Source organism: Methylorubrum sp. SL192, assembly GCF_026672325.1.
Classification (GTDB): Bacteria; Pseudomonadota; Alphaproteobacteria; order Rhizobiales; family Beijerinckiaceae; genus Methylobacterium; species Methylobacterium extorquens.
The window spans coordinates 3,948,337-4,005,112 of record NZ_JAPPQV010000003.1 but is presented as its reverse complement, the minus strand read 5'-3'; the positions used below and the strand labels follow the sequence as shown (position 1 = coordinate 4,005,112).

Below are 56,776 nucleotides of genomic sequence, written 5' to 3'. Positions count from 1 at the left end.
AATATGAATTCCGAGGGGCTTGCACAACATCCGCGAGCCTGTCGGCGGTGCATTGCCGGCTCGTCAGAGAACCCGCGCCAGAAGCGCCTCGGCGGCGGCCAGATCTTCCGGCGCGTTGAGGTTGAGGAAGGGATCGACCGGCTCGACCGGCCAGGAGGCAACCGCCGCCCCGTGCCGCTCGATGAAGCCGCCGACGCGCCGCTCGCCCGCACCGAGCCAGCCGCGCAGATCCTCACGCAGGGCCACCGGCCAGAGCGCGCTGGTGAAGTGGCGCCGCTCGCCCGAGGCCGCGAGCGCGATCGGCCGGCCCTCCGCCGCCGCGACCGCGACGAGCCGCGCGACGAAGTCCTCGGGCAGGAAGGGCGCGTCGCCCGGCACGCTGACGATGTGGGTGAGGCCCGCTTCACCGGCGGCTTCCAGTCCGGCGAGGATGCCGGCGAGCGGCCCCGGATAATCCGGCACGGTGTCAGGCAGGACGGGGCCGGAAAACGCCGAGCGGAAGCGGGCCGGATCGCCGTTGGCGCTGAGTGCGAGCCCGCCGGCGCATTGCGGGCCGAGCCGCTCGGCGACCCGCTCCAAGAGGGTGCGTCCGGCAAGCATGCGCAGGGGCTTGTCGCCCCCGCCCATCCGCCGCGACAGGCCGCCGGCCAGGATCAGGCCCAAGACACCTGATCCGATACCCGGCCCGACACCCGACCCGGAGACCGGAGCGGGACTCACTCGATGACGATTTTTGGCGCCGCACGGCCGGCCGGCGCGCCGCTGAGATTGGCCCAGAGTTTCCCGGCGATCTCGCGGTAGATCTTGGCCTGCGGCCCGTCCGGATCGGTGGCGACCACGGGGCGGCCGGCATCCGAGGTCTCGCGGATCGCCATGGTGAGCGGGATCTCGCCGAGGAAGGGCACCTCCAGGCGCTCCGCCTCGTGGCGGGCGCCGCCATGGCCGAAGATCGCCGAGGCCGCCCCGCAATTCGGGCAGATGAAGGTTGCCATGTTCTCGATCACGCCGAGAATCGGCACAGAGACCTTGCGGAACATCGTCACGCCGCGACGCGCATCGATCAGCGCCAGATCCTGCGGCGTCGAGACGATGACGGCGCCCGACAGGGGCGTGGCCTGGGCCATGGTGAGCTGCGCGTCGCCCGTGCCGGGGGGCATGTCCACGATGAGCACATCGAGTTCGCCCCAGGCCACGTCGCGCAGCATCTGGGTGATGGCCGACTGCACCATCGGCCCGCGCCAGATCATCGCCGATTCCGGCTCGATCAGCAGGCCGATCGACATGGCCTTCAGACCATAGGCCTGGAGCGGCTCCAGGGTCTTGCCCTCGATCACCCGCGGCTTGCCGGACAGGCCAAGCAGCTTGGGCACGGAGGGACCGTAGATGTCGGCATCGAGCAGGCCGACGCGCAGACCCTGCGCGCTCAGCCCAAGGGCGAGGTTGCAGGCGGTGGTCGACTTGCCAACGCCGCCCTTGCCGGAGGCCACCGCCACGATGTGGCGCACGCCCGGCAGCGCGTTGCCCTGGCGCGGCGGGGCGCCGGGACCGCCGGCCGGTTGACGCGGGGCCGCGCCCGGAGCCGGCGGGTTGGGGGCCCGCTCCGAGGTCAGGCTCGCGAGTACGCTCGACACGCCGGACAGCGCCAGCACGCGGCCTTCCGCCTCGCGCCGCACCGGCTCGAACCGCTCGGCCTCGCTCGGATCGATCCGGATCGAGAACATCACCCGGTTGCCCGGGTCGATCACCACCTGCGAGAGGCGGCCGGAATCGGGCAGGGTGGTGCCGCCGCGATCGACCGTGACAGTCGAGAGCGCCTTCAGCACGTCGTCGCGCGTGATCGCCAAAACTCAAGCTCCATCGGGCGCCGGGGCGGGCCATCCCGCTTCCGACCATCTAACCACCCTTGCGCCAAACGCCAGCCTTCAAGCCGTGTTCTCAGCGCCGCCGTCCCGGCGGAATGGCGATCAGGTTGCATTCTTCCATCGGCCCGCGCACGACCGAGCCGTCGCCGCGCCGATAGACGCCGCGGCGCAGGTGCCGGCAGCCGACGGGGCCGCGCAGCCGCTTCACCCGCTCGATATGGACGCTGCGGGAGCGCCGGTTCGAAAAGTCGTGGCCGCCGATGCGCACGCCGGGGCCGAAGCGCACCTCCGCGGAGGCCGGCACCGCGGCGGCAGCGAGCAGCATGGCCAGCAGCGCACCCCTCATCCCCTTCACCTGCCCTTCACCCGTCACTCTCCGGCAAAGCTTCGACCGACCCCTGAACCAAGATCGACCTCGCTCGTTGTCGAGGCAATCGCCGGGCAGCGGACCATCGACAAGGGTCTTCAGCCTGCCCGGCTCACGCCATTGACGACAGACGGAGTACGGATCTCATGCACCAGGGCAACCATCGCGACCACGAGGGCGCGAAGAAGCTCTTCGAGCTGGTCAAGGACGTCAAGGTCGCAATGCTGACCACCGCCGACCAGGACGGGACGCTCAACAGCCGCCCGATGTGGAACAACGAGATCGACGAGAACGGCGACGTTTGGTTCTTCACCAAGCTGCACAGCCCGAAGACCGCCGAGATCGGCCGCGACAATCAGGTGAACCTCTCCTACTCCGACCCGTCGAGCCAGACCTACGTCTCGATCGCCGGCAAGGCCGAGGTGATCCGCGACCAGAAGCTGATCGACGAGAAGTGGCAGGAGAGCCTCAAGACCTGGTTCCCCAACGGGAAGAACGACCCCGAGGTCGGCCTGATCCGCATCCATCCCGAGCAGGGCGAGTACTGGGACAGCCCGTCCTCCACGATGGTCCACCTCTACGGCTACGTGAAGGCCTCGCTCACTGGCGAGAGCCCGAAGACCGAGACCAAGAAGGTCAACCTCGCCTGATTTTTTGGGAACGGGCTCGCGCCCTTTCCGGTCACGTTCGGCGTCCCTGCCTCCGGTGGGGGCGCCTTTTTTGTCATGACGCCCCGCGCCCACCGGCGTTGATCGCCGGGGCGTTCCGCCCCAAGCTCGGGCGACACTCCCCGAACACGGACGGCCCATGATCGACCTCGCGAAGCGGGTCTACGACCACAACTTCCGCATCGACCCGATCGTGCGCTCGCTGCTCGATACGGATTTCTACAAGCTCCTGATGGCGCAGATGATCTTCCGCCGTCACCGCGACCTGCGCGTCAGCTTCGGAATCCAGAACCGCACCCGGAGCGTGCGGGTCGCCGACGAGATCGACCTCGGGGAATTGCGGGCGCAGCTCGACCACGCCCGCACGATCCGCCTGAGCCGGGGTGAATCGACCTGGCTTCGCGGCAACACCTTCTATGGCAAGCGTCAGATCCTCTCCTCCGAGTTCATGGCCTGGCTCGAAGCGTTTCGCCTTCCGGAATACGAGCTGGAGGTGCGCGACGGACAGGTGGCACTGACCTTCCATGGCCCCTGGGTCGAGACCACGATGTGGGAGGTGCCGGCTCTCGCGATCCTCAACGAGATGCGCTCCCGCGCGGTGCTGCGGGGCCTCGGCAAGTTCGAGCTTCAGGTGCTCTACGCCCGCGCCATGACCCGTGTCTGGGAGAAGATCGAGCGCCTGAAGCGTCTGCCCGACCTCTCCATCGCCGATTTCGGCACGCGCCGCCGCCACGGCTTCCTGTGGCAGGATTGGTGCGTGCAGGCGATGAGCGAGGGCCTGGGCGAGCGGGCCTTCCTCGGCACCTCGAACTGCCTGATCGCCATGCGCCGCGAGGTCGAGGCGGTGGGCACCAACGCCCACGAACTGCCGATGGTCTACGCCGCGCTCGCCGGAGACGACGATGAGGCGCTGGCGGCCGCGCCCTACGCGGTGTTGGCCGACTGGCAGCAGGACTATGCCGGCAACCTGCTGGTGGCTTTGCCCGACACCTACGGCACCACCGGCTTTCTCGCGAAGGCGCCCGACTGGCTCACGGCCTGGACCGGCATCCGCATCGATTCGAAGGAGCCGATCGCGGGCGGCGAGGAGGCGCTCGCCTTCTGGGAGTCGCGAGGCTGCGATCCGCGTGAAAAGCTGGCGATCTTCTCCGACGGACTCGACGTCGACGACATCGAGGCGATCCACGCCCATTTCCACGGCCGCATGCGCATCGGCTACGGCTGGGGCACGCGGCTGACCAACGATTTCCGCGGCCTCGTGCCGGAAGGGCGGCTCGATCCGATCTCGGTGGTCTGCAAGGTGACGGAGGCCGAGGGCCGCCCGACGGTGAAGATCTCCGACAATCCGAGCAAGGCACAGGGGCCGGCAGCCGAGGTGGAGCGCTACAAGCGGGTGTTCGGAGTCGAGGAGCAGGCCGCGATGGCGGTGGCGGTGTGAGAGCAGAAGCATGAGCGTCGCCCGCCTCGATCTCAACGCCGATCTCGGCGAGGGTTTCGGGCCCTGGCGCATGGGCGACGACGCCGCGCTCCTCGACATCGTCACCTCGGCCAACATCGCCTGCGGGTTCCATGCGGGCGACCCCGACATCATGGTCGAGACGGTGATTGCAGCAAAGGCGAGGGGCGTGGCGATCGGCGCCCATCCCGGCTTCCACGATCTGCGCGGCTTCGGCCGAAACCGGATCCAGGAGAGTCCCACAAAAATCGAGCGCGACATTGCCTATCAGATCGGTGCGCTCCAGGCCTGCGCCGCCCTGGCCGGCGCCCGCGTCACCCACGTCAAGGCGCACGGGGCGCTCGCCAACCTCTCGAACGAGGATGCGGCGATTGCCGAAGCGCTGGCCCGTGCCGTGGCCGGTGTCGATCCCGATCTCGCCCTGGTCGTGATGCCGGGGCTTCCCGCCGAGCGGGCCGGCGAGCGCTTCGGCCTGCGCCTCGTGCGGGAAATCTACGCCGACCGCGCCTATGCCGAGGACGGCACGCTCGCCCCCCGCGCCTCGCCCGGTGCGGTGATCCACGATGCGGGCGAGGCCGCCGCGCGCGTCGCCCGCATGGTCGGGGAGGGCGCCGTGTTCACACTCGGCGGGCGGCGCGTTCCGGTCGCGATCGACACGGTCTGCGTCCACGGCGACAACCCGGAGGCGCTCGCCATGGCACGCGCGGTGCGGGCCGAGCTTGAGCGGGCGGGCTTTAGCCTGCGCCCCTTCGCCGAACCCTCTGCGACGTCCTGAGGGACGAATCCGTTACGGCGACGTTTCAGGGATCGAATTCAGGCCGCTCACGGTTTCTTGAGCTCAGGTGCCTCCGGGCGCTGGCCCGTGCGCTGGCCCGTGTCGACGATCGCCCGGATCGTCGTGCGGAGCGCGCGCGGACCTTTGTGAGCGAGACCGAGGCCCGCATCGCGACGCGATCCGTCGGGCCTTCGGATGAAGCGTGGTGTGAGAGGAAGCCCGGCCTGACATGAAGCGTATATCCACCGGTGAGGGCTTCATCGTGCCGCCGCGCCCGGCGCGTGTTTCCGCGGCCGAGACGCCGAAAGGTCCGCTCGCCTCCTCCCTCGTCGTGTTTGCCATCATCGTGGCGGGCCTCTTCTTCGCGCGCGAGGTGCTGATCCCCATCGCGATCGCGGTGCTGCTATCTTTCGTGCTCGGCCCGCTGGTGAACTTCCTGCGCCGGCTGAAGCTGGGGCGGGCCTTCGCGGTGCTGGTCTCGGTGCTGCTCGCCGCCGGGATCATCGCTGCGGTGACCACCGTCATCGGCGTGCAGGTCGCCGAACTCGCGCAGGACGTGCCGCGCTACCAGCGCACCGTCGAGCGCAAGATCGAGGGGCTGCGGGCCGGCACGCTCGGCCAGACGATGGACTACATCGCCAACATCAACCGGGCGATCCACCAGAGCGGCGAGGAGAGCAAGGAATCGGCCGAGAAGGCCAAGCAGCAGGCCGCCCGCGACAGTAACCGCAAGGCCGAGCCGGAGCCGCCGAAGCCGCTCCTGGTCCAGGTGGAGGAGCGCCGCCCGGGCCCGCTCGAACTCGCCACCACCGTGCTGGCGCCGGTGGCGCAGCCGCTCGCCACCGCCGGCATCGTCTTCGTCGTCCTCCTATTCATCCTGATGCAGCGGGAGGATCTGCGCGACCGCTTGATCCGGCTCGCCGGTTCGAGCGACCTCCACCGCACGACCGTGGCGATGGACGACGCGGCCCGGCGGCTCTCGCGCTACTTCCTGGGCCAGCTCGCCCTCAACTCCGCCTTCGGCGTCGTCATTGGCGTCGGGCTCTGGATCATTGGCGTGCCGAGCCCCGTGCTGTGGGGCATCTTCGCCCTCGTCATGCGCTTCGTGCCCTATATCGGCGCCTTCCTCTCGGCGGTCCTGCCGATCGCGCTTGCGGCGGCGGTCGATCCGGGCTGGAGCATGGTGCTGTCGACCTTCCTGCTCTTCGCCCTCGTCGAGCCCATCGTCGGGCAGATCATCGAGCCTCTGGTCTACGGCCACTCGACGGGCGTCTCGCCGTTCTCGGTGCTGGTCTCGGCCCTGTTCTGGACCTGGCTGTGGGGACCGGTGGGCCTCCTGCTCTCGACCCCGCTCACCGTCTGCCTCGTCGTGCTCGGGCGCCACGTCGATCGACTCGAATTCCTGGACGTGCTGTTCAGCAACCGCCCGGCGCTGACGCCGATCGAGAACTTCTACCAGCGCATGCTCGCCGACGACCCGGAGGAGGCGCAAGAACATGCCGACCTGATCCTGCGCGAATGCTCGCTCTCGGCCTATTACGACGACGTCGTGCTGAAGGGCCTCGAACTCGCCTCTCGCGATGCCGCCCGCGGCGTGCTGACGCCGAGCCAGAAGGACGAGATCCGCGCCTCGATCACGGCTTTGGTGGAGGATCTGGAGGATCGCGAGGATGCCGTGCCCGATCCGGCCTCCAAACCCACCCGCCTCTTCGACGGGGCAGGCGCCGCTGGCGACGGGGAGAGCACCTGCAAGAACGAGCCGATCCCGGACCCTGACGAGTTGCCCGCCGCGTGGCAGGCCGACGGTGCGGTGCTTCTCGTCTCCGGGCGCGGCTTCCTCGACGGGGCGGCGACCGCCATCGCCGACCAGCTCCTGCGCAAGCGCGGCTTCGGCACCCGGCAGGTGCCCTTCGCCGAGGTCGCCCGGGTGCGCATCGCCGAGTGGCAGCCGGGTCCGGCTCAAGCGGTCTGCGTGATCTCGCTGGCGCTGTCCGGCGAGCCGACCCATCTGCGCCGCCTCGTCTCGCGGCTGCGCCAGAAGATCGACACCGTGCCGATCGTCGCCGGGCTGTGGCGCCTCGACGAGCCGATGCTCGCCGACGACGCGGTGCGGGCCAAGCTCGGCGCGGACGACCACGTCACCTCCTTGCGCGACCTGATCGAGACGATCCTCGCCCTCGCCCGCAACGAGGGCGGCCCGGACCGGTCCGAGCGGAGCGATGCGGCCACGCCCCCGCGGCAGGCCCTGCCCGAGCCGGCTTGACGAGACGGCTTGAGGGCGGCTTCGTCTCAGCCCGTCAATGGGAGGCTGCCCCTCGATGAGCGTCGTCGATCTCGCCCAGTTCATGGAAGACCTCGCCACCCAGTCCGGAGCGGCGATCCTGCCGTTCTTCCGGGCGCATTTCGGCCTGGACGACAAGTCCCACGGCACGGGCCACGCCTTCGACCCGGTCACCGAGGCGGACCGCGCGGCGGAAGCGGTGATGCGGCGGATGATCAACGACCGGCTGCCGAACCACGGCATCCTCGGCGAGGAATTCGGCTCCGAGCGGGCGGATGCGGAATGCGTCTGGGTGCTCGACCCGATCGACGGCACCCGCGCCTTCATCAGCGGCCTGCCGACCTGGGGCACGCTGATCGGGCTGACCCATCACGGCGCGGCGGTGCGCGGCCTGATGCACCAGCCCTATCTCGGCGAGCGCTTCCTCGGCGACGGCAAGACCGCGAGCGTGCGCTCCGCGAAGGGCGAACGCCCCCTCCACACCCGCCGCAACGAGGCGCTCGGCAACGCCATCCTCGCCACCACCGACCCGCGCCTGTTCGCGCAAGGGGAGGAAGCCGAGCGCTTCCGGAAGATCGAGGGGCAGGTGAAGATGTCCCGCTACGGCACCGACTGCTACGCCTATTGCATGCTCGCCGCTGGCCAGATCGACCTCGTGGTCGAGGCGGGGCTAAAGCCCTACGACATCGTCGCGCTGATCCCCATCGTCGAGGGCGCGGGCGGCGTCGTCACGAGCTGGGATGGCGGCCCGGCCACCGGCGGCGGCCGAATCGTGGCCGCCGGAGACCGCCGGCTGCACGAGGCGGCGCTGAAGGTGCTCAACCCGTAGGGCCCCGCCCCGGAGGGAAGGGCGCCGGGTGATCGCACGACGCGGACGAGCCGCCCCGATCGCAACGGCGAACAGGGCGGCTCGCATGGGTTCTCGCGCTGATCCTTGTCATGCCCGCCCACCGCCGGGGACGTGGATCCGCCCCGGCGATGGGCGACCGGCTCAGGCGAAGATCAGATCCTTCACCTGTCCGGCCAGCGCGGTATCCCACGACCAGTTGGACTGGCCGACCAGATCGCTGGTGCGCAGCACATCCAGCGGAACCGCGCCCTGGCCCTCGGCCACGAGCTTGTCGTTCTTGATCAGGCGCATGTAGCCGGCCTCGTCCACGCTGGCCTGCCACTTTGCCATCTCACCCTCGACGATGGTGTCCGCCGCCGTGATCCGGTGTTTCGTGGCGCCCGTGAGGATCTCGAAGGCCATGTCGTCACCGTTGCCGACCTGACCGAGCCAGATGTTGTTGCTGTCCCGCCCGTTACCGGTATCGAACACGCGCTGATAGTTTCCGTGGGCGAGATCGTCGAAGCGGACTTCGGCGAACATCTTGAAGGCGCCGTCGATCTCCGGGATGCCCTTGAACGGCGTGATCGTCAGGTCGCTCACCTCGCCGACGAGCGGTTTGTCCCACGTCCAGTTGGACTTGCCGACGAACTCGTTGGTCCGCACGACATCCTTCGGGACGATGCCCTGTCCCTCGGACAGGAGCACGCCGTCCTTGAACAGGCGCATCCAACCGGTCTCGTTGACACTGGTCGTCCAGGTCGCTTCCTGGCCTTCGACGATCGCGCCCTTGGCCACGATGTTGGCGGAGTTGGTGCCGTTCAGGACCATGAACTGCATGTCGCCGGAGGTGCCGATCTGGCCGAGAAAGACGTTCTCGGCACCGGCACCGTTGCCGATGTCGTAGACGCGCTGCCACGCACCGGCATCGAGATCATCGAACCGGACCGTCGCACTGGCGGTGAAGGCGCCGTGGATGTCGGGCAGGTCGTCCTTGAAGGTCAGGTCGTAGATGCTGCCCTTCAGCGCCGCGTCCTGCGCCCAGTTGGATTGGCCCACGAGATCCTTCGCGCGCGTCAGGTCGCGGGGCACCACCCCCTGACCCTCGGCGACGAGCACACCGTCCTTGTACAGCGACATCCATCCGCGCTCGTCGACACCGGCGGTCCAGCGCGCCTCGACGCCCTGAGTGATGCCGTCCCTGGCGGTGATGGTATGCTTGATCGCGCCGTCGAGGATCTCGAAGGCCATGTCCCGGCCGTTGCCGACCTGACCGAGCCAGATGTTGTCGCTGTCCGGACCGTTGCCGGTATCGAAGACGCGCTGGAAATGGCCGCCGGCGAGGTCGTCGAACCGCACCCGCGCGGTGACGCTGAACGCGCCGTCGATCTCGGGGATGTCGGGGCGGTAGGCCTCGTCCGCGGTGGCATTCAGGGCCATCTCGTAGGGCGCCTTGCCGGCCTGTACGGGCCCGAAGCGCTGCTGCAGATGGGCGAGGAGGCCCGACATGCCGAGCACGGTGTCGTCGAAGTTCAGCGTCTCGATCGAGGTCAGCGTGTCGATGCTGCCGGAGGCGAGGTGCTTGATGGCGAGTGAACCGGTGGCGCCGTAGAGCGCGACGTAGTCCTGGCTCCGGCCCGTCAACACGGCCCTGTCGATGCCCTCGCCCCCCTCCAGCGTGTCGCCCCCGTTTCCGCCGATGAGCGTGTCGTCGCCCGCGCCCCCATCCAGCGCGTCGTTCCCGTCCCCGCCGATCAGCGTGTCGTTGCCCACGCCGCCGAAGAGCTTGTCGTCGCCCCAGCCGCCGTCGATCCAGTCGTCACCGCCATAGGCGAAGAAGGTGTCGGCCCGGTTGCCGAGCCACATCTTGTCGGCCCGCTCGGTCGAGATCGGCATCCCCTTGTCCTGAAGCATCGCCAGGTCGAGGTCCGAGATGTAGGACCGCTGGCCCCAGCCGAGATAGGGGTCCATGAGATCCTCGGATCCCCACACGTGCGCCCGGGCCCCATCGAGCACGACCGGGCCGCCGAGAACCGTCCGCGTGTTCTCACCATTGAAGAGGAGCAGCCCGTTGGCTCCGACCGTGGCCGGGAATTCAAGGAAGCCCAGCCCGTGGCCGATCTCGTGCTGGAAAATGGTGAAGGCGTCGAACCTGTTGCCGGGCGCGGCCGCAACACCGGTCGGATCGTAGAACCAATCGCGGAACGTATGCTCGCCGAGCGTGAGGTTGGCGTCCTGCACGCCGCCGTTCGGGTCATACCCCTCGCGCGCCTTCAGGATGGGGGTGTTTTCCCACCATCTCCCGTTCCAGGTCCATTGCGGGCCGCCGTTGGCGAGGGCGCCGCCGACATTGCCGATCCCGATCGCGATATCGAACGTGCTCTCGACTTGGATGTACTTGCCCCAAGCGTCGGCAGCCGCCTGTGCCGTCGCGAGGATCAGACCAGCCTGCCACCCGGCCAATCCCATCGAGTATTCATTGGCCCAGGTGACCGAGATTTTCGCCATATTTTCATCCTCCGAGCCATCCGCGCTGCTGCCGGATCGCTTCGCTGTTCCGCCGCCGTCGGGCAACTCTAAGTCGGCTTGTGACAGGCCCGCTCTGAGGTTGACCAACAAGAGGCTGGATGAATCGCAATCTAGTATGAAGATGCTCCCAAGCGATTGACCTACAAATTCGGATTTTAACTGAATTAATTGCTTATCCTCACATAAGAAGCCATATAGATCTCAAACTACTCTGAGACAAAATTGATATTATTCCGGAAATATGGGCCAGGTTTCGCTTCGACAGGCCGCGGACCTGGGACAGGCGAGGAGCGAAACAGAAAATCCGAAATCGAACCAGCCGTCGGGCATTACTATGGGCTGCAGGGCCGACGCAGTCCGGACATCGAACGCGTCGAGAGGGTGGGCGGCAGATTCCGATCGAGAACGCTTCAGACCTGCGAATCCGCCGTGACCGGATCGCGTCCCGGCGAACCGGATGACGAGGTTTCCACCCGCGCGGCGCAACCGGCGGCCCTGTCGGGTGATCCGGTTTCCGCTGGATCGAAGCGGAAACCGATCCACAAGCCCGCACGGTGCTCCGAGAAAACACGTTTAACGCCAGCGAAATGCGAACCAGCCTGCATCCGCGCAGGTTGCAACCGCGCTGTCGGACGTGGCCGGCTGCCAACGTCGCGGGCGGACGATGCCCGCGAAGTCCGATCCGCTTTAGCCGGCGACGGTGGCGTGAGGAGCGGCTTCGCCGGCGGTCGAATGGACGAGATGGCCGGGGATGAACGCGTCGAAGGCCGCCCAGAAATCGGCGCGGACCGCGTCGCACTCGGTCAGGATCTCGTGGCGGGCGCCCGGCAGCACGATCAGGTGCCCGGTCTTGAGCCGGGCGGCGAAGCGCTCGACCGCCGGCGTGCTGCAGACCGGGTCGGCGCCCGCCGCGACGATCAGGCAGGGCGTGCGGATCCGCCGGATCAGTGCCGGGTCCGCCAGACGCCGCATCGCCCGGAAGGCGGCGGCGAGCCAGGCGATGGTGGGATCGCCGACCGCCCCGGCCCCGACCGCGCGGGCCGCCTCGGCGTTGCGGGCGTAGCGCACCGGATCGGTCGAGAGGCGATTGCCGGCGAACGGCTTCGTGGCGATCGAGACGGCCGTGCCGAAGGGGATGTAGCAGCGCCCGAGCCCGAGCCGCTGCAGGCCCCGCGCCAGCAGCGAGGCGCCCGCCGGCCAGCGCACCATGCGGATCGCCAGCATCGGGGCGACGGTGACGAGCCGCCGGAACGGCAGCCGGCCCTCCGCCGCGAGTGTCAGCGCCACCGCCCCGCCCATGGAATGGGCGAGCCCGAAATGCGGCTCGGGCATCATCGGCACGAGCACGGTTTCGGTGATCGCCTTCAGGTCGAGGCGGTAATCATCGAAGTGGCGGACATGGCCCTTGTGGGCGTCGCGGACCTGACGGCCGGAATCGCCCTGGCCGCGCCAGTCGAAGGCGACCACGCAGAAGCCGCGGGCACGCAGGTCGCTGATCGTCTCGAAATACTTCTCGATGAACTCGGCCCGGCCCTGAAGCAGGCAGACCGTGCCCTTCACGCCCCGCATCGTCGGCTGCCACGTCGCGGCCCGCAAGGAGACGCCGTCGGCGGTCTCGACCGGCACGAGGCGGGCGCCGGGCGGCACCGGATTACCGGGGGTGGGACGCAGGGTCAGCACGATGGGCGCGCCTCGAAAAAAATTTTGCTCAAGCTCACGCGAAATCCCCGCAAACAGACCCTTGCACGGTTTTTGGAGCCCACCAATATCATCGTTGCGCCGGCCGAGACGGCGGCGCGACGGTCCGGCCCACGGGCGGACCCGAATACATCGAGCATGTTGCTTCTTCTGGAGGATATGTGATGCGTCAGTTCGATCTTGCCCCCCTGTACCGTTCCACCGTCGGTTTCGACCGCCTGTTCTCGGCCCTCGACGGTTTCGTGAGCACCGAGGCCGCTCCGACCTACCCGCCCTACAACATCGAGCGCACCGGTGAGAACGTCTACCGCGTCACCGTCGCGGTCGCCGGCTTTACCGAGGCCGACCTGTCGATCGAGGTGAAGGAGAACGCCCTCACCATCAAGGGTGAGCGCAAGCCTGCCGAGGGCAAGTCCGCCGAGGTTCTCTATCAGGGCATCGCCGCCCGCGCCTTCGAGCGCCGCTTCCAGCTCGCCGACCACGTTCAGGTGACCGGCGCCGTACTCGAGAACGGCCTCCTCCATGTCGATCTCGTCCGCGAGGTCCCGGAGGCGAAGAAGCCGCGCCGCATCGAGATCGCCAGCCGGCCGTCGAGCCAGCCGGTGATCGAGGGCTCGGTCCAGCAGGCCGCCTAATCGCTCAGCCGCAAGGCTGACCCCGCGGGCGAGCGCCCCGGCCGTCGAGGCCGGGGCGTTTTCACATGTCAGGGTCAGAAATCCCCGAACCGGTCGCCGGGACCGGGCTCGTAGCAAGTGTACCCGACGAAGCAGCCCGGATTGTCGCGGGTCGGCACGAAGGCACGCCGACCGATTTCGGTGGCCTCGCAGAACGAGCGGTCGCGCACGAAGCGGTCGAAGGTCGGCCCGCCGGTGCCGAGCACCGCCGCGCCCTGCCGCGTGACCACGGCGCGGGCCTGGGCGCAGGTGAGGTTCGTGGTGGAGGCGCGCTGCGCCAGCGTAGGCCCAGTGCCGGCGAGTAGTGCAACGCAAACCAGGGCGCATCGCATGAAGGGGGTCCGGCGAGAGGAAATCCGATTCCTCAACCGTGCCCGTCACGGATGTATCCCGTCGAGCTCCGGCAGCAGCACCACGCTTTCCTGCTCGTTCGGATCGGTGCGGGCGATGAGCGCCGTGCACGGCTCGGTCGGGCTCGGATTGTAGGGCAGGTGCGGCACGCCGGCCGGAATGTAGAAGTACTCGCCGGGCCGCAGCTCGGTGTGGTGCTCCAGCCGCTCGCCCCACCACGTGCAGGAGGTGCCGGCGAGCGCGTAGATCGCGGTCTCGTGGCCCTCGTGCTTGTGCGCCTTGGCCCGCGCTCCGGGCGGGATCGTCACCATTTGCAGGTGAAGGCCCGTCGCACCCGCCGTTTCCGCCGAGATGCCGGGCGCGTAGGACAATCCCTGCTTGCCGATGAAGGCCTTGCCGGGCCGCACCACCCGGCAGAGCGCCGCGCCCGTGCCGGTCATGGCGCTACATGTCCCCGAACGCGAACTGCCCCTGGGGGGCGGCCGGCCGCTTCGCCGCGCGCGGCGTCTCCTTGCGAACCGAGGGCTTCGGACGCGGTTTGGGGTCGGCGCGCATCCGTGCCTTCGCCTTGTCGCGGGCCACGGCCTCGGGGGCGTGGGGATCGTCGTCGAGCCACTTGCCGCGCTTGATCACCTCGTTGACCCGGCCCTGGTTCACCCCGACCTTGAAGGCGATCTCCTGCTGCGTCATGCCGGTGGAGGCGTGCAGTTCCAGGATCGCGCGGGCGAGATCGGGCGTCATCTTCTGGCCGGTGAGGCGCCGGGCCGGGCGGATGGTGCGGGTCTGGCGGTCACGCTCGCGCAGGCGCTCCAGCAGAGCGAGCGCCATGTGCATGCCGTGCTCGCGCAGAGCCTCCTCGAATTCCTTCAGCGTCGCCATGGCCGGCTCCTCGTCCGGGAACGGACGTTCTCGCTGAGAGAACGCTCCGCCCATGCCCCAGGTTGCGGATCAGGAGACGTGCGCATGAGCAGCGGGGCAAGCGGACGGAGACTCTCGTCCACCGCAAAACGTCAGGTCCGACCCGATGCCGCACCGGGCCGGCATGTTGGCAGAGCGTGAGCCGGTCGGTTACACCGCGCACCATCCAATCGTGCGGGAAATGCCAGCCATGATCAGCCCCGTTCTTCCCGTCTCCCGCGCCGAGGCGGTGCCGGGCGCGCCCGGCCTTGTCGAGGCGCTGGAAAGCGGCTCGGTCCTCGTCTTCCGCGACCTCGACTTCCCCTTCGACGCCTTCGAGCAGCGCTTCGTCGAACGCCCCTTCGCCGACGGCAAGGCCAAGAACGTCGCGATCCGCAACGAGACCGCCGAACTGCGAGGCGGGGCCGGCAGCGCGGAGGAGCAGGCGCGCCTGCGCGACCTCCTGGTGCGCTACCGCCGCTTCGCGGAAAACCTGATCGACACCTACCTCCCGGCCTACCGCGAAAAGGTCTCGCTCGCGGGCACCTCCTACCGGCCGTTCGACGTCGACAAGCGCAAGCTGAGCTGGCGGCGCGACGACACGCGCATGCATGTCGATGCCTTCCCGTCCAACCCGATCGGCGAGCGGCGCATCCTGCGCATCTTCCGCAACATCAACGCCGAGGGGCAGCCGCGGCTGTGGCGGGTCGGCGAGGATTTCGGCTCGATGGCGGAGAAATTCCTGCCCAAGCTCCCGGGCTATTCCGGCCTCTCGGCGAGCGTGCTGGCCGCGCTCAAGATCACCAAGGCCAAGCGCTCGGAATACGATCACCTGATGCTGCACCTCCACGATGCCCTGAAGCGCGACCTGGACTATCAGGCGAACGCGCCCCAGGCGGATGTGCGCTTCCAGCCGGGCGAAACCTGGGTGACCTTCTCCGACCTCGTGATGCACGGCGCCATGGGCGGGCGCTACATGCTGGAGCAGACCGCCTATCTCGCGGTCGCCGACCAGGCCGACCCGGAGAAGAGCCCGCAGCGGATCCTGGCGAAAAAGCTCGGACGACCGCTGAAGCATTGAGGGGTCACACGGGCTCCTCGGACCCTTCCGTAAATTCGCGCCACAGCAGGATCAGCGCGGCCATCACCGCCGGGCCGACGAACAGCCCGAGCAGGCCGAAGGTCTCGACGCCGCCGAGGATGCCGAGCAGCACCCACAAGAAGGGCAGGCGGGTGGTGCCGCCGATCAGCGCCGGGCGCACGAAATGGTCGGCGACGAAGGTGACGACGAAGCCCGCCGCCACCACGATCGCGGCGGGGACGACCGCCCCGCCCGCCAGCAGCAGCACGGCGGCGAGACCGAAGGCCAATGGCGCGCCGAAGGGGATCATCGCCGCCACCGCGGTGAGCGCCCCGAACAGCACTGGGTGCGGCACGCCGGCAAAGGCGTAGACGATCCCGAGCAGGAACCCCTCGCCGATCCCGACGAGAACGAGCCCGTCCACCGTGCCATGGACAGAGGCCACCATCTGGCGCGCCACCCGCTCGCCGCGCGGCCCGAACAGGCGATGGCTTGCCCGCAGCGACTGGGCGATCACCGTATCGCCCTCGCGAAACAGGAAGAACAGCGCCAACAGGCAGAACCCGAACAGCACCACCCGATGCACCAAACCGGCCCCGAGGCTGCGGGTGAGGTCGCGGTTCGAGGTCGTGTTGAGCCGCTCGCTCAACTCATGCGCCAGCCCGGCATGGGCGAGGTGGGCGTCCCACCACTCGGTGACGGCAGCAGCCCCATAGGGCAGGCGGGCGACGAAATCCGGCACCGGAATGCCGTTGCGCTCGGCCTCGCGGGCATAGGCCAGGAGGTCGTGCGCCTCGCGGCCCGCCTCGACCGCCAGCACGGCGATGGGCAGCAGCAGAACCAGAGCCACGAGGCCGGTGAAGACGGCCGGCCACAGGATGTTGTGCCGTCCCGGCGGGAAGCGGCGGTGCGCGCGGACGAAGAGCGGCCAGAGGGCGATGGCGAGCACGACCGCCCACACCAGCGCCCGCAGGAAGCCGGACAGGATGTAAAGGCCCAGCGCCAGCAGCGCCGCGACGAGGAGGGCGCGCAGCACCCTCTGGCTGCGGGCGAGCTCAGGTTCCGTCCGATCCGTGCCGCCCATCGCCGCCTCACTCCGTTCCGCCGCTGTGTCGGCGCGAGCGACCTATGGCGGGCACAGCGGCAATCCAGAGGCGGCTTCAGGCCGCGGCGCGGTCACGCCCCAGGCCTTGGCGCGATAGAGGGAGCGGTCGGGCCGCTCAATGGAGGCGGAAACATCCGTCTCGCCCGCCTCGACCGCACTGACGCCGAGGCTGATGGTCCAGGCCGGGAGGTCGTTCACACGGGCCCGCGTGGCGGATTTCGTCGGCGAGCCAGCACGCCTCGGCCGGGCTTCGGTCTATCACGAGCAGAACGAACTCGTCGCTGCCAAGCTGGTCGAGGCAGGCGTCCGAGCCCAGGTTCACGATGCCAGGCGGCTTCTTTTCTGCGCTCACCGAGACTGGTTTTCTCGTCTTGTCCGACGCGCACGCAAGCCGGCAAAGAGCCCAGCGAGAATTGGAACGAACTACGAACAAAGGCTTGACCTGTTCGCCGCCCGGACGCACTGTTCATGGAACGTTCCGGACCGATTCGCTGCCCCGGCGCAGCGCGCAAGGCAGGAGGCTTCCATGATCGAGATCGGCTTCGACGACGACGGGCTCGACCGGCCGGCGCCTGCGGCGCGGCAGCCGTCCTCGGACCGCGACTGGCGCATCCTCGAGGAAGGCCTCGAACACCCGGCAAGCGGCTATTTCATTGCCCGTGAGGAGATCGCCAGCCGCCGAGGCGACGGGCTGTGGACCTGGCCGATGCAGCTCGCGGAAAAGGCGTGGTGTGCGCCGCTGGGCTTCCGGCGGGTCTTCCTGGCCGCCCTCGATCGCTACGGTGTGGCGGCCGACGCGGATCTCGCCCGCTCCTTCGCCCTCGGGTTCGGCAGCCAGGATGCGGGGCAGCGGCACAACGACCAGTTCGTGGCGCTCGGCGAATTGGTGCGTCCGCGCACGGCGGAGCGCAAGCGGACGGCGCCGTCGGAGGGCCGCCGCACCGGTCGCGAGCGTCCGCGGCAGGGTGCGGACACCCGCGCGCCGGCGCTCGACCTCAGCCGCTCGGCCGGCTGAGAGCCAAGGCAGGAGCGGGCCGGCCGCAACGCCCGAGGTTGCCCGTGCTCCATCGCTTCGTGTAAGGGGTCGCGATCTTTTCATAAGCGCCATCGGGAACCGGCGGCGAAGCGGGGCCGCAGACCGGCTCGGGCGCCATGGGGGCGTGCCGCGCGAGGGGTTGGCGACGCCGGATATGAAGAATCAAGAAAGCGGCCAGCCCTAATGTCGAACGAGACCGCCACCTTCGACCGCGTCGCGGACATCATTGCCGAGACGGCGGACATCCCGCGTGACAAGATCACGCCCGAGAGCCACGCCATCGACGATCTCGGCATCGATTCGCTCGCCTTCCTCGACATCGCCTTCGCGGTCGACAAGGCCTTCGGCATCAAGCTGCCGCTGGAGCGCTGGACCCAGGAAGTCAACGAGGGCAAGGTTCCGGCCGAGCAGTACTTCGTGCTGAAAAACCTCTGCGCACGCATCGACGCTCTGGTCGCCGAGAAGGCCGCCAAGGCCTGATCCGTCGGGCTTCAGGGATTCACGCACGATGCGGCTCGAATATTTCGAGATGATCGACTCCGTGGTGCGGCTCGACCGCGCCGCCGGCCGCATCGAGGCGCGGGCGCTCGTGCCCGAGGCGAGCCCGGTCTTCGAGGGACATTTCCCCGGCCATCCGCTGGTACCGGGCGTCCTGCTCACCGAGACCATGGCACAGGCCTCTGGCTACCTCGTGCTGGCCCATCTCGACTTCGCGCAGATGCCCTTCCTCATGGCCGTGGACAAGGCGCGCTTCCGCTCCTTCGTCGGTCCGGGGGCCGCCCTTGAGATCACGGCGACCCTGGAGCACGACGGCTCGGGCTATGCGGTGACGAAGGCTGCGATCCGCCACGAGGGCAAGGCGTTGTGCGATGCGGAGCTGCGGTTCCGCACCATGCCGTTTCCTGCGGGTCTCGACGCGCCGATGCGCGAACGCGCCCGGAAGATCGGCCTTCTGGATGGAGCCCAGCCGTGAGCCGTCCGCAGGCCCGCGATGTCGTCGTCACCGGGATCGGCCTCGTCTCCTGCGCGGGCGAGGGGATCGAGACGCACCTGAATGCCTTCGCCTCGAACGCGCCGCCGCGCACGGATGCGGAGACGTTCGCGCCCTATCCGGTGCACCCGGTGGCACCGGTGAGCCTCGACGCGCAGATCCCGAAGAAGTCGGATCAGCGGCAGATGGAGGCGTGGCAGCGGCTCGGCGTCTACGCCGCCGGCCTCGCGCTCGATTCGGCCGGGGTGAAGGAGGATGCGGGCTTCAAGTCGGCGCTGCCGCTCGTGGTGGCGGCCGGCGGAGGCGAACGCGACTACGCGGTCGACGGCGCGATCCTCACCGGCCTGCGCGGCACCAACGATCCCGGTGCCTTCCTCAACGAGCGGCTCCTCAACGACCTGCGGCCGACCCTGTTCCTGGCGCAGCTCTCGAACCTGCTCGCGGGCAATATCAGCATCGTCCACGGCGTCACCGGCGCCTCGCGCACCTTCATGGGCGAGGAGTCGAGCGGCGTCGATGCCCTGCGCATCGGCCATGCCCGCATCGCCTCGGGTCAGGTCGAGACCATGATGGTGGGCGGCTCCTACAACGCCGAGCGGCCGGACGTGATGGTCGTCCACGAGATGGGCGGCTACCTTCTCAAGACCGCCTACCGGCCGGTCTTCGAGCGGGGAGCCGAGGGCACGGGCGGCTTCGTGCTCGGCAGCGCCGCCGCCTTCCTCGTGCTGGAAGCGGCCGAACATGCCGCCGCCCGTGGCGCAAAAGCCCTGGCCCGGCTGATGCCGGTGGCCAACGACCGGGTCGCCCGCGCGCCGGGCAGCGTGTCCGCGAGCCTGACCCGCCTCATCGGCGAGGCTGGGATCGAGCGGCCGGACGTGGTGCTCTCGGGCGCCACCGGCCTCGCCGACCTCGCGGCGGAGGAACTTGCCGGCCTCGACGCGGCGCTGCCGGGCGCGCGCATCCGCGCCACGGGCGATATGATCGGCCATCCGATGGAGGTCGCGGCTCCGTTCGGGGCGGCCCTGGCCGCCGCACTCTGCGCGGCAGGATCGGCCGCGGAGGTCGCGGTCACCTCGGTCGGCCACCGCCGCGGCGAGGGCGTGATCCGCGTCGTGAGGATCTAGAGCGCATTCCGACGAAGTGGTCACCGGTTCGTCGAAAGAATGCGCGTCAAAACAAGGACCTAGAGGCGCCGGCCTGATGCAATCAGGCCGGATACGGCTCTAGCGCATCATCCCGAGGGCTGCCGGCTTTCGGGACGATGGCGATGCGAGAACGAGTGTCCGCCGCTTCGGAGACCGCCGTCGCGGCGGTCCGGATGCGTGCCGACCGAAACCATGGTCTGAGGCCCCGATGCCAGAACCGCGCTCCTCCTCCACCCACGATGCCCTGGGACGCCCGCTCGTCGCGGTGACGGGCCTCGGCATCGTCACCTCGCTCGGCCGCGGCGCCACCGAGAACTGGGACGCGCTGACGACCGGACGCTCCGGCATCCGCGCCATCAGCCGCTTCCCCACCGAGGGCCTGCGCACCCGCATCGCCGGCACCGTCGATTTCCTCGACACCGACCCCCTAGTGGCCCCGCTCCTGTCCGAGCGCTTCGCCATGGTGGCGGCCGAGGAGGCGGTGACGCAGTCCGGCATCGGCGCGGGCTTTCCGGGCGGGCTGTTCGTGGCGGTGCCGCCGGTCGAGATGGAATGGCCGCAGCGGCAGGCTCTGGCGGAGGCCGCGGGCGAACCGGATGCTGTGACCTATGCCGGCCTCCAGCGCGCCGCCGCGTCCCGCCGTTTTGACGCGTGGCACGACCTGTTCATCTTCGGCACGGTGGCCGACCGGCTCGCCGACCGGTTCGGCACCCGCGGTTCGCCGATCTCGCTGTCGACGGCCTGCTCGTCGGGCGCCACCGCGATCCAGCTCGGCGTCGAGGCCATCCGCCGGGGCGAGATGGACGCCGCGCTCTGCATCGGCACCGACGGCTCGGTGAATCCCGAATCGCTGATCCGCTTCTCGCTGCTCTCGGCGCTCTCGACGCAGAACGATCCGCCGGAGGGCGCCTCGAAGCCGTTCTCGAAGAACCGCGACGGCTTCGTCATGGGCGAGGGCGCCGCCGCCCTGGTGCTGGAGAGTGCCGAGTCGGCGCGAGCGCGCGGGGCAAAAATCCTCGGGTACGTCCTCGGCTGCGGCGAGAAGGGCGATGGCTTCCACCGGACCCGCTCCAGCCCCGACGGCGCGCCGGTGATCGCGGCGATGCGCGCGGCCCTCGACGACGCCGGCGTCACGCCCGAGGCCATCGATCACGTCAACGCCCACGGCACCTCGACGCCGGAGAACGACAAGATGGAGGCGCTCGGCTGCTCGGCGGTGTTCGGCGAGCGCGTGGCCCGCCTGCCGATCTCCTCCAACAAGTCGATGATCGGCCACACGCTCACCGCGGCCGGTGCGATCGAGGCGGTGGTGTCGCTGCTGACGATCCAGAAGGGGCGCATCCCGCCGACCATCAACTACGCGGTGCCCGATCCGGCGCTGCTCCTCGACGTGGTCGGGACCGCCCGCGACACCCGCGTCTCGCGGATCCTCTCGAATTCCTTCGGCTTCGGCGGGCAGAACACCTGCCTCGTCCTGGGAGACGAGCCGGCATGAGTGCGGACATGAGCGACGAAAGAAAATCCGTCCTCGTCGTCGGCGGCGCCTCCGGCCTTGGTGCGGCCACCGTCCGCGCCCTGGCGGCCGCCGGCCACACCGTCACCTTCACCTATCGATCCTCGCCGGAGCGGGCGCAGGCGCTCGCCGACGAGCTCGTGCCGATGCATGGCGAAGGTAGCGTCACCGCCCGCGCCCTCGACCTGTCGGACCGCGACGCGGTGGAGGCGTTCTGCGAGTGGGCCGAGGGCCAGGGCTTCTACGGCTACGTCCACAACGCCGGCCAGTCGGCGGACGCCCTGGCGGCCATGCTCGACCGTGAGCGGGCCGAGGCGGCGATGCAGGTGAACTTCTGGTCGATGACCCGGATCGCCAAGGCGCTGGTGCGTGGGATGATCCGAGCGCGCGCCGGCCGCATCGTCGCCATCGGATCGGTGGCCGCGCTTCAGGCCAATGCCGGCAATGCCGCCTACGCGGCGACCAAGGGCGCCCTCATCGCCTATTGCCGCACGCTGGCGATCGAGTCGGCCAAGCGCGGCGTCACCGTCAACGTCATCGCGCCCGGCTTCATCGATACCGAGATGCTGGCGGCCTATGCCAGCCACCGCGAGGGGATCGAGCGCCAGATCCCGCTCGGACGTTTCGCCAAGCCGGAAGAGGTCGCGGCGATGGCCGCCTTCCTGATCGGAGAGGGCGGGGCCTACATCACCGGCGCGGTGCTGCCCGTCGATGGCGGGTTGACCGCGATGATGGGCATCCACCGCACCTGAACCGGCCCCCGATGTCTCGCTCCCTGCCCCGCCTCGCCTTTGCCCTGCTGCTCGCAGGCGGTGGTTCAGCCTGGGGCGCCGAGCCTTTCCGTGTCGAGGGCCTGCCGCGGGACGACAGCCTGACGATCCGCGAGACGCCGGATGCGGGTGCGCCGGCCCTCGGACAGATCCCGGTCGGGCGCCGGGTGCTCGGCTTCGGCTGCACCAACGAGACGCCGAGCGGGCTGACATGGTGCCGGGTGAAGTTCGACCGCACCCTCGGCTGGGCGCGGCGGCGCTACTTGACGCCGGATTGAGCCCTGCGCCGACGTCCCGGACCACGAAGACCGACGCGGCGTCCCCGAACTGCGAGGCGTGACGGTCTCACTGCGCCGCTTGCAGCGTGTCGGCGAGGAAATTGACGACGCGTTTCAGCTCGACCGGCTTCTGGAGGCGCTCCACATCGGCGAAATCCGGCGGAATCACCCCCTCGTCGTAGCCGGTGATGAACACGAACGGCACGCCGCGCTCCCGAAGCAGGGCCGCCAGGGTGAAGGACGGCCCTGAGCCGAGATTGATATCCACCAGCGCCGCCGCCAGCGCCCCTTCATCGAGCGCCTCGCGCGCCGCCTCTTCGCTGGGGCAGGGGCCGACCACCTCCGCGCCCGCTCCCTGGAGCGCGCGTGCCGTATCGGTGGCGAGATAGTAATCGTCCTCCACCACGAGGATGCGATAGCCGCTCAAATCTGGTTCGCCGGTCATGTCGAGCGCTCCTCCGAACACGGTCGCTCGTTGCGGGGCATCGGTTTCAAGGATGCTGGCGCCGTCACGGAGCGGAAATTCGAGGCGGCACCGCGCCCCCTCCGGACCGATCTCCAGGCGACCGCGCCCCCCGAGTTCGTAAGGCAGGCGCCCCTCGATCAGTTCGCGGCCGAAACCACGGCGCGCACCGGTGCGACGATTCGCCTCACGCTCGTCCGCAATCTTCGCTTCCGGCACGCCATCCTCCGCCCAATCGAAGCCGAGCCAGGGCTCGCCCCTCTTCTCGAACGAGGACCAATTCACCCGCACGCGCCCATCCGGCACCGATAAGGCTCCATATTTCAGGGCATTGGTCGCCAGTTCGTGAACGGCGAGCGTCAGGATCTCCGCCGCCTTAGGCGAGAGTTCGATTTTGGGTCCGGACAGATCGTACTGGTCCGCGCGCAGATCCTGGGCATCGATCTCGTCGCGGACGATGGTGGCGACCGGCACGCCGGCATTGGGAGAGCGGGTCAGCAGGGCCTGGACGCGGGCCAGCGTCAGGAGGCGCCCTCCCACCAGGGACGCGTAATCGGACACGGTCTCCGCCCGCTCGCCCGTGCGGGCGACGATCGAGCGGGTCACCGCCATGATGTTGCGCACCCTGTGCTGCAATTCGGCGAGCAGCACGGCCTGATGCCCGATCAGCAGCTTGGCCTCGGTCATGTCGGAGGACAGACCGCCGATGCGCCGCACCCGGCCCTGCTCGTCGCGCAGGGGGAACAGCGTACTGCGGATCCAACGGAAGGCGCCGTCGCTCGGCCGCTTGATGCGGAACTCGTTCAGCAGCGATTGGCCGGTCGCCGCCCGCTGCAGGTTTTGCAGGGCGTTCTCGCGATCCTCCGGCAGCATGTGGCCGGCCCACCGCCGGATCTCAGGGCCGAGCACGTTGGGTTCGATGCCGTAGACCGTCCGCAGCGCCGGGCTGACGAACTCCATCTCGAACGTCTCCGCATCGCGGATCCAGAGGACGTCGGAGGAGGCCTCGGCGAATTGCCGGAAACGCTCCTCGCTCTCGCGCAGGCGCAGCTCCGCCCGCTTGCTGCGCAGGGCGTGCCAGATCGCGGGCGCCAGCGCCTCCGCCGCCTCAAGGTCCTCCGGCCGGTAGCCGCCCGGGCGGTTGCCGAGCCCGATCAGACCCCGCGTCCGGTCACCCTGCTTCAGCGGCACGCCGAGGAAGGCCGTCAGCGGCAGGTGGCCGGCCGGCGTGCCGACGCGGTCGGGGTGGGAGGCGGGATCGTTGACGATGACGCCCGTGCCATCCTGCAACACCCGCCCGTAGATGCCGTGAATCGCAAGCCCCAGCGCCGACTTGCCCATCGGGAAGCCGTCATCCCCCTCCGATGCGTGCGCGGCGTAGCGGGCCCGGCTCCGGTCGCTGAAGAACAGGCCGTCGAGGCGCCCGGTGGTCTCATTGATCTCACCGATGAAGCCGATGGCGCTGCCGGTCAGCTCTTCGGCGACTTCGAGGGAGATGCGCGCCAATTCCTCCTCCGAGGAGGCGCCGAGCGTCTCGCTGAAGACGAGGTTGATCGCCTGGAGGACGGCGTTGTTGCGCCTGACGCGCTGCTCGGCAAGGCGCCGCTCGGTGACGTCGATCGAGACGCCAACGAAGCGCCCGTCCTCCAGCGGCCGGCCCGACGTGCTGAGCCAGCGGTACTGCCCGTCGGCACGGCGGAGCCGGGCCTCGTCGGTGAAGCAATGGCGCTGCGCGAACGCCTCTTGGAAGAGAGAAAGGTGTCGCTCGGCATCCTCGGGATGCAGGAACTTCTGCCAGCCATACCCCGCCACGGCCTCGAAGCCGACACCGAAGAAGTCGAGATAGTGGTCGTTGACGAGGATCGTGCCGCTCGAATCCGCGTCCCAGATCAGGACGGGTGCGGCATCGGCCAGGGTGCGCAGGCGAATGTCGGCCTCGCGCGCCGTCTTCTCCGCGCGGGCCCGCTCCATCGCCGCCCAGGTGCGCTCGCCGATCTCGGTGGCCAGCGCGATCTCCGCAGGGGTCCATTCCCGCGGCGTCGTCATGGAGAGCGCAAGTGCGCCGACGAGGCGGCCCTGCTTCGCCAGCGGAATGCCGAGCAGGCTCACGACACGATCGGCCAGCACCCTCTCCCGGCAGTCGTCCGGGACCAGGGGGGATGTCTGCACGTCCGTGATCGCGATCGGCTGGCCCTGGCCCTGATGGGGCATCGCCCAACCGACGAGGCTGAGAGGATATTTCCCGGCTCGCGAGGGGAGACCCGCGCGCGCGAAATCCTGTGCGATGATCGCGAAACCCTCCGCCTCGTACAGGTTGAGGTAGTACGTGTAGTCCGCCTGAAGGTGCTCCCCGAGCAAGCGGCAGGCCACGGCCTGGACTTCGAGCGGATCGGCCAGGGGGCGCAGCGCGTCGCTGAGGCCGAGCACGAAGGCCTGCTGCTCCTCGCGCTCGAGCAAGGCCCGCTCGACGAGGACGCGATCGGTCGTCTCGAAGGCCGCGAGATAGAACCCGGCGAAGCCTCCCGCTTCGTCCCGCAACGGCGTCCACTGGGACGTGAACCAGCCGAAAGGTCGCTCCGTCCGCGCGGGAAGATCCCAGTAGCGATCAATGATCTGACGGGCCTGCCCCTGTCGTATCGAGTCGACGATTCCGTCGCTTTCCGGCTTTGGCCAGACTTTCGTGAACGGTCGGCCAAGGGGCGGCGGATCGCTGAAGTTGTCGATCGCGCTGAAACCGTCGTTATAGATTACCGTAAGTTCAGGACCCCAGGCGATCGCCGCCGGCAAAGGAGAGCCGAGCATCAACTCGACCATCGTCCTCAAACTCTGCGGCCAATCAGCAATGGCGCCAAGAGGTGTCCGTGCCCAATCGTAGGCACGAATACGCGCGGACATTCCCGCACCGGTTGGCCACTCGCTGCCTACTCGACACATCCTTATGTGAAAGACATGCTCTGATCCAAAAGTCACCTGGCGCCCCGCGTCAATCGCGCAACGGTGTCTCGCGGAATCGAGAAGAGCCGTCCGTCGAACCGGTCGGCGCATCGTTGATGCGCTGCGGCGGGAGGGGGCTCCCGGCGCCCGCTGTTTCGCGGTACGGCGTCGGGCGACCCCGGCCGGGCCCGGTTCGTACGCCGCGCCCACCTCCTCAACGCCAGACGAGTTCGATCCTGATGCAAGCCCTCCAGCTCTTCGGCGACCGAGATCTGCGCCTCACCGAGGTCGAGCCGCCGCCCGCGCCGGGACCGGGCGAAGTGCAGATCCGAGTCCGGGCGGTCGGCCTCAACTTCATCGACGTGTGGGGCTTTCGCGGCATGGCCTTCGCCAAGCGCAAGCTGCCGCTCACGGTCGGCGCGGAGGCGGCGGGTGAGATCGCGGCGGTCGGCGAGGGCGTCGAGGGGCTCTCCGTCGGCGATGCGGTCGTGCCCTACGGCGCGCTGACCTGCGGCCGGTGCCGCGCCTGCCAGGAGGGGCGCGACAACCTGTGCGAGGACGTCTCGGGCGTGATGGGCTTCCATCTCGACGGCTTCGCCCGCGAGCGGGTGAACCTGCCGGCCCGCCTCGTGGTGCGGGTGCCGGGGGGCGTCGATCACGTCCAGGCCGCCTGCGCCGGCATCGCCTTCGGCACGGTGCAGCACATGCTGTTCGACAACGCGCGGCTGGAGCCGGGCGAGTCGATCCTCATCCATGCCGGCGGCTCGGGCATCGGCACGGCGGCGATCAAGATGGCCAAGGCGATCGGCTGCACCGTCTACACGACGGTGGGCGACGACGCGAAGGGCGAGAAGGCGAAGGCGCTCGGCGCCGACCACGTCGTCAATTACCGCGAGGAGCGCTTCGAGGGTGAGGTGCGGCGGCTGACCAAGCGCAAGGGCGTGGACGTGGTGTTCGAGCATGTCGGCGCCGAGACGTGGAACGGCTCGCTGCTCTGCCTGAAGCGCGGCGGGCGGCTCGTCACCTGCGGCTCGACCTCGGGCGTCTCGGTGCAGATGAACCTGATGCAGTTGTTCCAGCAGCAATACCGCATCACCGGCTCGTTCGGCTGCCGCATCGCCAATATGAGCCAGAGCCTCGACAAGATGGCCGCCGGCCTGACCCCGGTCATCGACACGGTGCTGCCGCTCGCCGATTTCGCCAGCGGCCTGGAGCGCCTGGAATCGCGAAAGGTGTTCGGAAAAATTCTCGTGACGCTCTGACGCGTTCAGGCGAAGAGGCGGCTGCCGAGGCCGGGAAGATCGCGAAAACTGTCCGCCACATGGCCTGCGAGCGCCCGCGCCGCCGGCCCGGCACCGTCGCGCAGGCGCATCAGCACGTCGTAGCTGCCGAGCGGCGGCAGGGCCGCGATCCGCTGGAAGGGCGGTCGCGCGACGCTCAACGGGAGCGGCGCCACCGCGAGGTCCGCCTCCACCGCCGCGATCTGTCCCTGGCAATGCTCGCTCGTATAGGCGACCCGGTAGGCGATGCCCGCCTGATCGAGCGCGTCGAGCGCCGCCGCCCGCCACGTGCAGCCGCTCTGGCAGAGCGCGAGCGGCAGGGGCCGGCGCGCCTCGGCGAGGCCGCCGCGCAGGCCGACCCAGACCAGATCCTCCGAATGCACCACCTGCGCCGCTCGGTCCGACGGGAGATGGCCGGCAAAGAGCACGAGATCGAGCGCGCCGTCGGCGATGGCCTCTACCAGAAGGCGGCTCGCATCGAGCCGGACATCGACCTCGACCTGCGGATGGGTGGCAGCGAAGCGGCGCAGCATCGCCGGCAGGGCGAACAGGCCGGAATCGTGGGGCGCGCCGAAGCGCACCCGCCCCTCCATCGGCGGCGCATCGAAGAAGGTCACCACCTCGTCGTTCAAGGCGAGCAGGCGCCGGCCGAGGCCGAGCAGCGCCTCGCCGTCCGCCGTCGGCACGACGGCGCGCGGCTGCCGCAGGAACAGCGCCCGGCCCAGACGCTCCTCCAGGCGCTTGACCTGAAGGCTGATCGCCGAGGGCGTGCGCCCGACCCGCTCGGCCGCGCGGGCGAAGGTGCCGGTCTCGCAGATCGTCACGAAGGTACGGATGAGATCGAGATCGAGGTTCGACGGATTGAGCGCATTCACGGCGACGATGATCCTGCTGCCACGGCCCAGCCTCTGCGATGAGCATTCCTCACCGTTTCCGCAAAATCAATTCGTTCGATTCATCGCGTGCCACGCCCCATCCTGTCCGCTGCAACAGCGGAGGCAGACATGATCGGATGGATTGGACGGACCCTCCAGCGGGGGATCGCCGGTCTCGTGGCCGGATGGCATCGAGACTGGCCGACGGCCTCGCGCGACCGGCGGGGTGAGCCGATCGCGGAAGACCTGTGCGGTCTCGACGAGCGGCTTCTGGCCGATCTCGGCGTCACGCGATCCGGCAAGGTGCTTCCTGGCGGCGAAGGGCCGCCGCGTCAGCGCAGGCAGACGAGAACGAGGCCGCCGATCATCAGCGCGCAGCCGAGGATGCGCCAGGGGTCGGCAGTGTGCTGGGCGAACCCGACCCAGCCGAAATGGTCGAGCAGGACCGAGGTGACGATGGCGGCCGTCACCGTGATGCCGGTGAACACGGCCGCACCCAGCCGCTCGGCGATGAAGATCGTGGCGAGTACGTAGGTCGCGCCCATCGCTCCACCGAGCCACGCCCACCACGGCACGCTCGCGATTCGCTGGCTCCCCGGCCAGCCGATCCCGATGAAGGGCGCGGCCGCGAGATAGACCGCGACATTGGCCGCGGTGACGACGAGGGCCGCGAGGATCGGCTGATCGAGCGCCTTGTTCAGGGAGGCGTTGGCGCCCGACTGCACCGTGTTGAGGATACCCGCGATGGCGGCCGCGGCGGCGATGAGAAACGGCATCGTTCGGCTCCACTGGGTGTCGGAAAGCCTCGAAAAACGCCCGATCAACGATCGCGTCCCGTCCGGGTACGGCGGCGCAGCGGGCGTTTCGTGAGAGACGATCAGGCGCCGCGCACGGTCATGTCCGGGTTGAGATCAAGCCAGCGGCGTTCGCGGGCGGCCCGGTAGAGTGCCTCGATCAGGCGCACGTCGCGCAGGCCCATCTCGCCGGGCGTGCTGATCTCCGTGCCCTCCGTCACGGCTTGCGAGAAATGGTCGATCTCGCCGGTGAACTGGGCAGCACTCGTCTCCTTCGTCAGGATTTCCTCTGCCCTCTTCGCGTTCGAGACGACGAGGCGGTTGTCCTGATAAGCGGTGGCCGGATCGAGGGTGGCGACGAGCCGGTCGCCCCAGAGGTCGATCCGCTTCTTGTTGGCCATGTAGCCCGAGGAGATCGTCGCCCGCCGGCCCGAGGGGAAGGCGAGTTCGGCGGTGAACACGTTCTCGACCTCCGCGAAGCGGGAATCGTCGGGCGGTGCCTGCATCGACGCCGCGACGGCGTTCGGGCTCTCGCCGAAGAACCATTGCAGCCCGTTGAGACTGTAGATCCCGATATCGACCAGCGAGCCGCCGCCGGCCACCGACCGTTTCATCCGCCACTGGTCGCGGGGAAGCGCGGGGTCGAGGGGCCGGTGATGGTCGGACGTCGCGAACCAGACCTGTCCCAGTTCGCCCGCGTCGAGCATCTCCTTGGCGCGGAGGTTGTGCGGCTCCCAATGCGCCCGGTAGGCGATCATCAGCTTGCGGCCGGCGGCCTTGGCGGCGTCGATCATCCGCTGGCACTCGGCCGGCGAATTCGCCATCGGCTTCTCGCAGAAGACGTGCTTTCCCGCCTCGAACGCCTTCACCGCCAGCTCGGCATGGGTGGAATTGGCCGTGACGATGTAGACGACACCGACCGCGTCATTCTCGGCGAGCCGGCCCATGGTGTCGTAGCCGTAGAGCGCACTCTCCTTCACGCCGTAGCGCGCGGCCACGCCCTTCGCCTTCTCGGCGCTGCCCGATACGAGGGCGGCCGCCCGCGAGCGGCGGGCACGGGCGAGGGCGGGCAGGACATAGCCCTGCGCATAGTCACCGAGGCCGACCACCGCCCAGCCGACTTGGCGGTCGAGCGGCAGGGGCGGCTCCGCCTCCAGCTTCGGCTCGGGCCGCCCGACCGGCCCGGTCGGGATGCCGTTCCCGCCGCCCTGCGCGGCGGCGCGGCTGCCGGCGATGGCGGCGCCGAGGCCGGCGGCTCCTCCGGCCAGGAACAGCCGGCGGGAGTGAGAGGGAATGCGCAAACGGAGGTCTCCCTGGCAAAGGGTCGAAGGCGTCGCGGCCTTAACCGGCAACGCCCAACTCGCGCCTTCCGTGCTGCGGCATGATGTCATCAACTCAAGGTAGAACAGCGCGCCGGGCGGACCTCCGGTTGCCCGTCAACTCCGCGGGGTCGGGCGCCAATCCTCGGGCGCCATCTCGAAACCGGAGAACTCGAAGCCCGGCGAGACCGTGCAGCCAACGAGCGTCCAGGCGCCGAGGCTGGTCGCCGTCTGCCAATGGCCTGCGGGCACCACGAGTTGCGGACGCTGGCCGCGGAGGAGGTCGGGCCCGAGATGGTGGGCCGAGGCGTCGTGGCCGTTGGGGCTCATCGTGATCACCATCGGCGCACCCGCATGCCAGTGCCAGATCTCGGCCGCATCCACCCGGTGCCAAGCCGAAGTCTCGCCGAGGCCGAGCAGATAGTAGATCGCGGTACCGACCGAGCGCCCCTCGACCGTGCGGGGGTCGCGAAACGTCTCGCGGTAATGCCCACCCTCCGGGTGGGGCTTCAACCCAAGGGCATCGATCACCTGCGCGGCCGTCTGCGTGTCGCTCATGGCGTTTCTTCTTCCCTCTCGTCGCAGCGGACCAGCCAACCGCGATAATGCACCAGCAGCCCCAGGAACGGCAGGAACAGGGCCACGTCGAAGCGGAAGCGGCCCTGCGCATCGACCCGCTCGCTGGCCTGCGTCGTCGGCCGCAAGAGCCGCGGCAAGGGCAGCGGGCCGAACCGCCAGCCCGTCACTGCCATGTCGAGCCCGTCGGCATGGGCCCTCACCGCGAGATCCATCGCGAACGGGCCGAAATGCTCGCGCACCCGCCCGCTCCCGTCGGGGCCGGCGCGCTGCATCCGGCTGGCGAAGCGGCGATCCGGAAAACCGCGCGTCCAGCGTTCCGAGCGAGCGTCGAGGTCGGGTTCCATCGTCACGCGGATCGGCCCATCCTCCAGGGCGGGCGGCAACCGGAACAGCGCGGCGACGAGCGCGACCAGAGGGCCGCGCCCGCGCATCACCGCGGCCCGGCCGCGAAAGGCGCCATCGCCCACCGCACCGTGCACGGCGCGCAACGCTTCGGGCATCCGCGCGAAGCCGTCCCCGAGCACCCGCTCGAACAGCGGCACGGGGTGATCGGTGTCGCGACGGGTGTGGATGGCGAGGCGTGCCATCTCCGCCTCGATCGCTTCGAGCGGCAGAACGCCGACGCAGGGGCGGGCGCCGGGTGGAATTGGCGCGGCGGACGGATCGGTGAGCCGGCGGATCGCGGCGAGCGCGGGCAGAGTCGGAACGTACGGCCCGTCGCCGGCCTCCGCGACGAGGCTCCACACCGCGCGGACCGGCCTCCCGGTCGCGTCCGTTCCCAAAGCCTCGACGCTCATGCCGCCGCGGTCGCTGCCGAAGCGGTCGAGCCAGCCGGCGATCGCCAGGAACGGGCGGGCGAGGGGCACGAGCGAGGGCAGCAGCCGCCAGCGCACCGGCAGGCTCGCGAGGCTCAGGCCCAGATGCAGCAGGGGCAGTTCGAGCCCGGCGCGGAACAGGGCCGTGCGCAAAGCGGGGAAACGGGCGGGAAGGATGTCGAGGTCGGGCGTCTCGCACAGGCTGGCGAAGCGCCGGCCGAGGCCCGGCACCGCGATCCGGCTGAGCAGGCCCCAGCCGGGCCGGTTCTGCCACGTTCCGGCCCGCAGCACCCGCACCGGCTGCCCGGCATAGGAGAGGATCGCCCGCATCACCGAGAGGCCGCGCGGCGCCCGGTTACCCGGCACGATGGCGACCCGCACCGTCTCGACCGTGCGCCAGCCCGCGGTGAGCGCGTCGAGCGCCGCATTCGACAGGGCCGGGGTCGAGCTGGCACCGGTCAGCGCAACGACGCCGTTGGCCCGCGCTGCCGCGTCGAGGGCGGGGAAGGCCGCCACGAAGTCGCGGCCGTCGGCAAGGTCGAGATAGGGCAGGCCGGCCTCGATCGCCGCGCGGGCGAGCACCGGGGCCCCGCCCTGGAACGGCCCTGCCGCGTCCACCACGATTGTCGCGCCGAGTGCCCGCAACTGCGCTGCATCCACCTCCGTCGCATCGAGGCGTACCGCCCGCCCGCGTCCGTCCGGCACAGTGCGGGCCACGGCCTCCGCCTTAGCGACATCGCGGCCGGCAACGATCACGCGGAGATCGGTGGTCGCGGCGAGCCCGGCGACGAGCCGCGACCCGAAGGCGCCGGCCCCGCCCACCACGAGGATCACGGCTCCGTTCAGGGAATCGCCCCCTGCGGCAAGGCCGAGCCCGGCATCCGCGGCGGCGTGAGATTTTGCGGGGCGCCGCCGGCCGGGGGATGCACCGCCCGGCCCACGCTCGCGGCTTTCGCGGCCGCCTGCGCAGCGGCCTTGGCAGCCTTTTCCGCCTTCTCCGCCTCCGCCGCGACAGCTTCGGGGGTCGGCGCCATGCGGCGGGCCTTCGGCGGCGGCAGGAGCTTGCCCGAGGGCGCGGTGCCGCATTCGAGGAAGCGCAGCTCGGCCAGGGGCTTGCCCGTCTCCGCGTTGATCGGCAGGCTATCGGGGAGGGCCACGATGGAGGCATCCCACTGGATCCGGCCGCCGATGGTTCCCTCCAGCGTAGCCGGCGACGCACCCCGGCGCAGGGACAGCAGGTCCGGCCCGTAGGCGGTGGCGACCTTGCCGGCGACCACGACCTGCAGCACGCGGGTCACGTCGGGCGTCAGTGGACGCAGGGGGTTGTCGATGGTGATGCGGCCGCTGCGGGTCACCCACAGCTCGAGGTTCTTGTCGCCCTGATAGTGAACGGCCTGGCCCGGATCGCAGGCGACCGGCGGCGCGGCAAAGTTCATCCCCGTGGGCGAGGGGACGGCGGAGGGAATCGGGCTCGCGGCCGGCTCGGCGGGCGGCGTGTCGGCGGCTTTCGCGGGCGCGGTCTCGGCCGGCGCGGGTTTGGCCTGCGGCTTCGGGCGGGGCTTGGGCCGTATCTTGCGCTTGGGTGCCTCCGGAACCGCCTCGGCGGGGGCCGGGTCCGAGGCTGCCTCGTCCTGTGCCACGACCGGGGAAACCAGGCCGGGAACGAGTGACATCCAGGCCGCCGCGACAGCGGCGAGCAGGCCGGCCCGCCTCATCGGGCTGCCCGGTCCTTCGCCTCGGACGGCCGCAGCGCGTCCGGCTCGAGCGCCTGCTTCAGCACTTGATTCTGCTGGTCGAGAAGTTGATCGAGCATCCGGCTATCGAGTTCTTCCGCTTGGAACTTTCGGGGCTCTCCGCCCTTGGGCGGATCGACCGTTTCGCCGTCGATGACGTGACCGTCAATAATATCGCCATCGATCACTTGGGCATCGAGTAATCGGGCGTCGAGCACTTGCGCCCCGCGGTCGATCGGGCTGGGCTGGGACGGGGTCAGCGCCTTCACGACGGCATCCGCATCGTCGTCCCATTCCTCCTCGCGGGGAAGGCGCAGGGGCGGCCGGCGCGGCCCCTTGGAGAGCGTTACCACGAAGACGCAGGCGAGCAGGGTCGCCGCCGCCGCGGCAAGGATCACCAGGGTTTCCATGATCGGCCCGACCTTAGACCGGATCGCGTGCCGTTGCACGCGCAGCAGGCTTCGGCCTTGCCGAGCCGGCGCGGGGGGAGAGGGCGAGGGTCGGAGGCCCGTTTCGCGATCGAGGCCGCGCGATCCCGCCGGCATCTCGCCCCTCCACAACCCGGTCTACCCCCCTTGCCGGAACGGTCCTTGCGTCTCGGGCCGAAGGGTGAGAACCGCGTAATCGCCGCCGTCCGACGGTCACCGGCCGCTCACGTCCAGGAACGCTCGATGCCCCTCGAAGACCCCCGCTCCGGCCCGCCGCAGCCCTCGACCCACGCATCCGGGCACCCGACGGCCGCGCCCGCACGGCCCGTGGATCGCGATTTGGAAGCCGAGCTTCTCGACCTCGTCGCCCGCACCCGCGAGCAGGCGAGCGAGGACCCGTTCCGCAACCCCGTTCTCGCCGTGACGCTGGCCATCACCCGCCAACTCGACCGGGACGAGATCGGCGAACCGGATCTCGACGCCCTGCTCGCCACCCTGCGGCGGCGGGCGCTGACAGACCGGGCCGAGCGACTGCGCGCCTATGTCGGCCTTGACGCCGACGCCGCCACGGGGGAGGCGGCGCCCGCGGTCGAGGTCGCGAACCGACTCGTGGCGGCGGTGGCGCGGGGCTCGGGCGATTTCGAGACGTTCCGCGAGCGCGTCGGCCGCACCGCTTTTGCGGCGGTGTTCACGGCGCATCCGACCTTCGGCATGCCGCGGGCCGTGGCCGCGTTGATCGCGCGGGCCGCCTCGCTCGCCGACGCCGACCGGCGCGCGCCGATCATCGGCGAGGCCGCCGCCCGCTCGACCCGGCCCGATCCGCAGATCACCCTCGACGACGAGTTCGAGCAGGCCTGCGTCGCCGCCAACCACGGCCGCGCGGCGATCGACGCCTTCAACGGCGCGATCCTCGATGCCGCCCGCGCCCGCTGGCCGGATCGCTGGACCGAGTTGGTGCCCAAGCCGCTGGCCATCGCGAGCTGGGTCGGCTGCGACACCGACGGTCGCACCGATATCGGCTGGTGGGACACGATGCGCTACCGGCTGATCTCGAAGCGCATGCAGTTCGACCGGCTGATGCGCGAGCTGCCCAACATCCCTGCCACCCGCGTGGTGCGCGAGCTGACCGCGGGCGCGCGGGACGCCGTCGAGCGTCAGCTCGCGGGCGCGCCGCTGCTCGGCACCAAGCCCTCGCTGGAGGCGGTCCACCGCTTCGCGCTGGCCCTCATCATCGAGCGCGAGCGGGCGCAGACCGATGCCGGGCCGATCCTGGCCGGGCTGGCCGCCGCGATCGGTGCCGCCGAGACCGATGCGGACTGCCGCACCATCGCCGTGCTGCGCTCCGGCATTGCCGCCCACGGCCTCTCGAACGCCCTGCCGCATTTCCGGCTCAACGCCAGCCAGATCCACAACGCGGTGCGCCGGGTCATCGATCTGGAGGGCGAGCCGACCGACGCGGCGCAGAGGCGCTCGCACCTCTCGGCGATCAACACGCTGCTCAACGACGTGCGCCCCGTGCCCGTCGATTTCGGGGCGCTCGCCGCCGAGCGGGCTTCGGCCGCGCGGCTGATGATGACGATCACGCAGATCCTCAAGCATGTCGACGGCACCCACCCGGTGCGCTTCCTCATCGCCGAGACCGAGACCGGCTACACCCTGCTCGCCGCGCTCTGGCTGGCGCGCCATTACGGCATCTCGGACAAGCTCGAGATCACGCCGCTGTTCGAGACCGCGAGCGCGCTCGAACAGGGCATCCGCGTCCTCGACGACGCCCTGCGCAACCCGCATTGGCGGGCCCACCTCAAGCGGCTCGGCCGGCTCTCGGTCCAGTTCGGCTACTCGGATTCCGGGCGCTATGTCGGCCAGTTGGCAGCCACCTTCTGGATCGAGCGTCTGCGCCTGCGCATCACCGAGCTGATGACGCAGAACGGCCTGTCGGACATCGAACTCGTCATCTTCGATACCCACGGCGAATCGATCGGCCGGGGCGCCCACCCGACGAGCCTCCGCGACCGCCTCGCCTATCTCGCGCCGGAGGATGCGCGCCATCGCAACGCGAAGGCGGGCATCCGCGAGCGGCTCGAATCGAGCTTCCAGGGCTCGGACGGCTACCTGATGTTCGGTTCGCCCGAACTGGCGGGCGCCACGGTGGCGCGCATCGCCGAGCACGTCTTCGCCGACGCGCTGACCGAAGACGACGCCTTCGCCGATTACGCGCTCAACGACCGGGCCGCGGCCCCCACCACGGACCCGATCTACGAGGAGGCGGATTTTGCCGCCGAGTTCTTCCGCGTCGTCCGCCAGGACATGGAAACCCTGGTCGATGATCGCGGCTACGCGGCACTTCTCGGCACCTTCGGCCCGAGCCTGATCGACCGCACCGGCTCGCGCCCCGTCGCGCGCCAATCGGATGGCGGCGGGCCGGCGGCGATCACCCATCCGCGGCAGATGCGGGCGATCCCCAACAACGCGATCCTGCAGCAGCTCGGCTATCTCGCGAACTCGCTGCACGGCGTCGGCCGCGCCGCGCACCGGGCGCCGGAACTGTTCCGGCATATGCGGACGAACTCTGTGCGCTTCTCGCGCGCCTTCCGCCTCGTGCAGCACGCCGCCAGCGTCGGCGACCTCGACGTGATGCGCGCCTATATCGACACGCTCGATCCGGCGGTGTGGCTGGAGCGGGCCCGCCGCACCCGGCGCGACGTCCGGCGCGACGAACTCGTCACCATCGCCGCCGCGCTGGAGCGGCTGAACCTCTCGCCCGACCTACGCCGCCTATTCGGACGGCTGACCTGCGACGGGCTCTCGCTCCAGGCGGCGGCGCCGGATCTCGCGACCATGTCGACCCGGCTCGCCCTGCTCCACGCGATCCGCCTCGCGCTGATCCACCGGATCTGGTTCCTGGCCGCCCACATTCCGAGCTTTCGCCCGCAGGCCGGGCTGACCCGCGAAGCGCTGCTGGAACGCTTCCTGCGCCTCGACATCGACGGCTGCCTGAAGCTGCTCGACGAGATCTACCCCGTGACGCCCGACCCGACGCTCGGCCTGAATTTCGGTGAGCCGCCTGGCCCGCGCGACGTCGGCACCTACGAGACCGAGCACAACACCCTGTTCGGACCGATCCGCCGGATGTTCGAGCGGGTGCGGGAGATCTCGGGGATCATCCAGCACGAGGTCGGCGCGTTCGGCTGAGGGCGAGAGGCAAGGGGGGCTCGTCGCCCCCCGTTACCTCTTATTGGCCTCAGTGCTTCATCATGCTCTCGAAGCTCTCATGGGGCTCGACCTTGCCGGCGAAGCGCGCGAGCCGGCTCAGGCTCGGCTCGGCGAGGCCGCCGGCATTGGCGTAGGTGGCGAGCGCGAAGCTCACCAGCAGCTCGGCCTCCTCATGGGTCATCGCCCGCCCGCTCAGGGTGCTGGCCGCGCCGCGCACCGCGAGGACGGCTTGGCGGAAGGCGGGGTCGTTCTTCAGTTCGTCCAGGCGACTCATCGGGCGTCCTCGGGGCCGTACTCGGTGTTGGGTGATCCTGCCGGCCGGGCCGGCCGTGCGGATTCACGGATGAAACGCGCGCCACCCCGTCCCGTCTCCGGCGGGAGGCAGCCTTCAGCGTGTCTCACGAAACTCTCGGTCACCGACCGTTACCTCATCGGGGATGACGGCGCGCCGGGCGTTCTGTGAGAGACACCAAGCGCGGCTTAAGTGAACCCCGTCCGAACGCAAACCGCGCTTGGCGGGCAGCGCGGCGCGGTTGTTCCGGCGCGCCCCTCGCCATCAGTGCGGGCAGCGATACATTTTGCCGGCGCGAGGGCTGCTGATCGCGAGAGGAGGGGGCACCATGGACGGTATCGGCATCGACTGGGACGAGACCAAGGAGCCCGCCTATCGCGATGGCCGCCGGGCCGGCGAGCGGCGCGAGGAGGCGGAGAGCAATCCGCACATGTCGGGCTCGGACGATCATCGTCTCTGGCAGGCAGGCCACGCCTCGGTGACCGCGCCCGACATCGTCGCCGACAAGATCGGCGACTTTGCCTGAGGCGCCGACCCGGAACCTTCACCCGAGGCCACGCGTCCCCGTCTCGATCCCTTGCATGATACCTCGGCGAGACCGTCGCGGTCGCAGAATTCGGGATCGGCGACAGGGTGTCTCAGAGTCGTATCGGGCCTGCCTGCATCTGGGCGGATACGACTCTCAGTCCTTATTTGACGCGCATTCCTTCGACGAACCGTGACCACTTCGTCGGAATGCGCTTGAGAATGCACGCCACCAATCAGGGCGAAGGAGCGGCGATGCGGGTGCTGGAAACGCCGGATGGGCGCTACATCGTCGTGCATGGCCGGCTGTGGCGGCGCCATCGGCCCGATCTCGAACCGACGCAGCGCGACCGCTTGGTCCGCGACCTGATGGATGCCCGCCGCGCCGTGCGCGCTGCCAAGCGCTCCAGCGACGAGGCGGCCCTCGTGCGCGCCCGCGCGGCCGTAGATGCGGCCAAGCATGGGCTCGGCGAGCGCGGTCCGGTCTGGTGGACGGACGGCGCACCCGACCTCAACCGGCGCATGATCGCCAACACGCCCTATGCCGCGTGGTACACGGCCTTGCCCGCAGCCTTGAGAGCCGAGCACGAGCGTCGCTGAGTATCGGGCCGACCGAACCAGCATTTGCTACAGAGCTCGTGTGCGCGACCGCACAGACGGTTTCAGGCGATCGCCCGGACCGCGGCAGATACCCGCCCCGTGACCCCGATGTGACGGACACAACCGAGTCGCGCGATTGCCAGAGCATCCTAGTTCTGATTAATTCCAGATAAGAAATGCAGTTGAGGCCGTCCTGCGGCCTCCGCATCGTCCTGGCGCAGCGAAAACGCTGTGGCCGACGGCAGGCACACCAAGAGCCGGACGGCTTTGCCCGTGAAACCGGTCGCCACGGCACCGCCCCACCCGCCTGTCGGGCTTCGGGCCGGTCCCGGTACGGCATCCCTGGGGACGGCAGATCGATCTGGCCGCCGGGCGGGCATTCCCTCCGCTCGCGCGCCCTCCATCCTGAAACGGCAGATGACAGCGATGATAAAACTCACGGTCAACGGAGCCGAACGCAGCTTCGACGGCGATCCCGAAATGCCGTTGCTCTGGTACCTGCGCGACGAACTCGGACTCACCGGCACCAAGTTCGGCTGCGGCATCGCCCAGTGCGGCGCCTGCACGGTCCATCTCGGCGGAACCGCCGCGCGGGCCTGCATCACCCCCGTCTCCGCGGCGGAAGGCCAGGAGATCACGACGATCGAAGGGCTCTCGCCCGACGGCAACCACCCGGTTCAGGTAGCGTGGCGCGACCTCAACGTCGCCCAGTGCGGCTACTGCCAGACCGGCCAGATCATGCAGGCGGCGTCCCTCCTCAAGGACAGCCCGAAGCCGACCGACCAGCAGATCGACGAGAACATGAGCGGCAACATCTGCCGCTGCGGCACCTATCCGCGCATCCGCGCCGCGATCCATCAGGCTGCCGGTCAGGCGCCCGCCACCAAGGGAGATCGCCTGTGATTCACGAAGCCAAGCTGATGGCCGAACTCGCCGCCTCGCAGAACGCCGCCGGCCCGGTCCGGATCGACAATGTCAGCCGCCGCGGCATCCTCGGCGGCATGGGCGCCCTAGTGCTCGCCCTCTCGCTCTCGGACCGTGCCAAGGCCGACGAGGGCCAGACCGAGGAGCAGAAGGCGAAGAAGTTCGGTGCCGACGGCATGCCGAACGGTTGGCGCGACGATCCGAAGGTCTTCGTCGCGATTGCCAAGGACGGCACCGTCACCGTCACCAACCACCGCTCCGAGATGGGCCAGGGCGTTCGCACCTCGATCGCCTTCACCGTCGCCGACGAGCTGGAGGCCGATTGGTCGAAGGTGAAGGTGGTCCAGGCCTGGGGTGAGGAGACTCATTTCGGCAACCAGGACACCGACGGCTCGCGCTCGCTCCGCCACTTCTTCCAGCATTTCCGCCATGCAGGTGCGGCCGCGCGGCTGATGCTGATCCAGGCCGCCGCCAAGCAATGGGGTGTGCCCGCGGGTGAGGTGAAGGCCGAGAACCACGTCCTGACCCACACCAAGTCCGGCCGCACGCTCGGCTACGGCGACGTCGCCGAGGCGGCCGCCGCCCTGCCGGTGCCGGCCCGCGAGAGCGTTCAGCTCAAGAAGCCGGAAGCCTTCCGCTACATCGGCAAGGGCAAGATCGGCCTGATCGACAACCACGACATCACCACCGGCAAGGCGATCTACGCCCTCGACGTGAAGCTCGACGGCATGCTCTACGCCCTCGTCGCGCGTCCGGCCGTCTACGGCGGCAAGGTCGTCTCGTTCGACGACACCGAGGCCAAGAAGGTCCCGGGCGTCGTCAAGATCATCAAGATCGAGGGCGGCGAGATCCCGTCCGAGTTCATGCCGCTCGGCGGCATCGCGGTGATCGCCAAGAACACCTGGGCGGCGATGAAGGGCCGCGAGGCCCTGAAGATCACCTGGGATGACGGCCCGAACGCGTCCTACGACACCACCGCCTTCCGCAAGGAGCTGGAGAAGGCCGCCCGCGCACCGGGCAAGGTCGTGCGCGTCGCCGGCGACGTCGATGGCGCGATGAAGACCGCCAAGGCGAAGTTCGAGGCGGAGTACTTCGTGCCCCACCTCGCCCAGGCACCGATGGAGCCGCCGGCCGCGGTCGCCCGCATCAAGGACGGCGCCTGCGAGATCTGGGCCTGCACGCAGGGGCCGCAGGCCGCCCATGACCGGGTGGTGAAGCGCCTCAACCTGCCGGCCGACAAGGTGCGGGTGAACGTGACGCTGCTCGGCGGCGGGTTCGGCCGCAAGTCGAAGCCCGACTACGTGGTCGAGGCCGCCCTCTGCTCGCAGGCCGTGGACGGCCAGCCGGTCAAGCTGGTCTGGACCCGCGAGGACGACATCCAGCACAGCTACTACCACACCATCTCGGTCGAGCGGATCGAGGCGGGCGTCGACGAGAAGGGCATGCCGGTGGCGTGGCTCCACCGCTCGGTGGCGCCGACGATCGGCTCGATCTTCGCGCCCGACCCGAAGCACGAGCTGCCGTTCGAGCTCGGCATGGGCCTCGTCAACAACCCGCTGGCGCTGAAGAACCTGCGTTTCGAGAACCCGGAAGCCTCCGCCCATACCCGGATCGGCTGGTTCCGCTCGGTCTCGAACATCCCGCACGCCTTCGCGATCCAGTCCTTCGTGGCCGAACTCGCGCACGCCGCGGGCCGCGATCCGAAGGACTACCTGCTGGAGCTGATCGGCCCCGCCCGGAAGATCGACCCGACCGAGATCGGCGACGTCTGGAACTACGGCGAGGATCCGAAGCGCTACCCCGTCGATACCGGCCGCCTGCGCCGTGTCATCGAGACGGTGGCCGACGGCGCCAAGTGGGGCCGCAAGCTGGAGAAGGGCCGGGGCCTCGGCATCGCCGGCCACTACAGCTTCGTGACCTACACCGCGGTCGCGGCCGAGGTGGAGGTCGATGACAAGGGCCAGGTGAAGGTCCACGCCATCGACATCGCCGTCGATTGCGGGCCGCAGGTGAACCCGGAGCGCGTCCGCTCGCAGATGGAGGGCGCGGTGGTCATGGGGATGGGCCTCGCGCTCACCTCGAAGATCACCTTCAAGAATGGCCGGGCCGAGCAGTCGAACTACGACGGCTACGAGGTTCTGCGCATCGACGCCGCCCCGAAGGTAGTGCGGGTCCATCTCGTGCCGTCCAACAACTACGACAGCCCGCTCGGCGGCGTCGGCGAGCCGGGTGTTCCCCCGGTCGCGCCGGCCATCGCCAACGCGGTCTTCGCCGCCACCGGACGCCGGGTGCGCGAGCTGCCGCTGCGCGACCAGCTCAGCACCTGAGGTCGCCGGACGGCGCCCTTCCCCTTCGCCGGGGAGGGCGCCGTCCGAAGGTCGAGGGGAGGGGGATCGGCGGAGCCGGCAACTCTCGGACCCCTCCGCGACTTTCACAGGCATCTGTGTTGCACGAGGACCCACGCTTCATGACATCCACCGCCCGCCTCACCATCGGCCTGTCGCTGGCCGGAATCCTGCTGGCCGGCCCGGTGCTCGCCTCGCCCTGCTCCGACAAGATCGCCAAACTCGACGGCCGGGCGAAGTCCGAGGCCTCGGATTCGATCGCCGCCTCGACCGGCAGCAAGACCATCGCGGCTCACCGTGAGGGCGAAGGCCAGACCGGTACCGGCGGCCAGACCGACACGCGCGAGGCGCCCCCGGAAAAGTCGGCGGAAGCCGGAAAGGGCGGCGATCAGGCCCAGCAGGCCCGGGTGGCCCTGGAAGAGGCTCGCACGGCCGACGGCAAGGGCGACGCTGCGGCTTGCGAGGCCGCCATCGCCCGCGCGGAAAAGCTCCTTAACGCCAAGCCCTGAGCCAGCGCATCACTCCGAAAGGTGGTGGCCGGCTTTTCGAAAAAAATGATGCGAAAACAGGACGCTCGAGTTCATCCTGGATCCGATATCCAGGATGAACTCGAAGAGCGGAACGCGTCGCGTTTAGAAGGTTCGACCGGGTTTACGGAGGGAGGGCGCGGACCAATCGCGCCTTTCCGCCCCCATGTGTCCTTCCCTTTTCCTCCGCGCACCCAACCTTCTCACATTGCTGACACCGTCGTCTGCAACCGCGCATTGTTCGCGCGTGAGCCCCCATTTCGGGAACCCAGAGACGACCGCATGACCGAGATCTCACCGGAGGTTCTGGACCTCCGGTTGCGCCAGCAGGCGATCCTGTCCGATTTCGGCGTCGAGGCCCTGCGCGCAACCGAACTGCTGCCGCTGCTGCAGCGGGCGACCGAACTCTGCGCCGAGGGCATGAACGCGCAGTTCTGCAAGGCACTCGAATATCAGCCGACGCAGGACATGCTTCTCGTCTGCGCCGGCATTGGCTGGGAGCCGGATTGCATCGGGCGGGCCGTCGTCGGCGCCGACCTCGCCTCGCCCGCGGGCTACGCCCTGAAGACCGGCCGCCCCGTCATCTCCAATCACTTGGAGAACGAGACCCGCTTTCGCACGCCGGAACTGATGGCGAGCCACGGCATTCGCCGGGCGGTGAACGTGCTCATCACCAACCGCGAGGGGCATTACGGCGTCCTGGAGGTGGACGACACCCGCGAGGGCATGTTCGGCCCCGCCGACATCGCCTTCATGCAGGGCTTTGCCAACCTGCTCGGCAGCGCGATTGAGCGTCAGCGCTCGGAGGCGCAGCTCAAGGTCGCCCTGGAGCGGCAGGACCTGCTGAGCCGTGAGATGAGCCACCGGGTCAAGAATAGCCTCGCCGTGGTCGCGGGGCTTCTCGCGCTCCAGGCGCGCGGCACCGACAACGAGGATGTGAAAAGCGCTCTGGCCGACGCACGCGCCCGCGTCGAGGCGGTGGCCCAGGTCCACGACCAGCTCTGGCGTCAGCCGGACCTCACGCGCATCGACGTCGCCGGCTTCCTCGAAGCCTTGTGCGAGAAGCTCACGGAAACCGCGGGCGCTCATGCTTTGGTCTGCCGCGCCGCGGCCGTGACCATGCCGGCCGATCTCGCGATTCCGCTCGGTCTGTTCGTGAACGAACTCGTCACCAACGCGATCAAATACGCCTATCCCAACGGGCACGGCGAGATTCGCGTCGAAGCCGTCATGCGCGAGGATGGCGGGCTTACCGTCTCGGTTTGCGACGACGGCATCGGTCTGCCACCGGGCTTCGATCCGCTGAAAACCCGCGCGAGCCTCGGGATGCGCGTCGTCGGCAATCTGTCCCGACAACTCGACGGCACACTGACGCTGAGGCCGGGCAAGGGCGCCCAGTTCGAGCTGCGGATGGCGCCGCGCGGGTGAGCCGGGACCGGTAAGAACACCGGCCCCGGCTCACGCTTCGAGGATCAGTTGCCCCCGGCGCTGCCGCTACCGCCGCCGCCGCTGCCCTGAGGCACCGCACGCGAGGGCTGGTTAGCATTGCCGCCGGCCGCCGAATTGGTCTGCACCGTGTCCGCCCCGGTGCTGCCGCGCGGGATGGTGACGTTCGTATCGGCGCCCGTGTTGTTCTGGCCACCCGACACGGGGGCACCGGACTGAGGCGCCGTCGGTGCCGTGGTCTGGGCGAAGGCCGGGCCGGCGAAGGCCGCAAGCGTCGCGGCCAGGATCAGAGTTCGCATCAAGTCCTCACGTATCGAGTGATTGGACCGCCGTTCGGGTGCCCGTCGAGCAGGCCGGCGGTCGGTCTGTGATGGAAGAACCACGCAAACGGATGTTGGGTCCGAGAAAGTCGTGCGGCCAAAGCGCTTTCGCCGTTCGACAGGATCGCCGCCCCGCCGTAACCAGGAAGCGAAGCACGGGAGAAGCAGAGTGACACGCCGCACGAAGACGCTTGCCGAGCGCCGGAGCACGCATCCGAATCCGGGACGCGCCCGCCTCGCCGCCCTGCTGTTCGTTGCGGCGAACCTTCTGCCGACGGTGCCGGCCTCCGCGCAGGAAACCGTCCGACCGTCCGGTGACTGGCCCGCCTTCGGGCGCGATGCCAGCAACACCCATCATTCGCCGCTGGCGCAGATCGACCGCGGCAATGTCGGCCGCCTGCGCCCGGCCTGGATCTTCCAGACCGGCATCACCGGCACCTTCCAGGCCGAGCCGGTGGTGATCGAGGGCGTGATGTACGTCTCGACCACGGGCAACCACGTCGCGGCGCTAGAGGCGAAATCCGGCAAGACGCTGTGGACCTATACCCACAAGGCGCGCACGGAGAAGATCTTCGGCCCGCCCTCGAACCGGGGCGTGGCGGTCGCGGGCGGCCTCGTCTTCGAGGCGACCATGGACGGGCGCGTCATCGCGCTGGACGCGAAGACCGGCCGGCTGGTCTGGGACCGCGAGGCGGTGCGGCCGGAGGAGGGCGAGTCCGAGACCGCCTCGGCGCTCGCGGCGAGCCTGGGCGACAAGCCGGTCCAGGGTTCGAGCCGCCTCGGCTTCAAGATGCCGCCGCTGGTGGCCGACGGCCTCGTCATCGTCGGCGTGACCGGGGCGGGCTACGGCCTCCATGTCGAGGACGAAAAGGGCGGGCTCGACGGCGGCGCAGTGGTCGGCATCGAGGGCGGCTATGGCCGGCGCGGCTGGCTTGCCGCCTACGACGCGAAGACCGGTGAGGAGCGCTGGCGCTGGTACGTCACCAAGGCCGATGGCTGGGAGGGCGGCTTCGTCGAGAAGACCGCGGACGGCCTCCCGCTCCACCGCGACATCGCCGCGGAGAAGGCCGCAGCCCCCGAGCACCGGGAAGCCTGGAAGGTCGGCGGCGGCTCGCTCTGGATGACGCCGGCCTACGATGCCGATCTCGGCCTGATCTATCTCGGCACCGGCAATCCGGCGCCGCAGAATTTCGGCCTGACGCGCCCCGGCGACAACCTCTACACGATGAGCCTCGTGGCGCTCGACGTGATGACCGGCAGCTTGCGCTGGCACTTCCAGCAGGTGCCGCACGAGCAGTGGGGCTACGACGTGGCGAGCCCCCCTTCCTTCTCGACTACCCGACCGAGAAGGGCCCGGTGAAGGCGGTGGCGCAGGCGAGCAAGCTCGGCTGGATCTATGTCCACGACCGCGCCGACGGGCGGCTCATCGCCAAATCCGCCCCGCTCATCACCCACAAGAACCTGTTCGTGCCCCCGAGCCCGGAGGGCACGGTGGTCAGCCCCGGCCCCCTCGGAGCGGTCTCCTGGCATCCGGTGGCCTACGATGCGGGCAGCGGCCTCGCCTTCGCCCAGGTGCGGCACGGCGCGGCGACCTACACGGTGAAGACCGCGCCGGCCGCGGGCGGGCGCGGCGAGATCCGCTACACCGAGACGGGGGAGGCGAAGGGCGAGCCGACCTTCTCGACGCTGACCGCGGTCGATCTCGCGCAGGGCGGGGCGGTGGCGTGGTCGCGTAAGGCGGGCAGCCGGCTGTCAGGCGGCACTCTCGCTACCGCGGGCGGCCTCGTCTTCTCGGGCGAGGAGGACGGCCATCTCGACGCGCACGACGCGAAGACCGGCGAGATCCTCTGGCGCTTCCAGTGCGGGGCGGGGATCGGCGGACCGCCGGTCACCTACACCGTCGAGGGCCGCCAATACGTGGCGGTCGCTGCGGGCGGCGCTTCTTTCACCAAGGGGTCGGGGTTCGGCACGGGCGACGCGCTCGTGGTGTTCGCGCTGCCCGAGTAGCGGGCCCGCGCCTTACTCCGCCGCGTCGGGCTCCTCGTCCCCGTCATCCGGCTCGTGCGCGTCAGACTCGTCCTCCCGCGTCTCGTCCGAGGCGGGGCGGGGTGTTCCGGCGGCGTAGAAGTCGCCGCGGCGCACCGCCTCGCCGCTATTGGCCATGACGCTGAGATAGGTGTTGAGCGTGTTGGGCGCGACATCGGGCAGGCGCCGCGCGATCTCGGCATGCGACAGACCCTGCGGCCCGGCCTCCTCCAGGAGAGCCTTCAGCCGCCCCTTGGCCGAGTTGGCCCGCGGGCCGCGGCTACCCCGTCCGCCGCCGCGGGTCGGACGCGCCTCACCGGGAAACGCCGGTGCCACCGCGCCGCGTCCGCTCGCGACCGCCTCCAAGGGGCCACCCTCGACGATAGAAGCGAGGGACTTCTCCGCGGCCCGGAGCTTGGTCAGCTCCCCGGAGACGCGGTCGTACTCAGCCTGGAGATCGGTCATCCGCTGCCGGACATCGGCCAGGGCCTTGGCCAGCGTATCGCCTTCGGACATGACGGATTCTCAACCAAACGGGACGCAATGAGGCCTACAGCCACAGCCGGCCCCGCTCGTCAACAGGACCGGGTTCGCAGACCGCTTCCGGTGTGGGCCTCAGCTGCCGGCAGTGCGGGCCGGCGGCGGCAGGAGCTTGCCCGACTGGTAACCCATCGGATGCGGCTTCGGCGGCGGCGCGTCCGGATTCTTCTGCCAGCCCTTCCGGCCCTCGGCGAGGCCGCACTCGACGAAATGCACGAGCGGATTGCAGCCGCTCTCGCGCACGTCCGGATTGGCCTTCAGGTAGCCCTCGCCGCTGAAGCCGGCGCTCGGGTCACGTCCCTCGCGCCAACCGTAATGGATGTAGTGGACCAGCGGCCCCTGCGGAAACGCGCGCACATCCGGATACCAGTACAGGTAATAGATCGGATCGAAGCCCGGCAGCGGGGTGCGAACGATCGAGGACGGCGCTCGCCGCGTTGTCAGGGCCGACAGACTCGGCTTCTTCAGGAACTTCTTTACCGCGCGCACGGCTCTCAACGACTCTCTTGGACAGGTCAGCTGTCATCGGCGGATTGCGCCGGCCTGTCCAGTACCGGCGGGTGACATCGGGCGCGCAGAACCGTTCGACGCGCCGGCAGGGCGCGCCTTTAGCCGATGCCACGGCGCTGTCCCGTTCCAAGCGGACCAAGCCACAAGAACCCGGTAGACCACGCTGAACAAACCGGGCAAAAGTGGCAAATCGCGCAGAGAACGCGAGGGCTGTGGAGGCGTGGTGATGCGGCGGGTCGTCCTGCCCGTGGGGCTGGCGCTCGGCGCGGGTGCGCTCGGTGCGCTCACGCTGACAGAAGCCGGCATCGGCCTGCGCGTGAAGGCCGGCCCCATCCTCTCGGACCTGCATGATCGATTTTCCGGGGTGGCGACGCCCGCGGCGCATCAGACGCCGACCGCACCGAGCCCCCCGCCCTCGCGAGTCGCGGTGGAAGGCGGTCAGGCCGTCGTGCGGCTGACCGATGCGGAGCAGGCGCGGATCGGCGTCGCAACGGCGCGCCACAAGCGGATGCCCCACCGCATCGAGGTCCAGGCCTTCGGCTCGGTCCTCGATCTCGCGCGGGTCACGGAACTCACCAACAGCTACGCCAGCGCCAGGGCGCAGTTGCAGACCGCCGAAGCCAAGGCGGAAGTCTCGCGCGCCGCCTATACCCGGGCGCGCAGCCTCGGCCAGTACGCGACGCAGGTGCAGCTGGAGACGGCCGAGGGCACCTTCCGCACCGACGAGGCGGCGCTCGCCGCGGCGCAGTCGCAGGTCCGGACCCTCGCGGCCACCGCGCAGCAGGAATGGGGCACGGTGATCGGGCGGGCCATCATCGAGCGCTCGCCCGCCATCACCCGGCTGATCGAGCGCACCGACTTCCTGGTGCAGGTGACGCTGCCGCCCGGCGAGACCCTGAGGGCGCCGCCTGGCACGGCCCATGCCGAGGTGCCGCCGCAGAGCGAGCGCGTCGCCCTGCGCTACGTCTCGCCCGCGACCCGGACCGACCAGCGCATCCAGGGCGTCAGCTACTTCTACACCGTGGCCGGCAACAGCGGGCTCCTGCCGGGCATGAGCACGCTCGCCTTCCTGACCTCGGAGCGCGAGACGACGGGCATCGCCGTGCCGGAAAGCGCCGTGGTGCACTGGCAGGGCGGCGCCTGGATCTACCGGAGCGTCGGCGACGACGCCTTTGCGCGCCATCCCCTCCGGGCCGACGCACCGATCTCGGCCGACGCCTACGTCGTGGACGATCTCGGCGCGGAGGCGGAGATCGTCGTGACCGGGCCGCAGGCGGTGCTCTCCGAGGAGCTGAAGGGGCAGATCCAGTCCTCGGATGCGGACGACGATTGAGCATGCTCGACCAACGGCCCGCACGCGGACCGGCGCGCGACGATCCGCCGGGCCCGCCTCCGGCGGCCCTCTCCCCTGCGCCCGTGGCCTTGGGCCCTCAGGCCGCCCTGGTCGCCTTCGCGGTGCGCCGGCCCGGTATCGTCCTGGCGCTGGTCTTGGCGCTCGCCGTCTACGGCATCGTCGCCTTGGGTTCGGCCAAATACGACGTCTTCCCGGAATTCGCTCCGCCCACGGTGACGGTGCAGACCGAGGCGCCCGGCCTCAACCCCGAACAGGTCGAGACCCTGGTGACGCAGACGCTGGAGGTCGCGATCGGCGGCCTGCCAGGACTGGCAACGATGCGCTCGAACTCGATCCAGGGCCTCTCGGTCATCACTGCCACCTTCGCCTCCGGCAGCGACATCTACCGGGCGCGCCAGCTCGTGAACGAGCGTCTGGCTTCCATCACCGCGCGATTGCCGCAGGGCGTGCTGCCCCCCACCATGACGGCGCTGACCTCCTCGACGAGTTCGGTCCTCCTCATCGGCTTGACCTCCCCGACGCAGTCGCTGATGGACCTGCGCACGGTGGCGGATTGGCGCCTGCGCCTGCGCCTGCTCGCCGCCCCCGGCGTCGGCGAGGTGCTGGTCTATGGCGGCGATCTCCGCTCGATCCGCATCCAGGTCCGGCCGCAGGATCTGGTGCGCTTCCGCATCGGCCTGAACGACGTGCTCTCGGCCGGCCGCAAGGCGACGGGCGTGCGCGGGGCGGGCTTCGTCGATACCGTCAACCAGCGCATCACCCTGCAGACCGAGGGGCAATCCCTGACCCCGGAGGCGGTGGCGCGCACCGTGCTCATCAACGAGGGCGGGGCGAGCGTGGTGCTCGGCGACGTCGCCGACGTGGCGGTGGCGCCGGAGCCGGCGATCAGCGCGGCCCTCGTCGATGGCAAACCGGGCGTGCTGCTGATGGTCGGCGCGCAATACGGCGCCAACACCCTCGACGTGACGGCCGGGGTCGAGGCGGCGCTCGCCGAGATGCGCCCCGGGCTGGAGCGCGACGGCACCACCCTGCGCACCGACCTGTTCCGCCCGGCGAGCTTCGTCACGCAGGCCACCGACAACGTGGTCCAGGCGCTGGCACTCGGCGGCATCCTCGTCGTCGTCGTGCTGTTCGTCTTCCTGGCCGACTGGCGCACGGCGCTGATCAGCGCCACGGCGATCCCGCTCTCCCTGATCGGCGCGGTGCTGATGCTCGGCCTGTTCGGCCAGAGCCTCAACACCATGACGCTGGGCGGCCTCGCCATCGCCATCGGCGAGGTCGTGGACGACGCGGTGATCGGCGTCGAGAACGTCATGCGCCGCCTGCGCGAGAACCGCCGCGCCGCCGCGCCCTTACCCGGCGCGCGGGTGGTGCTCGACGCGATCCTGGAAGTGCGCGTCTCGGTTGCCTACGCCACCTTCGCGGTGCTGCTCGTATTCCTGCCGGTCCTGGCGCTGACCGGCGTGCCCGGCCGGCTGTTCGGCCCGTTGGCCCTGGCCTACATCCTCGCCGTGCTGACCTCGCTCGCCGTGGCGCTGACGGTCACGCCCGCACTGGCCCGCCTGCTGCTCGCGGGGCGCACCAACCTGCCGAGCCGCGAGCCGCCGGTGAGCCGCCGCGTGCGGGGCGTCTATATCAGCGGGCTCGCGCGGCTCAACCGTCACCCGCGTCTCGTCTTCGGCACCAGCCTCGCCCTGACGCTCGTAGCAGCCCTGCCGGTGCCGTTCTTCGGCGGCGTTTTCCTGCCGGACCTCAAGGAGGGGCACCTCATCCTGCACATGGCCTCGGCCCCCGGCACCTCTATCCAAGAGACGCTGCGGCTCGGCGAGCGCCTTACGGCGGGGCTGAAGGCGGTGCCCGGCGTGCGTGCGGTGGCCCAGCAGGTCGGACGCGCCGAAGCGGGCTACGATCTCGGCGGCACGCATGACAGCGAGATCCATATCGACCTCGAACCGGGCCTCGACGGCGCGGGGCAGGAGCGGGCGGAGGCCGGCATCCGCGCGCTGATGGTGGCGACGCCCGGCGCGAGCTTCTCACTCAAGACCTTCCTGACCGAGCGCATCGAGGAGGTCGTCTCAGGGTTCACCGCGCCGGTCGTGATCAGCGTCACCGGCACGAATCTCGACCGGATCGAGGCCACCGCCCGCGACGTGGCGCGCGAACTCGCCGAGGTGCGCGGTGCGGCCGACGTCCAGCTCAAGTCACCGCCGGGCCTGCCCCAGGTCAATGTGAGCCTGCGCCCGACCGACCTGCGCCACTGGGGCCTCGACGCGATCGAAGTCCTGGAAATCGTGCGCACGGCCTATCAGGGCGACATCGTCGGCCAAGCCTACGAGGGCAACGCCGTGTTCAACGTCGTCGTGGTGCTCGAACCCATCGTGCGCACGCGCCTCTCGACGCTCGGCAACCTGCCGCTGCGCACGCCGAGCGGCAGCTATATCCGGCTCGCCCAAGTCGCCGACATCTACGAGACCGCCGGCCGCTACGCCGTCGGCCATATCGGCGCGCAGCGGGTGCGGGTCGTGACCGCGAACGTGGAGGGGCGCGACGTCGCCTCCTTCACCGAGGCCGCGAAACGGAAGATCGCCCGCGAGGTCGCGCAGCCCTCGGGCATCGATATCGGATTCGGGGGGGCGGCCGAGACGCAGGCCAAGGCGCGGCGCGAACTTGCGCTCTATGCAGGGCTCGCCGGTCTCGGGATCGTGCTCCTGCTCCTCGTCGTGACCGGCTCGCTGACCAATCTCGCCCTCGTCCTCGTCAACCTGCCCTTCGCCTTCGTCGGCGGCGTGCTGGCGGTGGCCTTGAGCGGCGCGGTGATCTCGCTGGGCTCGATCGTCGGCTTCGTGACCCTGTTCGGCATCTCGCTGCGCAACACCATCATGATGGTCGCGCATTACGAGCATCTGGTGCTGGTGGAAGGGCGGCCCTGGAACCTCGCGGCCGCTATCGAGGGCGCGGCCGACCGTCTCGTGCCGATCCTGATGACGTCCCTCGTCACCGGCCTCGGGCTGCTGCCGCTGGCGCTCGGTGCGGGTGAACCCGGCCGCGAGATCGAGGGCCCGATGGCCCTGGTCATCCTCGGCGGCCTTGCAACCTCGACTTTGCTCAACCTCGCCGTACTGCCGATGCTGGCCCTGCGCTTCGCCCGGTTCAAGCCCGCGGAAGGCGCGCTGTGACCGTCAGACGGATGCGAGATGCCGCTTCCTATCGTGACGCGGCGCTGACCCGCGGGCCCGTCCCGTACCCGTCAAAAACGTCTCCGGCGCCGTATGGCGCCGGAGGGTCATCTGTTCCGTCTATCCGTCTCACGACGCCGGCTCAGAAGGCGGCCTGCCGGGTCCTCACCTGATCGGCGGGGGTGTCGATCCACTGGACCGAACCGGGGAGGGCGAAGCCGCCCTGGCGGTGGACCGAGAGATCGCTGGTGGCCACACCCTGAGTTTCCAGGGTCAGCGCGCCGACCGTCTTGACGTTGTGGGCGCCGCCGATTTCCGCGGCGCGGGCGGGCACCGTGGCGAGCGCGGTGAAGGCCAACGCGGCGGTGGCGAGCGAGAGAAAGGTCTTGGACATCGAGATCAGCCTCTTTTCTTGCGGCGGGCTCCCCGTCGCTTCGTGAGACTGTATGTGCTCGGTCATGGCCCATGAATCAAATGGATCGATTTCATAATGCGCATCGATCACGTGCATCTTTCCCGGCTCGATCTTAACCTGCTCGTTGCCCTCGACGCGCTGCTGACGGAGCGGAGCGTGACCCGCGCAGCCGGACGGATCGGCATCAGCCAGTCGGCGATGAGCCATGCCCTGGCGCGACTGCGCACCGCCTTCTCGGATGAGCTGCTGACGCGCGGGCCCGACGGCATGCGGCCGACGCCGCGCGCGCTGGCGCTTATCGGGCCGGTGCAGGCGGCACTGTCCCAGATTCAGGAGATCACGACGCCGCCGGACGCCTTCGATCCGGCCACGGCCGACCTCACTTTCACCCTCGGCATCCCGGACTCGACCGAGGTGCTCCTGATGCCGACCCTCATCGCGCATCTGCAGGCGGTGGCACCGGGGGTGAAGCTCCTGCTGCACACGGTCGATCGGCACCGCATCCTCGACGATCTCGATACGGGGCGGGTCGATCTCGGCATCGGCGTCTTCGAGCAGGGCCAGACGCACCACAAGCGACGCATCCTCAACAAGGAAAGCTACCTCTGCATCTTCAACGCCGAGTTGGTCGGGGTGACGGCGCCGATCTCGCTCGACGACTACGTGCGGCTCCCGCACCTGCTCACGAGCTTGGTCGAGAGCGCCCACGGCGTGGTGGACGACGCGCTCGCCAAGATCGGCCGCAAGCGCGTCATCGCGCTGACCTCGCCGCGGTTCTCGGTGATGCCCTTCGTGGTGCGGCAGGCCCCCGTCATCGCCACGATGCATGCCCGGCTCGCGCGCTTCTTCGCCGATAGCATGGGCCTGACCGTCAGCCCGGCCCCGATCGCGCTGCCGGACGTCTCCATCTCGATGATCTGGCACACGTCCAACGACGCCATTCCCAGTCAGCGCTGGCTGCGGGAGACCATCATAAAGCTTCGCAAATCCGATCCCCGGCCGCCGACGGACGGCTCTCACACGACATCCGATTGATCCCTTCGGGATGGCGGATGTCGGCGTCGCTCAAGCGCCGTGGGCTTCCCGCATCAGCCGTGGATCAGCGTCATCGCTATATCAACGGCTTGAAGGCGGTCACGAGCATCACGGTGGCAGAGAGGGAAAGTGCGAGACGGCATCGTTCCCCGGCGGGAATGCGGTCTCGGCAATGAATGGTCGGAGTGGCCGGACTTGAACCGACGACCCCCTGTCCCCCAGACAGGTGCGCTACCGGGCTGCGCTACACTCCGACGCCCTTACGGCCCGCGGCTCATAGCGGTCCGCTTCGGACAGCGCAAGCCCTTCCGCGATCGCCGAACCGCGCGGCGCGGTCCCGCGCCCTGCGGATGAGACCTGTGCACGAGCACGCGCTGGCCCTCGAAATTTGATTCAGCGCATTGCTCGGCCGTACGGCGTCGCGCAGGACGGCAGACAGGGCGCGCGCCGGCTCCCTTTGTCCTTGATTCCGCGCGGGCAACAGCGAAGCAACTTCAACGAAATTTACGAGCGCCCTTCTCAAAGGCGTAGCAACGACTTATCGTGATGAGAGTGCGATGATTTTGCCGGGCCATGTCTAGAAAATCACTTGACCTGACGTTGGAAATTCTGAAGTCGCTCGATCGAGCGCATTCGCGTGAGGATATCCTGCGGGCCATCATGCCGCGGCTCAACACGCTGGGCATCGAATACGTCATTTCGGCGATGATTCCTCTGAAACGCCTGCCCGCGCGAACACAGAAGAATTATCTTATTTTAGAGAATACTTCCGACGAGTGGAACCGGCTCTACTTTTCGAAAGGCTATATGTATACGGACCCGGTCGTGCAGGCGACCCTGTCCAGCACGACCGGCTTCCGCTGGTCGGAGATCGAACCGGCGGGCGTGCTCGATCCCCGCTCGCGGCAGGTGATGAACGAGGCCGGCGAGTTCGGCCTCGGCGACGGCTTTACGGTGCCGCTCGCCACGCTGGAGGAGGAGCGCGGCGGCCTCACCTTCGCGGGTCCGCAGCTCGATATCAGCCCAGGACAGCGCGGGATGCTCACCCTGCTCGCCTCCTACGTGGTCGGGCAGACGCTGCTGATCGACAACGGCCCCAGCGAACGCCGGATGGGACTGACCCCGCGCGAGCGCGAGAGCCTGCAATGGGTCGCCGAGGGCAAGACCGATTGGGAAATCGGTGAGCTGATGGGCATCTCGCGGCACGGCGTCGATTTCCACCTGCGCTCAGCCCGGGTGAAACTCGGCTGCGTGTCCCGTACGCAAGCGGTGGCCGAAGGGTTCAGGCGCGGCCTGATCATCTGAGCGGACCAGACCGCGCCGCCATCGACCGCCCGACTCAGGTCGAAGAGCCGCCGGAAGGGTGAGCCGCGGCGCGACCGAAGCACCGCGCGTGGCGAGCTTTCGAAAACAGGCAATGCAAGATTGCATGTCCGGCGCATCGCGCCCGGCGCGATATCCGGATCGCTGCACGGGGCGACGTCGTCCGCCGGCGCTCGGAGCCGCGCGGGCGCGGTGGAGGATCGCGCCGCACCGCTCATGACCACGAGAATGTGAGCCACCCCTCCGCCGGCTGTCGGCAAGTTCTGTATTGTTTTACACATTCAATCCAAGATAGAGACGTGGGCCGCGCGATTTGCGAGAGTGGCGGAATAAGCGCTCGCGGACCGGCTTAATTCCCGAACGGCAAAAGGCCGACCGAACGAAACCCTACGGGTTCTCGTAGTGCCGCGGCACGCCTGGATTTGGGACGAACACTTCAGGTTTCTGAAGAGGTGTTCCGATGATCCATGTCGTCACCGCTGAAAACATGCAGGACTATGCCGGTGCGCTCGATCAGGCCTTCCGCCTGAGACACCGCGTGTTCGTCGAAGAACTGGGCTGGTCCAACCTCGCCCGCCCGGACCGGCGCGAAATCGACGAGTTCGACGACGAGCACGCCATCCACCTCCTCGCCCTCGACGAAACCGAGTCCGTCATCGGTTACTCGCGCCTGTTGCCGACGACCCGGCCCTACCTGCTGCCGATGGTGTTGCCGCAGCTTTGCGAAGGGGCGGCGCCGTCGGGCGCGCATATCGTCGAATGGGGCCGCATCTGCGTCGCGGAATGCGCCCGGACCTCGGGCCGGCGGCTCAACCCGACGGCCCTGGCCCTGATGACGGCCATCGTCGAGTGGGGGCTGCCGCGGGGGATCACCAGCTTCATCTCCGAAATGCCGACGAGCTGGATCCTGCGCCTGCTGCAACTGCACCTGCGCGCGATGCCCCTCGGCCTGCCCCACGAAATCGAGGGCGAGGAGATCGTCGCGGTCGAGGCGGCCTTCGACGGCCGCTCGCTGCGCCAGCTCCAGAACAAGCGCGGCGACATCCGCTCGGTGCTGGCCCCGCCGCGGGTCAGCTTCGCCCGGCTCGCCTCCTGACGGACGCGGCGACGGGTGCGCAGCATCCGTCGCCGGACATCGGCACCGCGATCCGGCCGCCCTGGCAGGACGCAGCCATCACAAGCCTGACGCTTTGTGCGCGGGGAGTAGTACCTTGAAACGCAGACGCAGTGACGCCCGGTACGCAACGGCTCCGGGACTCGCCGGAACCATGACGACGCCTGGAATCGTCGGAACCTGGGAGTGGGATCCGGCGACCGGATGCTTCATCCTCGACGAGGGAGCCGCCGAGTTGATGGCGGGGGATGCCGGCCTTGCCGGACACCCCCTGCGCAGCGAGCGGGCGACCGCGGGCCTCGATGCGGCGGTGGCCGCCCGCTTCCTCGGCGACGTCCGCCACGCCGCCGAGCAGGAGGACGACGTCGCGGTCGATCTCTGGATTCCCTCACTCTCCGGGCCCAAGCGCCGGCTTCTGTGCCGCGGCCGGATTCACCGGGACGCGCGGCAGCAACCCGTGCGCGGGGAGGGGACGCTGATCGACACCGCCGATCCCGGCGTGCAGGCACGGACCCTGCGGGAACTGGAACACGCCGCTGCGGCCGATGCCATCGACGAGGCTGCCGAACTCATCATCGCGGCGCGCCGTGCGATCGATGCCAGCGGCAAGCCCCGGCTGCGCCAACTCGTCGATGTCCTCCTGCTCGAGATCGCCCGGGAGATCGCGAGCCGCAGCAGCGAGGTGGATCGGCAACAGCATTAGACCCGCGGCGCTAGGCCTGCGACCAAAGACCTGCAGCGATGACCCGGTGACGGTCGCCAGGATCACGGAATCCGGTTTATGCAGCCGGCCATGCAAGCCTGTCTCGCCATCGACCTGACCCGTCTCATCACCCGGCTCCGTCATGCCAGCCCCACCGGCATCGACCGGGTCGATCTCGCCTATGCCCGGCACATCCTGTCCCAGGGCGCGGAGGGCACGCGCTTCGGGCTCGTCTCGACGGCGTACGGCCCGCGCGTCCTCGACCGCGCGACCGCGCGCGGCATCGTCGAGGCGGTCGCCGCGGGCTGGGTCGAGGACGTGGTCGCCGAGGCCGATCCGGTGTTTCAGGCGCTCGCGGCCTCGCTTGCCGGCGACGCCCACCCGTTGCCGAAGGCAGCGCGGCGCCGGGCGGAGGGCGGGCTCGATCGACGTCGCCTTCAGGCCGAAACCGGATTGCGGGTGTTGCGCTCGGGCGGCATCGAGCGCCTGCCCGAGGGAACGATCTATCTGCACACCTCGCACCTGCGGCTCGACCGGCCCGAACGCTTCGACTGGCTCTACACGCGGCGCGACGTGCGGCCGGTCTTCTTCGTCCACGACCTGATCCCGATCTCCCACCCCGAATACGGCCGGCCGGGCGAGGCCGAGCGCCACGCGATCCGGATGGAGACCGTGGCGCGCCACGCCGCGCATGTGCTCGTCAATTCGGGCGATGTCGGCGCCCGCTTCACGGATTACGCGCGGCAGCGGGGCCTGGGGCCGAAGCCGGTCACCGTGGTCCCCCTCGGCGTCGAGCCCGTCTTCTCGAGCGGGGCCGGCGAGGCGGGGCTGCCGGGGCTCGCGCGGCCGACCTTCCTCGTTTG

Annotated in this window: 52 protein-coding genes, 1 tRNA gene and 1 pseudogene (1 of these 54 cut by a window edge); 30 read left to right on the top strand and 24 right to left on the bottom strand. The window is 69.5% G+C overall.

Translation table 11 applies throughout. The annotated features are described in order from the left end of the window. Positions 1-63: 63 nt before the first annotated feature. From mobA to OVA30_RS19370, 3 genes are all read right to left on the bottom strand, one after another. Positions 64-663: a molybdenum cofactor guanylyltransferase MobA gene (mobA, locus tag OVA30_RS19380; RefSeq protein ID WP_268176441.1), complete on the bottom strand. Its 600-nt coding sequence runs from the start codon at positions 661-663 to the stop codon at positions 64-66. A gap of 53 nt (positions 664-716) precedes the next feature. Next, positions 717-1,844: an Mrp/NBP35 family ATP-binding protein gene (locus OVA30_RS19375; protein ID WP_238507514.1), complete on the bottom strand. Its 1,128-nt coding sequence runs from the start codon at positions 1,842-1,844 to the stop codon at positions 717-719. 91 nt (positions 1,845-1,935) lie between these two features. Then, positions 1,936-2,208, bottom strand: coding sequence for a hypothetical protein (locus tag OVA30_RS19370; protein ID WP_268176439.1), 273 nt, complete (start codon positions 2,206-2,208; stop codon positions 1,936-1,938). 167 nt (positions 2,209-2,375) lie between these two features. On the opposite strand from OVA30_RS19370, the gene OVA30_RS19365 reads away from it, so the two are divergent. The 5 genes from OVA30_RS19365 to hisN all read left to right on the top strand — a co-directional run bounded on the left by OVA30_RS19365 (position 2,376) and on the right by hisN (position 8,238). Next, positions 2,376-2,879, top strand: coding sequence for a pyridoxamine 5'-phosphate oxidase family protein (locus tag OVA30_RS19365; RefSeq protein WP_003604409.1), 504 nt, complete (start codon positions 2,376-2,378; stop codon positions 2,877-2,879). Positions 2,880-3,036: 157 nt separating this feature from the next. After that, positions 3,037-4,335, top strand: a complete 1,299-nt coding sequence (locus OVA30_RS19360; RefSeq protein ID WP_012255631.1) for a nicotinate phosphoribosyltransferase — start codon at positions 3,037-3,039, stop codon at positions 4,333-4,335. A 10-nt stretch (positions 4,336-4,345) separates the two neighbouring features. Then, a complete protein-coding gene (locus OVA30_RS19355) occupies positions 4,346-5,128 on the top strand; it encodes a LamB/YcsF family protein (protein ID WP_268176437.1) in 783 nt (260 codons plus the stop codon). A 229-nt stretch (positions 5,129-5,357) separates the two neighbouring features. Next, positions 5,358-7,391, top strand: coding sequence for an AI-2E family transporter (locus OVA30_RS19350; RefSeq protein ID WP_268176435.1), 2,034 nt, complete (start codon positions 5,358-5,360; stop codon positions 7,389-7,391). Between the two features lie 55 nt (positions 7,392-7,446). Next, on the top strand, positions 7,447-8,238 hold the full coding sequence (gene hisN / locus OVA30_RS19345) for a histidinol-phosphatase (protein WP_268176434.1): 792 nt from the start codon (positions 7,447-7,449) through the stop codon (positions 8,236-8,238). Between the two features lie 162 nt (positions 8,239-8,400). On the opposite strand, the gene OVA30_RS19340 is transcribed toward hisN, so the two are convergent. After that, positions 8,401-10,746, bottom strand: coding sequence for a hemolysin (locus tag OVA30_RS19340; protein WP_268176433.1), 2,346 nt, complete (start codon positions 10,744-10,746; stop codon positions 8,401-8,403). Between the two features lie 708 nt (positions 10,747-11,454). Further along, positions 11,455-12,447, bottom strand: coding sequence for an alpha/beta fold hydrolase (locus OVA30_RS19335; protein ID WP_268176431.1), 993 nt, complete (start codon positions 12,445-12,447; stop codon positions 11,455-11,457). A gap of 182 nt (positions 12,448-12,629) precedes the next feature. On the opposite strand from OVA30_RS19335, the gene OVA30_RS19330 reads away from it, so the two are divergent. Next, complete coding sequence (locus tag OVA30_RS19330) at positions 12,630-13,100, top strand: Hsp20 family protein (RefSeq protein ID WP_003601878.1); 471 nt, start codon at positions 12,630-12,632, stop codon at positions 13,098-13,100. 74 nt (positions 13,101-13,174) lie between these two features. On the opposite strand, the gene OVA30_RS19325 is transcribed toward OVA30_RS19330, so the two are convergent. From OVA30_RS19325 to OVA30_RS19315, 3 genes are read right to left on the bottom strand one after another with little or no spacing between them, the layout of a single operon-like run. After that, the gene (locus OVA30_RS19325) at positions 13,175-13,471 is read right to left on the bottom strand and encodes a hypothetical protein (protein ID WP_268176430.1); all 297 of its coding nucleotides are present in this window, start codon (positions 13,469-13,471) and stop codon (positions 13,175-13,177) included. Positions 13,472-13,516: 45 nt separating this feature from the next. Continuing rightward, on the bottom strand, positions 13,517-13,930 hold the full coding sequence (locus OVA30_RS19320; RefSeq protein WP_268176429.1) for a cupin domain-containing protein: 414 nt from the start codon (positions 13,928-13,930) through the stop codon (positions 13,517-13,519). Positions 13,931-13,934: 4 nt separating this feature from the next. Then, a complete protein-coding gene (locus OVA30_RS19315) occupies positions 13,935-14,369 on the bottom strand; it encodes a DNA-directed RNA polymerase sigma-70 factor (RefSeq protein ID WP_003601881.1) in 435 nt (144 codons plus the stop codon). Between the two features lie 229 nt (positions 14,370-14,598). Here OVA30_RS19315 and OVA30_RS19310 point away from each other — a divergent pair, with 229 nt between their 5' ends. Further along, on the top strand, positions 14,599-15,468 hold the full coding sequence (locus OVA30_RS19310; RefSeq protein WP_253398569.1) for a Kdo hydroxylase family protein: 870 nt from the start codon (positions 14,599-14,601) through the stop codon (positions 15,466-15,468). A gap of 4 nt (positions 15,469-15,472) precedes the next feature. Here OVA30_RS19310 and OVA30_RS19305 read toward each other — a convergent pair whose 3' ends face one another. Both OVA30_RS19305 and OVA30_RS19300 read right to left on the bottom strand, forming a co-directional pair. Next, the gene (locus OVA30_RS19305; protein ID WP_268176428.1) at positions 15,473-16,552 is read right to left on the bottom strand and encodes an AI-2E family transporter; all 1,080 of its coding nucleotides are present in this window, start codon (positions 16,550-16,552) and stop codon (positions 15,473-15,475) included. Between the two features lie 42 nt (positions 16,553-16,594). Then, the gene (locus OVA30_RS19300) at positions 16,595-16,771 is read right to left on the bottom strand and encodes a hypothetical protein (RefSeq protein ID WP_268176426.1); all 177 of its coding nucleotides are present in this window, start codon (positions 16,769-16,771) and stop codon (positions 16,595-16,597) included. A 328-nt stretch (positions 16,772-17,099) separates the two neighbouring features. On the opposite strand from OVA30_RS19300, the gene OVA30_RS19295 reads away from it, so the two are divergent. The 7 genes from OVA30_RS19295 (at position 17,100) to OVA30_RS19265 (ending at position 22,306) form a co-directional block, all read left to right on the top strand. Continuing rightward, positions 17,100-17,588, top strand: coding sequence for a hypothetical protein (locus tag OVA30_RS19295; protein ID WP_268176425.1), 489 nt, complete (start codon positions 17,100-17,102; stop codon positions 17,586-17,588). A 204-nt stretch (positions 17,589-17,792) separates the two neighbouring features. Then, positions 17,793-18,089, top strand: coding sequence for an acyl carrier protein (locus OVA30_RS19290; protein ID WP_003601886.1), 297 nt, complete (start codon positions 17,793-17,795; stop codon positions 18,087-18,089). Positions 18,090-18,117: 28 nt separating this feature from the next. After that, entirely contained in the window at positions 18,118-18,582 is a 465-nt protein-coding gene (locus OVA30_RS19285; RefSeq protein ID WP_003601887.1) for a 3-hydroxyacyl-ACP dehydratase FabZ family protein, read from the top strand. Continuing rightward, positions 18,579-19,724, top strand: coding sequence for a beta-ketoacyl-ACP synthase (locus OVA30_RS19280; protein ID WP_268176424.1), 1,146 nt, complete (start codon positions 18,579-18,581; stop codon positions 19,722-19,724). The genes OVA30_RS19285 and OVA30_RS19280 overlap by 4 nt, the downstream gene beginning before the upstream one ends. A gap of 229 nt (positions 19,725-19,953) precedes the next feature. Continuing rightward, positions 19,954-21,240 carry a beta-ketoacyl-ACP synthase gene (locus OVA30_RS19275; RefSeq protein WP_003601889.1) on the top strand — a complete coding sequence of 429 codons (1,287 nt, stop codon included), beginning with the start codon at positions 19,954-19,956 and terminating at the stop codon, positions 21,238-21,240. Next, complete coding sequence (locus tag OVA30_RS19270) at positions 21,237-22,010, top strand: SDR family NAD(P)-dependent oxidoreductase (RefSeq protein WP_003601890.1); 774 nt, start codon at positions 21,237-21,239, stop codon at positions 22,008-22,010. Before OVA30_RS19275 ends, OVA30_RS19270 begins: the two co-directional genes overlap by 4 nt. Before the next feature lie 11 nt (positions 22,011-22,021). Further along, on the top strand, positions 22,022-22,306 hold the full coding sequence (locus OVA30_RS19265) for an SH3 domain-containing protein (protein WP_003601891.1): 285 nt from the start codon (positions 22,022-22,024) through the stop codon (positions 22,304-22,306). A 67-nt stretch (positions 22,307-22,373) separates the two neighbouring features. Here the strand turns inward: OVA30_RS19265 and OVA30_RS19260 are convergent, their stop codons facing one another. Continuing rightward, complete coding sequence (locus tag OVA30_RS19260) at positions 22,374-25,583, bottom strand: GAF domain-containing protein (protein WP_326493621.1); 3,210 nt, start codon at positions 25,581-25,583, stop codon at positions 22,374-22,376. A gap of 359 nt (positions 25,584-25,942) precedes the next feature. On the opposite strand from OVA30_RS19260, the gene OVA30_RS19255 reads away from it, so the two are divergent. Then, positions 25,943-26,965, top strand: a complete 1,023-nt coding sequence (locus OVA30_RS19255; protein WP_268176422.1) for a zinc-binding dehydrogenase — start codon at positions 25,943-25,945, stop codon at positions 26,963-26,965. Between the two features lie 5 nt (positions 26,966-26,970). Here OVA30_RS19255 and OVA30_RS19250 read toward each other — a convergent pair whose 3' ends face one another. The 7 genes from OVA30_RS19250 to OVA30_RS19220 all read right to left on the bottom strand — a co-directional run bounded on the left by OVA30_RS19250 (position 26,971) and on the right by OVA30_RS19220 (position 33,547). Beyond that, the gene (locus OVA30_RS19250) at positions 26,971-27,858 is read right to left on the bottom strand and encodes a LysR family transcriptional regulator (RefSeq protein WP_268176420.1); all 888 of its coding nucleotides are present in this window, start codon (positions 27,856-27,858) and stop codon (positions 26,971-26,973) included. Positions 27,859-28,190: 332 nt separating this feature from the next. After that, complete coding sequence (locus OVA30_RS19245) at positions 28,191-28,634, bottom strand: DMT family transporter (protein WP_253387244.1); 444 nt, start codon at positions 28,632-28,634, stop codon at positions 28,191-28,193. A 101-nt stretch (positions 28,635-28,735) separates the two neighbouring features. Then, positions 28,736-29,953, bottom strand: a complete 1,218-nt coding sequence (locus OVA30_RS19240) for a Gfo/Idh/MocA family protein (RefSeq protein WP_268176419.1) — start codon at positions 29,951-29,953, stop codon at positions 28,736-28,738. Between the two features lie 135 nt (positions 29,954-30,088). Further along, a complete protein-coding gene (locus OVA30_RS19235) occupies positions 30,089-30,529 on the bottom strand; it encodes a cupin domain-containing protein (protein ID WP_012255609.1) in 441 nt (146 codons plus the stop codon). Continuing rightward, positions 30,526-32,199 (bottom strand): SDR family oxidoreductase, encoded by a 1,674-nt coding sequence (locus tag OVA30_RS19230; RefSeq protein WP_268176418.1) that lies wholly within the window; start codon positions 32,197-32,199, stop codon positions 30,526-30,528. The genes OVA30_RS19235 and OVA30_RS19230 overlap by 4 nt, the downstream gene beginning before the upstream one ends. Before the next feature lie 8 nt (positions 32,200-32,207). Beyond that, positions 32,208-33,080 (bottom strand): hypothetical protein, encoded by an 873-nt coding sequence (locus tag OVA30_RS19225; RefSeq protein ID WP_268176417.1) that lies wholly within the window; start codon positions 33,078-33,080, stop codon positions 32,208-32,210. Continuing rightward, positions 33,077-33,547, bottom strand: coding sequence for a hypothetical protein (locus OVA30_RS19220; RefSeq protein ID WP_268176416.1), 471 nt, complete (start codon positions 33,545-33,547; stop codon positions 33,077-33,079). Before OVA30_RS19220 ends, OVA30_RS19225 begins: the two co-directional genes overlap by 4 nt. A 222-nt stretch (positions 33,548-33,769) precedes the next feature. Here OVA30_RS19220 and OVA30_RS19215 point away from each other — a divergent pair, with 222 nt between their 5' ends. Beyond that, complete coding sequence (locus OVA30_RS19215) at positions 33,770-36,718, top strand: phosphoenolpyruvate carboxylase (protein WP_268176415.1); 2,949 nt, start codon at positions 33,770-33,772, stop codon at positions 36,716-36,718. A 49-nt stretch (positions 36,719-36,767) separates the two neighbouring features. Here the strand turns inward: OVA30_RS19215 and OVA30_RS19210 are convergent, their stop codons facing one another. Further along, a complete protein-coding gene (locus OVA30_RS19210; RefSeq protein WP_003601620.1) occupies positions 36,768-37,013 on the bottom strand; it encodes a hypothetical protein in 246 nt (81 codons plus the stop codon). Between the two features lie 346 nt (positions 37,014-37,359). On the opposite strand from OVA30_RS19210, the gene OVA30_RS19205 reads away from it, so the two are divergent. From OVA30_RS19205 to OVA30_RS19180, 6 genes are all read left to right on the top strand, one after another. Then, the gene (locus tag OVA30_RS19205) at positions 37,360-37,557 is read left to right on the top strand and encodes a hypothetical protein (RefSeq protein ID WP_268176414.1); all 198 of its coding nucleotides are present in this window, start codon (positions 37,360-37,362) and stop codon (positions 37,555-37,557) included. A 254-nt stretch (positions 37,558-37,811) separates the two neighbouring features. After that, on the top strand, positions 37,812-38,156 hold the full coding sequence (locus tag OVA30_RS19200; RefSeq protein WP_003601624.1) for a hypothetical protein: 345 nt from the start codon (positions 37,812-37,814) through the stop codon (positions 38,154-38,156). A gap of 426 nt (positions 38,157-38,582) precedes the next feature. Beyond that, complete coding sequence (locus OVA30_RS19195; RefSeq protein ID WP_003601627.1) at positions 38,583-39,059, top strand: (2Fe-2S)-binding protein; 477 nt, start codon at positions 38,583-38,585, stop codon at positions 39,057-39,059. Beyond that, positions 39,056-41,407 carry a xanthine dehydrogenase family protein molybdopterin-binding subunit gene (locus tag OVA30_RS19190; RefSeq protein WP_268176413.1) on the top strand — a complete coding sequence of 784 codons (2,352 nt, stop codon included), beginning with the start codon at positions 39,056-39,058 and terminating at the stop codon, positions 41,405-41,407. The genes OVA30_RS19195 and OVA30_RS19190 overlap by 4 nt, the downstream gene beginning before the upstream one ends. 140 nt (positions 41,408-41,547) lie before the next feature. Next, complete coding sequence (locus tag OVA30_RS19185) at positions 41,548-41,934, top strand: hypothetical protein (protein WP_268176411.1); 387 nt, start codon at positions 41,548-41,550, stop codon at positions 41,932-41,934. Positions 41,935-42,234: 300 nt separating this feature from the next. Further along, positions 42,235-43,380: a sensor histidine kinase gene (locus OVA30_RS19180; protein ID WP_268176409.1), complete on the top strand. Its 1,146-nt coding sequence runs from the start codon at positions 42,235-42,237 to the stop codon at positions 43,378-43,380. 44 nt (positions 43,381-43,424) lie between these two features. On the opposite strand, the gene OVA30_RS19175 is transcribed toward OVA30_RS19180, so the two are convergent. Then, entirely contained in the window at positions 43,425-43,697 is a 273-nt protein-coding gene (locus OVA30_RS19175) for a hypothetical protein (protein ID WP_003601632.1), read from the bottom strand. Between the two features lie 190 nt (positions 43,698-43,887). Here OVA30_RS19175 and OVA30_RS19170 point away from each other — a divergent pair. Then, positions 43,888-45,725, top strand: a pseudogene (locus OVA30_RS19170) (pyrroloquinoline quinone-dependent dehydrogenase). 12 nt (positions 45,726-45,737) lie between these two features. Here the strand turns inward: OVA30_RS19170 and OVA30_RS19165 are convergent. Next, on the bottom strand, positions 45,738-46,259 hold the full coding sequence (locus OVA30_RS19165; RefSeq protein WP_268176407.1) for a hypothetical protein: 522 nt from the start codon (positions 46,257-46,259) through the stop codon (positions 45,738-45,740). A 99-nt stretch (positions 46,260-46,358) separates the two neighbouring features. Then, entirely contained in the window at positions 46,359-46,772 is a 414-nt protein-coding gene (locus OVA30_RS19160; RefSeq protein ID WP_238507480.1) for a hypothetical protein, read from the bottom strand. Positions 46,773-47,019: 247 nt separating this feature from the next. On the opposite strand from OVA30_RS19160, the gene OVA30_RS19155 reads away from it, so the two are divergent. Both OVA30_RS19155 and OVA30_RS19150 read left to right on the top strand, forming a co-directional pair. Then, positions 47,020-48,126, top strand: coding sequence for an efflux RND transporter periplasmic adaptor subunit (locus OVA30_RS19155; protein WP_268176406.1), 1,107 nt, complete (start codon positions 47,020-47,022; stop codon positions 48,124-48,126). Positions 48,127-48,128: 2 nt separating this feature from the next. Beyond that, a complete protein-coding gene (locus OVA30_RS19150; RefSeq protein WP_268176405.1) occupies positions 48,129-51,323 on the top strand; it encodes an efflux RND transporter permease subunit in 3,195 nt (1,064 codons plus the stop codon). Positions 51,324-51,465: 142 nt separating this feature from the next. Here the strand turns inward: OVA30_RS19150 and OVA30_RS19145 are convergent, their stop codons facing one another. Further along, entirely contained in the window at positions 51,466-51,717 is a 252-nt protein-coding gene (locus OVA30_RS19145; protein ID WP_015824594.1) for a hypothetical protein, read from the bottom strand. A gap of 96 nt (positions 51,718-51,813) precedes the next feature. Here OVA30_RS19145 and OVA30_RS19140 point away from each other — a divergent pair, with 96 nt between their 5' ends. Then, a complete protein-coding gene (locus OVA30_RS19140; RefSeq protein WP_076641885.1) occupies positions 51,814-52,773 on the top strand; it encodes a LysR family transcriptional regulator in 960 nt (319 codons plus the stop codon). Between the two features lie 177 nt (positions 52,774-52,950). On the opposite strand, the gene OVA30_RS19135 is transcribed toward OVA30_RS19140, so the two are convergent. After that, positions 52,951-53,027 (bottom strand) — tRNA-Pro (locus OVA30_RS19135). 319 nt (positions 53,028-53,346) lie between these two features. Here OVA30_RS19135 and OVA30_RS19130 point away from each other — a divergent pair. The 4 genes from OVA30_RS19130 to OVA30_RS19115 all read left to right on the top strand — a co-directional run. Then, positions 53,347-54,078: a helix-turn-helix transcriptional regulator gene (locus tag OVA30_RS19130; protein WP_041358262.1), complete on the top strand. Its 732-nt coding sequence runs from the start codon at positions 53,347-53,349 to the stop codon at positions 54,076-54,078. 478 nt (positions 54,079-54,556) lie between these two features. Continuing rightward, positions 54,557-55,192: an acyl-homoserine-lactone synthase gene (locus OVA30_RS19125; protein WP_012255589.1), complete on the top strand. Its 636-nt coding sequence runs from the start codon at positions 54,557-54,559 to the stop codon at positions 55,190-55,192. Positions 55,193-55,364: 172 nt separating this feature from the next. Next, positions 55,365-55,913 carry a hypothetical protein gene (locus OVA30_RS19120; RefSeq protein WP_268176403.1) on the top strand — a complete coding sequence of 183 codons (549 nt, stop codon included), beginning with the start codon at positions 55,365-55,367 and terminating at the stop codon, positions 55,911-55,913. 78 nt (positions 55,914-55,991) lie between these two features. Continuing rightward, a protein-coding gene (locus tag OVA30_RS19115) for a glycosyltransferase family 4 protein (protein ID WP_268176402.1) crosses the window boundary here: on the top strand, positions 55,992-56,776 show its 5' portion. The gene runs 586 nt beyond the window's last position; only the first 785 of its 1,371 coding nucleotides appear in the window; its start codon is at positions 55,992-55,994; its stop codon lies off the right edge, out of view.

Coding starts and splice junctions, on each gene's coding strand:
- OVA30_RS19290 (WP_003601886.1), top strand. CDS start 17,793: ATGTCGAACGAGACCGCCACCTTCGACCGCGTCGCGGACATCATTGCC.
- OVA30_RS19310 (WP_253398569.1), top strand. CDS start 14,599: ATGATCAGCCCCGTTCTTCCCGTCTCCCGCGCCGAGGCGGTGCCGGGC.
- OVA30_RS19120 (WP_268176403.1), top strand. CDS start 55,365: ATGACGACGCCTGGAATCGTCGGAACCTGGGAGTGGGATCCGGCGACC.
- OVA30_RS19325 (WP_268176430.1), bottom strand. CDS start 13,471: ATGCGATGCGCCCTGGTTTGCGTTGCACTACTCGCCGGCACTGGGCCT.
- OVA30_RS19150 (WP_268176405.1), top strand. CDS start 48,129: ATGCTCGACCAACGGCCCGCACGCGGACCGGCGCGCGACGATCCGCCG.
- OVA30_RS19330 (WP_003601878.1), top strand. CDS start 12,630: ATGCGTCAGTTCGATCTTGCCCCCCTGTACCGTTCCACCGTCGGTTTC.
- OVA30_RS19200 (WP_003601624.1), top strand. CDS start 37,812: ATGCGGGTGCTGGAAACGCCGGATGGGCGCTACATCGTCGTGCATGGC.
- OVA30_RS19185 (WP_268176411.1), top strand. CDS start 41,548: ATGACATCCACCGCCCGCCTCACCATCGGCCTGTCGCTGGCCGGAATC.
- OVA30_RS19235 (WP_012255609.1), bottom strand. CDS start 30,529: ATGAGCGACACGCAGACGGCCGCGCAGGTGATCGATGCCCTTGGGTTG.
- OVA30_RS19255 (WP_268176422.1), top strand. CDS start 25,943: ATGCAAGCCCTCCAGCTCTTCGGCGACCGAGATCTGCGCCTCACCGAG.
- OVA30_RS19355 (WP_268176437.1), top strand. CDS start 4,346: ATGAGCGTCGCCCGCCTCGATCTCAACGCCGATCTCGGCGAGGGTTTC.
- OVA30_RS19295 (WP_268176425.1), top strand. CDS start 17,100: ATGATCGAGATCGGCTTCGACGACGACGGGCTCGACCGGCCGGCGCCT.
- OVA30_RS19365 (WP_003604409.1), top strand. CDS start 2,376: ATGCACCAGGGCAACCATCGCGACCACGAGGGCGCGAAGAAGCTCTTC.
- OVA30_RS19215 (WP_268176415.1), top strand. CDS start 33,770: ATGCCCCTCGAAGACCCCCGCTCCGGCCCGCCGCAGCCCTCGACCCAC.
- OVA30_RS19285 (WP_003601887.1), top strand. CDS start 18,118: ATGCGGCTCGAATATTTCGAGATGATCGACTCCGTGGTGCGGCTCGAC.
- OVA30_RS19225 (WP_268176417.1), bottom strand. CDS start 33,080: ATGAGGCGGGCCGGCCTGCTCGCCGCTGTCGCGGCGGCCTGGATGTCA.
- OVA30_RS19270 (WP_003601890.1), top strand. CDS start 21,237: ATGAGTGCGGACATGAGCGACGAAAGAAAATCCGTCCTCGTCGTCGGC.
- OVA30_RS19145 (WP_015824594.1), bottom strand. CDS start 51,717: ATGTCCAAGACCTTTCTCTCGCTCGCCACCGCCGCGTTGGCCTTCACC.
- OVA30_RS19315 (WP_003601881.1), bottom strand. CDS start 14,369: ATGGCGACGCTGAAGGAATTCGAGGAGGCTCTGCGCGAGCACGGCATG.
- OVA30_RS19350 (WP_268176435.1), top strand. CDS start 5,358: ATGAAGCGTATATCCACCGGTGAGGGCTTCATCGTGCCGCCGCGCCCG.
- OVA30_RS19180 (WP_268176409.1), top strand. CDS start 42,235: ATGACCGAGATCTCACCGGAGGTTCTGGACCTCCGGTTGCGCCAGCAG.
- OVA30_RS19360 (WP_012255631.1), top strand. CDS start 3,037: ATGATCGACCTCGCGAAGCGGGTCTACGACCACAACTTCCGCATCGAC.
- OVA30_RS19205 (WP_268176414.1), top strand. CDS start 37,360: ATGGACGGTATCGGCATCGACTGGGACGAGACCAAGGAGCCCGCCTAT.
- OVA30_RS19305 (WP_268176428.1), bottom strand. CDS start 16,552: ATGGGCGGCACGGATCGGACGGAACCTGAGCTCGCCCGCAGCCAGAGG.
- OVA30_RS19320 (WP_268176429.1), bottom strand. CDS start 13,930: ATGACCGGCACGGGCGCGGCGCTCTGCCGGGTGGTGCGGCCCGGCAAG.
- OVA30_RS19125 (WP_012255589.1), top strand. CDS start 54,557: ATGATCCATGTCGTCACCGCTGAAAACATGCAGGACTATGCCGGTGCG.
- OVA30_RS19155 (WP_268176406.1), top strand. CDS start 47,020: ATGCGGCGGGTCGTCCTGCCCGTGGGGCTGGCGCTCGGCGCGGGTGCG.
- OVA30_RS19175 (WP_003601632.1), bottom strand. CDS start 43,697: ATGCGAACTCTGATCCTGGCCGCGACGCTTGCGGCCTTCGCCGGCCCG.
- OVA30_RS19370 (WP_268176439.1), bottom strand. CDS start 2,208: ATGAGGGGTGCGCTGCTGGCCATGCTGCTCGCTGCCGCCGCGGTGCCG.
- OVA30_RS19140 (WP_076641885.1), top strand. CDS start 51,814: ATGCGCATCGATCACGTGCATCTTTCCCGGCTCGATCTTAACCTGCTC.
- hisN (WP_268176434.1), top strand. CDS start 7,447: ATGAGCGTCGTCGATCTCGCCCAGTTCATGGAAGACCTCGCCACCCAG.
- OVA30_RS19340 (WP_268176433.1), bottom strand. CDS start 10,746: ATGGCGAAAATCTCGGTCACCTGGGCCAATGAATACTCGATGGGATTG.
- OVA30_RS19210 (WP_003601620.1), bottom strand. CDS start 37,013: ATGAGTCGCCTGGACGAACTGAAGAACGACCCCGCCTTCCGCCAAGCC.
- OVA30_RS19265 (WP_003601891.1), top strand. CDS start 22,022: ATGTCTCGCTCCCTGCCCCGCCTCGCCTTTGCCCTGCTGCTCGCAGGC.
- OVA30_RS19195 (WP_003601627.1), top strand. CDS start 38,583: ATGATAAAACTCACGGTCAACGGAGCCGAACGCAGCTTCGACGGCGAT.
- OVA30_RS19245 (WP_253387244.1), bottom strand. CDS start 28,634: ATGCCGTTTCTCATCGCCGCCGCGGCCGCCATCGCGGGTATCCTCAAC.
- OVA30_RS19165 (WP_268176407.1), bottom strand. CDS start 46,259: ATGTCCGAAGGCGATACGCTGGCCAAGGCCCTGGCCGATGTCCGGCAG.
- OVA30_RS19260 (WP_326493621.1), bottom strand. CDS start 25,583: ATGGTCGAGTTGATGCTCGGCTCTCCTTTGCCGGCGGCGATCGCCTGG.
- OVA30_RS19275 (WP_003601889.1), top strand. CDS start 19,954: ATGCCAGAACCGCGCTCCTCCTCCACCCACGATGCCCTGGGACGCCCG.
- OVA30_RS19130 (WP_041358262.1), top strand. CDS start 53,347: ATGTCTAGAAAATCACTTGACCTGACGTTGGAAATTCTGAAGTCGCTC.